The organism is Hahella sp. HN01 (assembly GCF_018986435.1).
Lineage (GTDB): Bacteria > Pseudomonadota > Gammaproteobacteria > Pseudomonadales > Oleiphilaceae > Hahella.
Genome location: NZ_JAHMIN010000006.1, coordinates 172499 through 230169 on the forward strand (window position 1 = coordinate 172499; position 57671 = coordinate 230169).

59 protein-coding genes (2 of these 59 running past the window's edge) are annotated in these 57671 nt (G+C 53.2%); 40 read left to right on the forward strand and 19 right to left on the reverse strand.

Features of this window, described 5'->3' with window-relative positions; translation table 11 throughout:
• The 4 genes from KP814_RS08150 to KP814_RS08165 form a co-directional block, all read left to right on the forward strand.
• A protein-coding gene (locus tag KP814_RS08150) for an amidase (RefSeq protein WP_216736303.1) crosses the window boundary here: on the forward strand, positions 1-320 show its final stretch. Its footprint begins 1126 nt before the window's first position; only the last 320 of its 1446 coding nucleotides appear in the window; its start codon lies beyond the left edge, outside the window; its stop codon occupies positions 318-320.
• 324 nt (positions 321-644) lie between these two features.
• Positions 645-956: a DUF6559 family protein gene (locus KP814_RS08155; protein ID WP_216736304.1), complete on the forward strand. Its 312-nt coding sequence runs from the start codon at positions 645-647 to the stop codon at positions 954-956.
• 4 nt (positions 957-960) lie between these two features.
• On the forward strand, positions 961-1758 hold the full coding sequence (locus tag KP814_RS08160; protein WP_216736305.1) for a lipopolysaccharide assembly protein LapB: 798 nt from the start codon (positions 961-963) through the stop codon (positions 1756-1758).
• 116 nt (positions 1759-1874) lie between these two features.
• Positions 1875-2114 carry a hypothetical protein gene (locus KP814_RS08165; RefSeq protein WP_216736306.1) on the forward strand — a complete coding sequence of 80 codons (240 nt, stop codon included), beginning with the start codon at positions 1875-1877 and terminating at the stop codon, positions 2112-2114.
• Positions 2115-2132: 18 nt separating this feature from the next.
• On the opposite strand, the gene KP814_RS33355 is transcribed toward KP814_RS08165, so the two are convergent.
• Complete coding sequence (locus KP814_RS33355) at positions 2133-3020, reverse strand: AraC family transcriptional regulator (protein ID WP_216736307.1); 888 nt, start codon at positions 3018-3020, stop codon at positions 2133-2135.
• Positions 3021-3113: 93 nt separating this feature from the next.
• Between KP814_RS33355 and KP814_RS08175 the strand changes: the two genes are divergently transcribed.
• The 17 genes from KP814_RS08175 (at position 3114) to KP814_RS08255 (ending at position 16356) form a co-directional block, all read left to right on the forward strand.
• Positions 3114-4154, forward strand: coding sequence for a methyltransferase (locus KP814_RS08175; RefSeq protein WP_216736308.1), 1041 nt, complete (start codon positions 3114-3116; stop codon positions 4152-4154).
• A gap of 657 nt (positions 4155-4811) precedes the next feature.
• Positions 4812-6095, forward strand: coding sequence for an aerolysin family beta-barrel pore-forming toxin (locus KP814_RS08180; protein WP_216736309.1), 1284 nt, complete (start codon positions 4812-4814; stop codon positions 6093-6095).
• A gap of 232 nt (positions 6096-6327) precedes the next feature.
• The gene (locus KP814_RS08185) at positions 6328-7041 is read left to right on the forward strand and encodes a hypothetical protein (RefSeq protein WP_216736310.1); all 714 of its coding nucleotides are present in this window, start codon (positions 6328-6330) and stop codon (positions 7039-7041) included.
• Between the two features lie 89 nt (positions 7042-7130).
• The gene (locus KP814_RS08190) at positions 7131-7589 is read left to right on the forward strand and encodes an ATPase (protein ID WP_216736311.1); all 459 of its coding nucleotides are present in this window, start codon (positions 7131-7133) and stop codon (positions 7587-7589) included.
• Positions 7590-7904: 315 nt separating this feature from the next.
• Positions 7905-8249, forward strand: coding sequence for a hypothetical protein (locus KP814_RS08195; protein WP_216736312.1), 345 nt, complete (start codon positions 7905-7907; stop codon positions 8247-8249).
• Positions 8246-8563, forward strand: a complete 318-nt coding sequence (locus KP814_RS08200) for a hypothetical protein (RefSeq protein WP_216736313.1) — start codon at positions 8246-8248, stop codon at positions 8561-8563. The genes KP814_RS08195 and KP814_RS08200 overlap by 4 nt, the downstream gene beginning before the upstream one ends.
• 47 nt (positions 8564-8610) lie before the next feature.
• Positions 8611-9171, forward strand: coding sequence for a hypothetical protein (locus KP814_RS08205; protein WP_216736314.1), 561 nt, complete (start codon positions 8611-8613; stop codon positions 9169-9171).
• Between the two features lie 72 nt (positions 9172-9243).
• Positions 9244-9588, forward strand: a complete 345-nt coding sequence (locus KP814_RS08210) for a hypothetical protein (RefSeq protein WP_216736315.1) — start codon at positions 9244-9246, stop codon at positions 9586-9588.
• 300 nt (positions 9589-9888) lie between these two features.
• Positions 9889-10371 (forward strand): hypothetical protein, encoded by a 483-nt coding sequence (locus KP814_RS08215; RefSeq protein ID WP_127970415.1) that lies wholly within the window; start codon positions 9889-9891, stop codon positions 10369-10371.
• A 373-nt stretch (positions 10372-10744) separates the two neighbouring features.
• Positions 10745-12358: a hypothetical protein gene (locus KP814_RS32765; RefSeq protein WP_253938246.1), complete on the forward strand. Its 1614-nt coding sequence runs from the start codon at positions 10745-10747 to the stop codon at positions 12356-12358.
• The gene (locus tag KP814_RS08225) at positions 12324-13067 is read left to right on the forward strand and encodes a hypothetical protein (protein ID WP_216736316.1); all 744 of its coding nucleotides are present in this window, start codon (positions 12324-12326) and stop codon (positions 13065-13067) included. The genes KP814_RS32765 and KP814_RS08225 overlap by 35 nt, the downstream gene beginning before the upstream one ends.
• Before the next feature lie 533 nt (positions 13068-13600).
• The gene (locus KP814_RS08230) at positions 13601-13972 is read left to right on the forward strand and encodes a hypothetical protein (RefSeq protein WP_216736317.1); all 372 of its coding nucleotides are present in this window, start codon (positions 13601-13603) and stop codon (positions 13970-13972) included.
• A gap of 26 nt (positions 13973-13998) precedes the next feature.
• Positions 13999-14265: a hypothetical protein gene (locus KP814_RS08235; protein WP_216736318.1), complete on the forward strand. Its 267-nt coding sequence runs from the start codon at positions 13999-14001 to the stop codon at positions 14263-14265.
• A 1-nt stretch (position 14266) separates the two neighbouring features.
• Positions 14267-14662 carry a hypothetical protein gene (locus tag KP814_RS08240; RefSeq protein ID WP_216736319.1) on the forward strand — a complete coding sequence of 132 codons (396 nt, stop codon included), beginning with the start codon at positions 14267-14269 and terminating at the stop codon, positions 14660-14662.
• 51 nt (positions 14663-14713) lie between these two features.
• Positions 14714-15109 (forward strand): hypothetical protein, encoded by a 396-nt coding sequence (locus KP814_RS08245; protein WP_216736320.1) that lies wholly within the window; start codon positions 14714-14716, stop codon positions 15107-15109.
• Between the two features lie 49 nt (positions 15110-15158).
• The gene (locus tag KP814_RS08250) at positions 15159-15782 is read left to right on the forward strand and encodes a hypothetical protein (RefSeq protein WP_216736321.1); all 624 of its coding nucleotides are present in this window, start codon (positions 15159-15161) and stop codon (positions 15780-15782) included.
• A gap of 91 nt (positions 15783-15873) precedes the next feature.
• Entirely contained in the window at positions 15874-16356 is a 483-nt protein-coding gene (locus KP814_RS08255; RefSeq protein ID WP_216736322.1) for a GNAT family N-acetyltransferase, read from the forward strand.
• A 134-nt stretch (positions 16357-16490) separates the two neighbouring features.
• On the opposite strand, the gene KP814_RS08260 is transcribed toward KP814_RS08255, so the two are convergent.
• Entirely contained in the window at positions 16491-17039 is a 549-nt protein-coding gene (locus KP814_RS08260) for a hypothetical protein (RefSeq protein WP_216736323.1), read from the reverse strand.
• 241 nt (positions 17040-17280) lie between these two features.
• Between KP814_RS08260 and KP814_RS08265 the strand changes: the two genes are divergently transcribed.
• Positions 17281-18033: a sialate O-acetylesterase gene (locus KP814_RS08265; protein ID WP_216736324.1), complete on the forward strand. Its 753-nt coding sequence runs from the start codon at positions 17281-17283 to the stop codon at positions 18031-18033.
• Between the two features lie 32 nt (positions 18034-18065).
• Here KP814_RS08265 and gntR read toward each other — a convergent pair whose 3' ends face one another.
• The 5 genes from gntR to KP814_RS08290 all read right to left on the reverse strand — a co-directional run bounded on the left by gntR (position 18066) and on the right by KP814_RS08290 (position 22684).
• Positions 18066-19061, reverse strand: coding sequence for a gluconate operon transcriptional repressor GntR (gene gntR / locus KP814_RS08270; RefSeq protein ID WP_216736325.1), 996 nt, complete (start codon positions 19059-19061; stop codon positions 18066-18068).
• 11 nt (positions 19062-19072) lie between these two features.
• Positions 19073-19663: a gluconokinase gene (locus tag KP814_RS08275; RefSeq protein WP_216736326.1), complete on the reverse strand. Its 591-nt coding sequence runs from the start codon at positions 19661-19663 to the stop codon at positions 19073-19075.
• A 20-nt stretch (positions 19664-19683) separates the two neighbouring features.
• A complete protein-coding gene (locus tag KP814_RS08280) occupies positions 19684-21018 on the reverse strand; it encodes a TRAP transporter large permease subunit (protein ID WP_216736327.1) in 1335 nt (444 codons plus the stop codon).
• Positions 21011-21595 (reverse strand): TRAP transporter small permease subunit, encoded by a 585-nt coding sequence (locus tag KP814_RS08285; RefSeq protein ID WP_216736328.1) that lies wholly within the window; start codon positions 21593-21595, stop codon positions 21011-21013. The genes KP814_RS08280 and KP814_RS08285 overlap by 8 nt, the downstream gene beginning before the upstream one ends.
• A 72-nt stretch (positions 21596-21667) precedes the next feature.
• Entirely contained in the window at positions 21668-22684 is a 1017-nt protein-coding gene (locus KP814_RS08290; RefSeq protein WP_216736329.1) for a TRAP transporter substrate-binding protein, read from the reverse strand.
• Between the two features lie 304 nt (positions 22685-22988).
• Here KP814_RS08290 and KP814_RS08295 point away from each other — a divergent pair, with 304 nt between their 5' ends.
• Positions 22989-24071, forward strand: a complete 1083-nt coding sequence (locus KP814_RS08295; RefSeq protein ID WP_216736330.1) for a helix-turn-helix transcriptional regulator — start codon at positions 22989-22991, stop codon at positions 24069-24071.
• 563 nt (positions 24072-24634) lie between these two features.
• Here the strand turns inward: KP814_RS08295 and KP814_RS08300 are convergent.
• Both KP814_RS08300 and KP814_RS08305 read right to left on the reverse strand, forming a co-directional pair.
• Positions 24635-25117 carry a hypothetical protein gene (locus KP814_RS08300; protein WP_216736331.1) on the reverse strand — a complete coding sequence of 161 codons (483 nt, stop codon included), beginning with the start codon at positions 25115-25117 and terminating at the stop codon, positions 24635-24637.
• 62 nt (positions 25118-25179) lie between these two features.
• Complete coding sequence (locus tag KP814_RS08305; protein WP_253938247.1) at positions 25180-26337, reverse strand: MBL fold metallo-hydrolase; 1158 nt, start codon at positions 26335-26337, stop codon at positions 25180-25182.
• Between the two features lie 170 nt (positions 26338-26507).
• Between KP814_RS08305 and KP814_RS08310 the strand changes: the two genes are divergently transcribed.
• Positions 26508-27128, forward strand: coding sequence for a TetR/AcrR family transcriptional regulator (locus tag KP814_RS08310; RefSeq protein WP_216736332.1), 621 nt, complete (start codon positions 26508-26510; stop codon positions 27126-27128).
• On the opposite strand, the gene KP814_RS08315 is transcribed toward KP814_RS08310, so the two are convergent.
• From KP814_RS08315 to tssI, 4 genes are read right to left on the reverse strand one after another with little or no spacing between them, the layout of a single operon-like run.
• On the reverse strand, positions 27104-27976 hold the full coding sequence (locus KP814_RS08315; RefSeq protein WP_216736333.1) for a hypothetical protein: 873 nt from the start codon (positions 27974-27976) through the stop codon (positions 27104-27106). The two genes, KP814_RS08310 and KP814_RS08315, sit on opposite strands and share 25 nt — an antisense overlap.
• A 59-nt stretch (positions 27977-28035) precedes the next feature.
• Positions 28036-32274 carry a DUF6531 domain-containing protein gene (locus KP814_RS08320; RefSeq protein ID WP_216736334.1) on the reverse strand — a complete coding sequence of 1413 codons (4239 nt, stop codon included), beginning with the start codon at positions 32272-32274 and terminating at the stop codon, positions 28036-28038.
• The gene (locus KP814_RS08325; RefSeq protein WP_216736335.1) at positions 32274-33596 is read right to left on the reverse strand and encodes a hypothetical protein; all 1323 of its coding nucleotides are present in this window, start codon (positions 33594-33596) and stop codon (positions 32274-32276) included. The genes KP814_RS08320 and KP814_RS08325 overlap by 1 nt, the downstream gene beginning before the upstream one ends.
• A 5-nt stretch (positions 33597-33601) precedes the next feature.
• Positions 33602-35755, reverse strand: coding sequence for a type VI secretion system tip protein TssI/VgrG (gene tssI, locus KP814_RS08330; protein ID WP_216736336.1), 2154 nt, complete (start codon positions 35753-35755; stop codon positions 33602-33604).
• A gap of 462 nt (positions 35756-36217) precedes the next feature.
• Between tssI and KP814_RS08335 the strand changes: the two genes are divergently transcribed.
• On the forward strand, positions 36218-36706 hold the full coding sequence (locus tag KP814_RS08335; RefSeq protein WP_253938248.1) for an Rrf2 family transcriptional regulator: 489 nt from the start codon (positions 36218-36220) through the stop codon (positions 36704-36706).
• Between the two features lie 120 nt (positions 36707-36826).
• The gene (locus tag KP814_RS08340) at positions 36827-37885 is read left to right on the forward strand and encodes an alkene reductase (RefSeq protein ID WP_305858141.1); all 1059 of its coding nucleotides are present in this window, start codon (positions 36827-36829) and stop codon (positions 37883-37885) included.
• An 8-nt stretch (positions 37886-37893) separates the two neighbouring features.
• Here the strand turns inward: KP814_RS08340 and KP814_RS08345 are convergent, their stop codons facing one another.
• The gene (locus KP814_RS08345) at positions 37894-38391 is read right to left on the reverse strand and encodes a GNAT family N-acetyltransferase (RefSeq protein WP_216736337.1); all 498 of its coding nucleotides are present in this window, start codon (positions 38389-38391) and stop codon (positions 37894-37896) included.
• 198 nt (positions 38392-38589) lie between these two features.
• On the opposite strand from KP814_RS08345, the gene KP814_RS08350 reads away from it, so the two are divergent.
• The 5 genes from KP814_RS08350 to KP814_RS08370 all read left to right on the forward strand — a co-directional run bounded on the left by KP814_RS08350 (position 38590) and on the right by KP814_RS08370 (position 43925).
• A complete protein-coding gene (locus tag KP814_RS08350) occupies positions 38590-39465 on the forward strand; it encodes a CoA ester lyase (protein WP_216736338.1) in 876 nt (291 codons plus the stop codon).
• Positions 39466-39507: 42 nt separating this feature from the next.
• Complete coding sequence (mapR, locus tag KP814_RS08355; protein WP_216736339.1) at positions 39508-40920, forward strand: GntR family transcriptional regulator MpaR; 1413 nt, start codon at positions 39508-39510, stop codon at positions 40918-40920.
• Positions 40921-41053: 133 nt separating this feature from the next.
• Positions 41054-42451, forward strand: a complete 1398-nt coding sequence (ccoG, locus tag KP814_RS08360) for a cytochrome c oxidase accessory protein CcoG (RefSeq protein WP_216736340.1) — start codon at positions 41054-41056, stop codon at positions 42449-42451.
• A gap of 79 nt (positions 42452-42530) precedes the next feature.
• Complete coding sequence (locus tag KP814_RS08365) at positions 42531-43445, forward strand: ABC transporter substrate-binding protein (protein WP_216736341.1); 915 nt, start codon at positions 42531-42533, stop codon at positions 43443-43445.
• Positions 43446-43532: 87 nt separating this feature from the next.
• Positions 43533-43925, forward strand: a complete 393-nt coding sequence (locus KP814_RS08370) for a thioesterase family protein (RefSeq protein WP_216736342.1) — start codon at positions 43533-43535, stop codon at positions 43923-43925.
• Positions 43926-43968: 43 nt separating this feature from the next.
• Here KP814_RS08370 and KP814_RS08375 read toward each other — a convergent pair whose 3' ends face one another.
• Complete coding sequence (locus KP814_RS08375; protein ID WP_216736343.1) at positions 43969-45279, reverse strand: hypothetical protein; 1311 nt, start codon at positions 45277-45279, stop codon at positions 43969-43971.
• Between the two features lie 244 nt (positions 45280-45523).
• The gene (locus KP814_RS08380; RefSeq protein WP_216736344.1) at positions 45524-46279 is read right to left on the reverse strand and encodes an ABC transporter substrate-binding protein; all 756 of its coding nucleotides are present in this window, start codon (positions 46277-46279) and stop codon (positions 45524-45526) included.
• A gap of 175 nt (positions 46280-46454) precedes the next feature.
• Here KP814_RS08380 and KP814_RS08385 point away from each other — a divergent pair, with 175 nt between their 5' ends.
• From KP814_RS08385 to sodC, 4 genes are all read left to right on the forward strand, one after another.
• The gene (locus KP814_RS08385) at positions 46455-46826 is read left to right on the forward strand and encodes a hypothetical protein (protein ID WP_216736345.1); all 372 of its coding nucleotides are present in this window, start codon (positions 46455-46457) and stop codon (positions 46824-46826) included.
• Complete coding sequence (locus KP814_RS08390) at positions 46747-47469, forward strand: hypothetical protein (protein ID WP_216736346.1); 723 nt, start codon at positions 46747-46749, stop codon at positions 47467-47469. The genes KP814_RS08385 and KP814_RS08390 overlap by 80 nt, the downstream gene beginning before the upstream one ends.
• Positions 47470-47550: 81 nt before the next feature.
• Entirely contained in the window at positions 47551-48711 is a 1161-nt protein-coding gene (locus KP814_RS08395) for a DUF695 domain-containing protein (RefSeq protein WP_216736347.1), read from the forward strand.
• Between the two features lie 235 nt (positions 48712-48946).
• Entirely contained in the window at positions 48947-49555 is a 609-nt protein-coding gene (sodC, locus tag KP814_RS08400) for a superoxide dismutase family protein (protein WP_216736348.1), read from the forward strand.
• 177 nt (positions 49556-49732) lie between these two features.
• On the opposite strand, the gene KP814_RS08405 is transcribed toward sodC, so the two are convergent.
• Positions 49733-52876, reverse strand: a complete 3144-nt coding sequence (locus KP814_RS08405) for an efflux RND transporter permease subunit (RefSeq protein ID WP_216736349.1) — start codon at positions 52874-52876, stop codon at positions 49733-49735.
• A gap of 14 nt (positions 52877-52890) precedes the next feature.
• On the reverse strand, positions 52891-54030 hold the full coding sequence (locus KP814_RS08410; RefSeq protein ID WP_216736350.1) for an efflux RND transporter periplasmic adaptor subunit: 1140 nt from the start codon (positions 54028-54030) through the stop codon (positions 52891-52893).
• Positions 54031-54592: 562 nt separating this feature from the next.
• Here KP814_RS08410 and KP814_RS08415 point away from each other — a divergent pair.
• The 4 genes from KP814_RS08415 to KP814_RS08430 all read left to right on the forward strand — a co-directional run bounded on the left by KP814_RS08415 (position 54593) and on the right by KP814_RS08430 (position 56251).
• Entirely contained in the window at positions 54593-54862 is a 270-nt protein-coding gene (locus KP814_RS08415) for a hypothetical protein (protein WP_216736351.1), read from the forward strand.
• A gap of 40 nt (positions 54863-54902) precedes the next feature.
• Complete coding sequence (locus KP814_RS08420; RefSeq protein ID WP_216736352.1) at positions 54903-55145, forward strand: hypothetical protein; 243 nt, start codon at positions 54903-54905, stop codon at positions 55143-55145.
• A gap of 114 nt (positions 55146-55259) precedes the next feature.
• The gene (locus tag KP814_RS08425) at positions 55260-55553 is read left to right on the forward strand and encodes a hypothetical protein (RefSeq protein ID WP_216736353.1); all 294 of its coding nucleotides are present in this window, start codon (positions 55260-55262) and stop codon (positions 55551-55553) included.
• A 35-nt stretch (positions 55554-55588) separates the two neighbouring features.
• Positions 55589-56251: a VOC family protein gene (locus tag KP814_RS08430; RefSeq protein WP_216736354.1), complete on the forward strand. Its 663-nt coding sequence runs from the start codon at positions 55589-55591 to the stop codon at positions 56249-56251.
• An 18-nt stretch (positions 56252-56269) separates the two neighbouring features.
• Here KP814_RS08430 and KP814_RS08435 read toward each other — a convergent pair whose 3' ends face one another.
• A complete protein-coding gene (locus tag KP814_RS08435; RefSeq protein ID WP_216736355.1) occupies positions 56270-57382 on the reverse strand; it encodes a leucine-rich repeat domain-containing protein in 1113 nt (370 codons plus the stop codon).
• Between the two features lie 169 nt (positions 57383-57551).
• On the opposite strand from KP814_RS08435, the gene map reads away from it, so the two are divergent.
• Positions 57552-57671, forward strand: the start of a protein-coding gene (gene map / locus KP814_RS08440) for a type I methionyl aminopeptidase (protein ID WP_216736356.1). It continues 636 nt past the right edge of the window; only the first 120 of its 756 coding nucleotides appear in the window; the start codon lies at positions 57552-57554; its stop codon lies off the right edge, out of view.

Below are 57671 nucleotides of genomic sequence, written 5' to 3' on the forward strand. Positions count from 1 at the left end.
TCGACATTCTGATGACGCCCACCATGCCAGAGCTTCCGCTCAAGATCGGAGAGTACAACAAGGTTCAGAATCAGGTGGATGGTCTCGGCTGGATCGAACACGTCTTCAGACAGTCGCCGTTCACAGCATTGGCGAACCTCACGGGCGTCCCCTCTATGTCCGTGCCCTCAGGCTACGACAAACAGACGCAACTGCCGATCGGCGCCATGTACACCGCCCAGTTTGGCGATGACAGCGCCTTGTTCAGCCTGGCGGGCCAGATCGAACGGGCGGCGCCGTGGAACACGAGAACACCCAAGGTGTGGGCGGGAGGGTCGTAGGGAGCTGTTTTCACGCTAACCGTATAAATCGCCGCGTGGGAGTTACCGCGCGGCGATTTAATTTCATTGGGTTACAGTCTGGGCGGACAACGCCCCGAAAGGGACAAAACTGCTGAAAAGCCATACAAACTGTGGGTGGGGAGAATGCGCTCAGGTTTGTAAGGTCTACGAGGTCGAGAGACGGCTCTGGCGTTTAAAAGGCTCCAGACGTATCTTCTCCCGATTTGATAAGCTGGATGTCGTGTTTAAATTTTTCATCCAGTTTGCATTAATTGCTGATAAGTTACTTAGTGTGAACAGTCCCTGTAAGTAACAAGGTAATCGATGAACATCGTAGATAAAGTAAAAAGAAAAGACGCCATCCGCAAATATATTGGCGTATTGGGCCCCGAGCTGAGAAAGCGGCACGACAAGAAAAAATTCTACAGCGGCGACGAAGTAAAACAGGCCCTGGCCGCCCTGGAGTTGTCCAACAAATTCATCCCCTTCGCATTGGCGCTCTATTGCAGCAAAGACGAATACGAAAAAGCCACCCCGCAACCCGGCGGAAAGGTTATGAACTACGCTGAAGCCAAGACCATCGCGCTGAATATCGCCCTGGCGGGGAGCGCGTTGGGGAGTGGGGAAGGTGACTAGTTGCTTGAAGCGATGCATTTTGTTCATTCTCATGACCTTTTGGGGGACGGCGATGGCGGCGGATATTGTCTATAAATCAGCTGACGGCAGAGTGCTGACCTTGCAGGAGTTGGAGAACTTAGACGGTCAGGCAGAGTGGGAAGTTCAGAGTGGGGGAGATATACCGGAGGCCGCCGTCGCTTTGCACAATCAGGCCAGGGAGTTTGGTCAGCAAGGGGAGAACGATAAGGCGATTGACGCCTTCAAGCAGGCTATAAAGCTGGCGCCGGAGTGGCCCTATCCTTATTACGATCTGGCGTATACCTATCTGCTGGCGGGCGATCCGGAACAAGCCTTGGCGCTATACAAGACAGTAAATCAGCTGTCTCCCCGAGGATTTTTCACAGCGCAAACCGCCTATCACTATCTGCAGCTCGAAAAGGAAGGCAAGTATCCGGCGGGATTGTATTTGTATTACCTCAGCCATGAATGGGGGAAGAGCCCGGAACAGCAAGCGGAGATCTTCGCGAATATTCTCAATCGCTTTCCCGACTACGCCCCGGCCCTGCAAAAACTTGCAGACCTGTATGAGGACGAGGAAAAGAAACTCGCGCTGATTGATAAAGGCCTGGCCGCCAATCCGGATAAGGAAACACGAGGTTTTCTTCTGCTGAATAAAGCGGTCACTTTGTTTAACCGTGGCGACAGTCAAACGGCGATCGCTATTTTGGGAGAACTGGCTTTGGACCCTGAATCCCCGAGGGATGTTGAACTTATCGCCAAGCGCACCTTGGGGATGTTGGTGAAGCAGCAAGGGCAGTGAAGTGATGGGTTCAGCATTAAAGATACGCTGTCTCATGGTTTACCGCCTGGTTACCTGGAAGCCGATATACTCTCAAGTTAGACTCACAGCCAAGCTGATAGTTATGTGGAGGCGATATGATTTCATGGGTCGTTAACGTTGTCGGATTATGTCTGTCCTTCTATTTCACGGATCTGACGTCCGAGTCTTTTTTTACAAGCATTATCTGTCCTATTCTGGTTATGCTGTTTTTGATATCCATTGCGTTGAAAATCGCCATATCCACTAAGGGCTCCGGCGGCTACTCGCGTGATAGCGGAGGCGGCGGCTTCTTTGGCGGCGATGGAGGGTGTGGAGGCGATGGCGGCGGGGACTGATAGGAACGCCCCCGACTGTTACCTTTCGCTGGGCGAATAACCGTAATACTTGCGAAAGGCCGCGCTGAAGTTCTCCGGGTGTCGATAGCCCAGGGTATAGGCGGTCCAGGCGACTTGCTTGCCGGCCTGTAGCAGGGCTTTAGCGCGCTGCATTTTCAATTCCAGTAATTTCCTTCCCGGCGAGACGCCAAAGTAGCGGCGGAAACCGGTCTTAAACCGATAGTCGCTCATTCCCACCTGTGCGCTCAAAAAGGCGATGGACAACGGCTGCTCCATTGCGCTTTGCATGAGGTCCACTGCATGCTCCAGTTTGCGGATATCTTCGGCCTGCATGTCACATACGTCATCGATCGGCGCCGTCTGCCGCAGTGTTTCCGCCAGCAGCGTGAGCGCCTGAATACGCTGGCTGAGTGGATCAGCCTGAGATGCGCGTAAGGCATGTAGGTTGGCCAACTCCGCTTCGCTCGTCCGGCGATGCAGCAGGACAGACGTATCTTTATTCCTGCACAACAAGTGGACGATGCGCTGCATTCGCGGCGTTCCCAGATACTGCTCTAAACGATCCGCGGAGAAGGCGAGCCTGACTTGCTCCAGATTTTTCGTCGCATTGAACTGACGGCGCCCCTGGACATCCTGATAAGAAGCAAAAGTAACGCAGCCTGATTTGAACGGCGCCGTCACTGAACCGCAGCGACTGTGATAGGCGGACTCACCGGCCAGCCCAAAAGTGATGACATACAGCCGCGCGCCGCCTTCTCGTTGTTGGTGTTCTGAATAAGGGGCAGGGAAGCGCTGGCGTAGATGAATCAGACTGAATCCATCCTCCATGTCGGTAATGCGCGCGTTCAGGTTGGGACCGACGCGATCGCGCCAATCAGGGTCTGAACAGGGCTCACCTTCTATCACAGTGATTGCTCCTAATGGCACAGGCATTCAAATGATAATAATTATCATTAGCTGATAGGGTATGTCTACTATCTATCAGGAGACATGATAACTATGACGTTCAATCCTCCCCATCCCATGCAGGCATACTGGAATATTGCGGCGACGCCGGTACAGGGACAGTCGTTGAAACTGGCTATCGAAATGGACGTGTTCCGGTTGCTGCAGCATCCTGCTACCGCGTCTGAACTGGCGCGGAAAACTTCCACTCGCCCGGAGAAACTGGGGTTATTGCTGGAAATGTTGTGGAGCATGGGATTACTGCATCGCTGTGGCGAGGCGCCTGTAGGCGACTTCGAGTACAGTCTTACCTCAGTGGCGCGTGAGTACTTCGCTCCAGACGTTGAAGACAGTCTCGCTTCCGCTTGGCGCTTTCGTTTTGACGTGTTGAAAACCGCCGCTGACGCGATGACGCGGGACCGGATAAGTGCAGATGAGATGCTGGAAAATGCTTCCCACGCCACCGACGCCGGATGGGCGGCAGCGGCGCAGGCGCAGATCGCCCACGAGCAAGCCAGCATCAGCGCGCCGGCCCTGGCGGAACTGCTGACGCAAATTCCTGCGCTTCCAAATAAAGGACGTCTCATCGACCTGGGGGGCGGGCCAGGGATAATGACGCAAAAGCTCGCGCGGGCTTTTCCGGATATGAAGGCCTACCTGTTTGAAGGTCCCATGACGGCGGCGGTCGCCAGAGATTCTATCGGCGCCGCAGGTATGGCGGACAGAATTGACGTGCTGGAGGGCGACCTGGAGACAGACGCATTCGGTGACGATTACGCTTTGATTTGGTGTTCCTCCGTTCTGCACTTTATTCATGACCGAGTCGCCTTTCTCAAGAGAGTGAAAGACGCTCTGGCGCCGGGAGGCGTGTTTATCTGCGCCCACGGCGAGCGTTCCGACGACCCCGGTCGCAACGCAGAGCTGCTGCCTTTCTATCTGCCCATGTTGCTGCGCGGCTGTTTTGTCCCTCGGCAGGGGGAAGTCGGGGAGTTGTTGGTTGAGGCGGGCTTCTCCGTGGTTCAGTCCGCTGGGCGCCGCCATTTCGCCCTGGCGCCGGTTCAGGTGATGGTGGCGCGCAAGGAGCCGAGGGCCTGACGGATTTTGGGGCCGCTGTGAAAGCGGCCTTCTTTTTTCTCTTTTCATTTCTTTCTATTTTCCTTTTTCTCCCTGAACCCCTCACTGAATTTCTCTTCCACTAAAGTGAAATTTAATCATTTTATCGCCGCTGCTTTCCTTTCATTTCTATTATTTGGATCAATAAATGAACGACTTCTGGTTGGGTTACAAAATGAAACAAGTTATATATTGTTATGAAATGCTTTTCATAGCGAGTCAGACAACGCTGTGTGATTGATAATTTAAATTTTAATGTTCGTTCTGTGGGTAGGGTGAATGAACATAATCTGTCTATCTAGACAAGTTTTATTGAGCGTCGATTAATTAATTCTTATGAATATTCAATAAGATAAATATTTCGACTTGTAATAGTTATCTGGATGGTAAATTAGATTCGGCTTAATTAGGTTTTTTGAATGTCAATAGGCATTAGACTAAAGGCTAATTTTCTGATTATTTTTTGATTGATTAACTGAGTTCGCGTTTATTTGTTTGGATGAAATGATTACTGAAATAAACCATATGTATTAATCAATTAAACCGCAGCATAGGCCTAATGATAGATATATAGAAACGTTTTGGTGAATCGTTCTCTAAATGAGTAAAAGGACGATAAATAAATATAAGGACCTAATTATGCATTACCTGTCGAAATCTTTTGTTCCCTCAGCGCTCGCAGCCAGCATCCTATCACTGTTAGCGCCCGTCTCGACCGCTCAGGCGAATGACGATATACCGAAGTATCAAGATAAAGTATACGCCGCCCAGGATCTCGCCTCCCTGAAGGATACTATCGTTCGCGATCCGGACTTCTATGTCCCTCTGGCTTATCTGTCGCACTACCTGGGCTACGGCTGGTGCGGCGGAACCGCCTCTCAGAATGTGGGTGAAGATTTCAGTATTACCCGCAATGGCGACGAACAATATACATTACAGGCTAATTATAATAGCAGTGATCCATACACTGACGGATACTGGGCGGATAAACGCTTAAAAATGTCGTTATCCGGACTTAAGTTTTATACCAACCCCGGCTCACTTAAACTGGGCGATCCCCAGGTCTATGACCGCGAGCCGTTAAAAACCATTACTGCGGTGGTATATAACCGTGGCAATACGGAAGATACCGCCGTCGCCACTTTACAATATGACGAAACCAAAAGTTGGTCGAAACAGGAAGATTATTCTTTCTCCGAATCAATAAGCATCAAAAATACATATAAATTTGATCTTAAGATTTTTGGAGGAAGTACGGAAATTACCGCAGGCTTTACCGCCAATCAGGGCTGGAGCGAATCCAACGGCAACAGTGAGACAGTCACCCAGTCCGCGCAGTATCGCGCACTGATGCCGGCGAACTCCAAGCGCATCATCACTCTCACGGTCTTCAAACAGAAAGCCGATATTCCCTATGAGTCGGAAATGGTCCTGGGGTACAACGTCGCGTTGGAGAACTTCCTGCGCTGGGGCGGCAACGCCAGAAACGACCACCCGACAGATCGTCCCTGGGAGAATTTCACCTTCGGTGGTCGCAATAACCTGAACGGCGCGGAAGATATCCTGGATCAGTACGCGCATCGCGGTATCCAGAACTACGGTCAGTGGGATTGGAACTGGATGCTGAACCAGTATGGCGCCGACAGCGTGAAGTGGGCGGTGGGCAATATCAGCAAGCGTCGTTTTATCGCGCCGCTGACTGGTAAATTCACCACAGTCGATGGCAGTCAGTTCAACATCGACGCCAGTGCGCCTATTTCTCTGGATAGTTCTGAAATGCAGATGGCGCAGCAGTCCGCTCGCACCAAACGCAGCCTGGGCGGCAATCTGGAGATGGAAATCGTGCGCGTGGATGACTACAGCTACGACGACACGGTCACCAATCTTACCTTCACTTTGGATGACGGCTTGAAATCCATGTAATTCAAGCGAGTTCGCACGCTGATTCTGATCAGCTCCCTTTTGGCGCGTCACTGCTCGGTGGCGCGTCGTTTTCGTTTTGCGGCTTAAATTGCTTACGCTCTTGAAATGATTCGCCCGATCCAGGTGAAAGCGTGCTATTTTGGAGGAATCAGGGCTTCCTAAGAGTCCATAAACTAAATGGACGCGAATTATGAAGTACTTTTCGATCTGGCGTAGCGTGGCAAGCAGCCTAATGTTGTTACTCTGCATTGTCGGCGGCGCCAATGCTAAAGAAGGGCATCCCGCCAACTCTCATCCTCTCCCATATGGCGACAACTGGGAATGCGATCGCGGCTATCGCCAGAAGAATAAATCCTGTATCGCCGTCGAAGTTCCTGCACATGCTTACTTGAGTGCTTACGGCCGTTCCTGGGACTGCGACAGAGGGTTTCGCAAGGAAAGCGAAAGCTGCGTGGCGATTACTGTTCCAACCAATGGCTATTTGGACAAAAGCGCCTTTCAGGGATGGCGCTGTGAGATCGGTTTTAGAAAGCAGGACGATCAGTGTGCGGCTGTGCTCGTGCCGACGAATGCGTACCCCACCTATGAGACCCATGGCAGAGGCTGGAAATGTGAACGCGGCTTCAGGGAAGTTGATAACGCTTGTCTGGCGGTAAAGGTTCCTGCCAATGGCCATCCTGTCTATGAACTGTATGGAAATGGCTGGGCCTGCCTGCGGGGATTCAAGGAGGACGGTGATAGCTGTGTGGCGGTAAATATGCCCGCAAACGCTTTTCTGACGGAGAAAGGCGACGGTTGGGAATGCGCTCGCGGCTTTAAGGCGGATAGAGACGCATGTGACCCCATTAAACTTCCCCAGCATGCCCATCTTGATAATTCCGGCAACGGTTGGGAGTGCAACAGCGGCTATCGTGAGAAAAGCGGTCGTTGCGATCAAAGCTGGTGATTTGAGTTTTTTATGACCGGAGACATTGAGATTTCTCTATTGGGTATTAGATTAATAATCTAAGAGAAATAGTCTGATAGGAGCTCTGAATGCATGCCGAGACATTAAGAAACGTTCTGCACTGGACCAAGGAATTTCATCAACAGCTTTCAAAATCCCTTTTGCAGTCAGCAGGGCTCCATGAGAACGAAGGGTCCCGTTTGCTGCTGGATTATCTGGCTCGGCACGAAACGCTGCTCTCCAACGTCATCGACGGTTTTGAACATACCGGCGAGTTAAAGGCGCTCAATACCTGGTGCTACGAATACCTGGAGATGCATCCTACGCACCCGCTGGCGGACGGAGAGATTCATTATGAGTCGCTGAACTCCCAGCAGATTATTGAAACCGTCATGGAGAAACATCAGCACATTATCGAGCTGTATCGCTATCTGCACGCCAAAGCGGCGACGCCTTCCACGCAGGAGCTTCTGGAGAACCTGATGAAGCTGGAAGAGCACGAGGCGATGTTGATGTCGCAAAACGGCAATCGCTTGGACGAAATGTAATAAGCGTAATGAATGTGATGTAAACAAAGAGCGGCGCATTTTGGCGCTAGCGCAAGCAGCGCCGCTCTCCCTCCGACTTTTCTCCTTCCACTGAAGACTCCCTTCACCTGAAGACTTCTGAGACACCATTTCCAGGTGTGCGACAGTACGCTAAGAGAGCGGCCTAAGCGTTAGTTTAGCCCTAATGTCCCCGGTGACAGGTCTGGGGGCGACGCCGTAGACTGAACAAAAAGAAGTCAATGATAAAGGCTGTACATCGATTTCCTTGAGCTTTCGCCGCTTGCCTCAAAACATCGGACAAGGAGTGAAGGAATTATGCGATATACAGGCTTGGTACTGGCGTTGATGGTCTCTACCGTCGCATGGTCGACGGAACCTTCCAAAGTGGAGGCCAATCGCGCTTATTCATTGTCCGCGCCCGCCAATCTACGTGATTCACCGCCCAGCACTTTTCTCTACATCCTCGGAGACAAAAAAGGCTCCGTAGCGAAAGACGACAGCGTCGTTGTAAAAGAAGTCAAAAAGATCAATACCCTGACGGGGACTCAGTATTGGATCAACGTTGAGCAGGCCCAGCCCGGAACTGCCAGCGACAGGAGCGGCTGGGTTTATATCGGAAAGGATGGCGGCGAATCCATTTTGATGGAGGAACGGCAATGAACGAATTTACCCCTTTTATCACCCAGATTTTCTTTCTGGGCCTCATTCCTTTCGCCGCCTATTTTCTCGGCGTGTATATCCGCAAAACCGTTTTTCCATCCCCGCAAAGTCCGGTTATGAAACACCAGTTTCTAGTGGCGATTCCTTTGAGCGTCATGGTGATCGCCCCGTTGATCGCGACCCTGGGGCAGGCCATCAGCGACGCGGAAAGTATGTCCGCTTATCTGATCACCATCGGCGTGATCATCGAGCACGGCCTGTTCATGAACGAAGCCGTCTGTGAACGCTTCAAGGCCAAACTGCAACCTGCATAAGACGGCGCGCAAAACCTGCAAAAAGATCCAAAGAAAAGGAGACAACAATGAATAAGGCATTGGCGACCTTCGTTTTGGCGCTGTTTTTAAGCGCTTGCTCAGGTGTCACCCTGGTCAGTGATTATGACGAGGTTATCGATAAGGGCAGTATGGAGTTTTCCGAGCAGTTAAATACCCATGTGAAGAACATGGCGGATCTGGCGGGCACGCCGGAAGGAACCTATGAGAAGAACAGACCCGCTTATAACGCGCTGGAATCCAAGCTGGATGCAATGATCGCCCGCGCCTCCGCCGCCTCGGAAGGCAAAGCCTGCAAGCTGGAGAAAAAGCTCTATAAGCGGGTGACCACTATGATGAACGAGAAGATTCCCACAGAAATCGCACAGAGTGGTATGGAAGCAGACGGCAATGCGGACGGCTGTAATGAAAAGCTGTTGTCGTTAGTGAAAGACCAACTGCAGTCCATTGAGAAGATTCATCGCGAAAGCGATAAGTGCGGCCCCAAAAAGCTATCCTGCCTGAGACCCGCCACCTCCAAATCAGCGATGGCTATCGCCAATCAGTCGATTAACGCTGTATCCGTCGTCGAAAACGCGAAGAAGAACTAGCACTTTAAATAACCAGAACTTTGAAGAACCAAGCCTTGGAAGAGCTAACTCTTGATAGAAAAGGAGACTGCTATGGAGATCAATGCGAACGATATCTACGAAAAAATCATCCAGGCGGCGGAAGCCTCATTCAAAGAAGGCTGGCTGGCCGTAAAGTCATACGCCCCCGCTGAGTTCAAGAAAATGTCCGTACAACTGGCGGACGTGGCGCAGAACGTGGCGCTGTATCAGATCGACAAAAACCAGGGCTACTCGCCGAAAACCGGCAAGATACTGGTCAGGATGCAAAAGACCTCCTGCGAATCAGTGCTGGTCGCCATTACCCAACTCACCCTGATCACAGTGCAAAAAGCGCTGAACGCCATCCTGAAAGTGCTGAAGGAAGCTTTTGGCGGTGTGTTGGCGGCGGTGGTGTAACCTGGCTGTTTTATAATTCACTCTTTTTGCGCGTCAATACAGTGGTTCCATGACGCGCAGCACTTTCCTCCAAAAAACAGATAAAAAGTCACAAAATCGTCGTCCAGTATTTAACTGCCCGCCAAACCGCCCATCCGTACACTCGTAATACATCCTGAAAGAGACCACCGCCGCAGGTTGGGATTTGCGTTAGCAGGCGCGGCGTCGGCTCTGTGAGATGGAACTCGGCGGGACGGCATGACGACATTTTTCTGCGCGCTCGCCGAATAATATCGACCTCCATGGATATAGGGGTTCTTTATGAAAACAACACTCATTTCTCTCGCCATGGGCGCGGCGATCACCGTTGCTTCGTCCGCCAGTTATGCAGACGTGGAAGGCTCCACCTCCTATCTGAATCATGTAATCACCGCAAACGGGGCGGCGCACTACTTGCCGATAAACCTGTCGTTTTATGCGAGCACAACCGGCACAAGAGCGATTTTCTTCAATGGCGAATGCGCGGTGCAGTCCAACGACAACTTCACCTGGTATGACGTCAATATCGAAGTCACCAGCCCCAGTGGCGTAGTGACCATTATCGCGCCCTCCAACAGCGACAACGCCTTCTGCACCGGCAAAGGCAATGGCGTGCTCGGCAACTGGTCCAGCAACGAAACCCACGGAACCTACTACGCCTCCGCAGTAGGCTGGTACCGCGTGCGCGTGCAGGGACAACTGATCGGATACGGCGCAGGAGAGAGCGTCGATATGGACGACATGTCTTTGATCGTGATGGATTGATCAAGGCGGTTGTACAGAAGCGCTGAGCAACGCCGACCTGCCTAAATAAGTTCGCCGCCCACGCTGGTTGTAGTGTGTGGGCGGCTGCTTCCTGTCTTCAGACTTCTTCCTGCGCATATCACTCGGTCGTTCTCCTCGTTAGGTCGCTCTATGCAAAAGAGAGATCTGGGGCCAGTGATACGAGCTAAGTACGACTTATTCATGCCTCCCAAGCCTACTTGTAATCCCAATGTCCTAGAGGGTGCGGACGATTCAGAGTGATCCCCTATAAAAGTAAAATATTCTTGCATTGTAATAGATTGTATCTTGTCGCGATTGTCCTGCTATATCGCTGCTATGACTGGATATTTTGCATAACTAGGGATGTTTCTTCATGTATTCTACTCGCCGGTACGAGTTCAAACATTGGACAGATTTAACCATTGTTGACTTGTCTTTTGTTGAGTCCCCATTCTTCGCCGCCAGCTACGCTGAACGCTGTTTGAACAATGAGATGAAGGTCAGCGAAGTTGTCGGTAACCTCTCAGGCCCCCATTTTCGCTCTGCTTTCGGCGCCTTTCCCGGGAGAGGGACGCCGTACTTTCAGAAATGGAAAGAAGATTTCGTCAGGCTGGTTGAGCGTGGCGACATTCTTCTGGTGTTTAAAGACGGTAAAAAACCATTTAGCCCGATCGCAAGCGAAGAAGACGAAGGCGTCTTCCCTACAAACTCAGATCCCGTATTAGCGGAAAGACTGATAGCGCGGGCGAATCCTGCACCTCCGCCGCCGCCGATGTTAAACGGACTACTAAAAGACATTCCCTCATTGAATGGTAACTTGTGGTGGGAAAGTGTCCCTGCAGAGCGCCGCAATTACCTCCCCCCGCCATCCAAAAGATCTGAAACGCCTGAGATCGCTCAAGCAGAACCTGATGAGGCGACAGGTCTGACCGAGGATGAGCGTGAGGAGGTCTACAGGGAATTCTGGGAGGCCAAAAAACAAGGAGACGCCTCCGCTATTCTGGCAATGGAAGAAAAGTTGGGGGATGAGTTTTACCACTCACTGGAAACTGGCGGGGGTGGTCCTTTCGGGAAGTACTATGCTATACCGAAGGAACGAGCGGAGCTGATGCTGGAGGGGCTACGCGTCATTGAACGGGGAAGCCCGGTTGACGATGTAAGAACATTCGATAACAAGATCAGAGACATCCGTAAGAATCTGATCAACGCCAGTTCAGACCCAATCGCCGCCAGACGCAGCATCGAAGTCAACTCACTGGATGGACTAAGCGAACGCGTAGCATTAGAAGACGTCGGCTCATTTGTCACCGAAATTCCGCCCAGATTGGGAGAGCTGGAAGAGATCTATGCTGGAGCTATCACCGCGGTGGTTGGACATCCGGCGCTTGGTGGAGCAAAGTTGGCGGTTTCACAAGAAGGCCTTCCGGTCAGTGCTGGCACTGATTCAGATATTGGCCTACCAAGAGACTTCTATAAGCGTTTGCCAAGAAATACAAAGTTGCCGTTAGCAAATCAGCTTGACAATAAAATTAATCCACAAATTTCTTGTGGGTCTACATGCGGCTCTTTAGCGCTAAATAAAAACGGTATAACTACAATTACCCCTGATGATCTAAGCAGGCTGCTTGCGCTTGACTTTACAGACAAAGGTGTCACCGCGAGAGATCTAGCGAAGGTTATGCGCCAGTCTAATGGTGATGCTTTTGTTGTACCTATCAGGCGACCGTCTGCTGCTGTAGACGCTTTGATAAAGCATACGTCACAGGGCAATCCTGCAATTGTTCGTGTTGAGACAAATAACGGCGGTCACTTTATAATTGTTGATGAAATTTTGATATTGAAAGATGGTCAACAACTCGTGGTTATCCGAAATCCTTCAGGTCCTAAAAAAGGAGGCGTGAGTCCAAATCAGTCATATGCTTTAGAGAGGTCGGATTTTGAGGATATTTACGGTGGAAGCTTTATTACAACAAAGCCGAGGGATTAAAAATATTATGAATTTAGGCGAAGTTATAAATGAACTTGATGTTTTAGAAAATAAAAAATTAACCGTATCAGGAATAATTTTTGCAAATAGAAAATCAATTTTTTTATGTGATTCAGAAAGTTTTTCGACAGCAAACAAAGTTGCACTAACCACTGTTAATGTCTACGAAGTTTTGTCTGAATACATTGAGCCCAGAACTGGCGGCGAATGGGAGTATGTCGATCATTGTGAAGTCAGCGGAACCCTTCTGATATGTGATGGGAAAGCGACGTTATCTGACATAAAACACATGACGCTGAAAACAAAGTGGATTAGCTATGATCTCTACTTTGATGGTCGCGAGAGAGATCTGAAAGCTGATGTGTCAGAGGTGATGCGACGATTAGTGGTTGAAAAAGAAGGAAAAACATGGATAAGCGGCTATCTTATTGACGTAAAGGAGGGTGTTTATCTGTCAGATAGTATCGACGCCAATATTAGTGATGCTGACGTTATTAAAATCGTTCAACCTGATATTCACGAGGTGGTTGAGAATAACTTTAACCCGACGGTTGACTGGCCCGAAATTCGTGAGAAGGTGATGGTTCTGGCGGAGCTTGCTGAAAAAGATGGATCTGTTGAAGTAACTAATATTGAACGCTTTAAGGTTGATTACGGGGCGTTGGTCATATCCTTTGACGGGAAGGGCGAGTACACGTGGGGGGAGTAATTGTTGTCATCTTTTGAAGACGCATACCAGGAAATGCTCACTGAAGGCATTATCTCTGGGGCGAATATTGGTTGCTCAAGCTCTGAAATCGCTGCAATTGAACACAAGTACGGCTAACCTTGCCTCAGTCCTATAAAGAATTTCTGAGACGGTGTGGACGCTCCTGTGAAGCGCTTGACGATAATGAGTTCAATTATCAGTATGAGCATGTCAAAGACATGACGGAACTCCTGAAAAAGGTCGCCAGAGGTTACTTGTTGAAGGAGATGAACTGACTGATCCTTATCCTGACAGCATCTTTTTCATAATGGAACGGTATGGGGATGAGTTTAATTACATTATCGCCAATAGCGAGGCTGACTCTCCTGTGTACTATTACAATTACCCATTGGATACCTTCAAAAAAGTTTTTGACTCCGTAGGCGACTGGTTTAAGGCCCACGCAGCAGATATGAATAGCTTTAAAGAGCAAGGTTTGTAGCCTCTGCGTTGATGGCTGGCCGAATGCTGTGGTGAATAAGGGGGAGACGTGAATGAGTGTTCAGACGAAAGATAAGACGAGAATTCAGGGCGTGTTGGCGGTTCTGGGCGCCAGGACACTTCGGCCCTTTTTGATTGAGGGCGGCGATGATGTGATTGAGTATCTGGGGTCTACAATCGATGCGGAATTTGAAAAGCATATCTCAGCAGTCAAACAAAATTTTATTAGAATTGCCGACGATAAATTCATCCAGAAACTCGGAGATACAGTTTTTCCTCTCTGTGGGAACTGCTATTCATATATAAATAAAGCCGTCCTGGAAGGAAGCTATAGTTATGAAGAGGACGGTGAAAGAGTCTTTGGTAATATAGTTTATGCCCAAATCTTTAATGACCAAGGTGAAAACGTGGAGTTTCAGCCATAGGCTTTTAGTTGGCGGGAGTGGTTGATATGGCACTATCATTTTCTCATGATATTGACTTATACAATCAAGGGATATTGACTATTCATATACTGAAAACCTATGTCATCAGGCGGCTGGCGCTTGAAGGGAGCCAAGAAGACTATGATCGTGTTCCCTCTTGGTTAAGGGATGAAATAAATAGAGATATAAAGAAATTTCACGAGACTGGAGTGTGGATGATCGTCTCAAATGAGGGCGTTGAAAATTTTGAAGTGATTGCGAAGAGATTTTCGACTAAATTCGGGGATTGTTAGCATGGCTAACATTGATGAAGTTGTTATCAAACTGAAGGAAAAAGAAAAGTTCTGCGTCGAGTATTATCAGCCAGAATGGATGTTGGCTGATGCGGTAGTCGTTGAATTGAGTCAGTTTGATGTCTCGGAATACAATATTTTTGATATTTTCTCCAGAGACGTGATTGAGAATTACATCCTTGCCCCGGCTGAGCCATTTTTGAGTGTTAAAGAGGGTAGTGTTAAAGTTGAGAGCTTTATTAAAGTCAGTGGGGCGGAGCTTAAAAAAGTCGATCATTCAAGCTTGGCTCCCTTGTATCAAAAATTGATTCACGAGTGGGAGAAGGCAGGTTGGATAACGATCATTAAAGATGCGGATAGCAATAATTCTCTAACCATATGCATTAATGAAAAATAAGACGAATATACCTTTTATTTTAACTTTACTCGTAAATTAAGAAGAGTGATCATGCCAGATGGGATGTTTGATGAAATTGGTGGCCTTGATGATCCCGAGTGGATTCTCAAACACTGCCTTTATAAACTGTTCACTTCACCCAGAGCACTCGAAAAAGTCGACAGATTTATCAAAGAAGGCTATGTAGCAGGCGAACTGAACTGGTCAATCCAAAAATGGTCAGATGAAGTGGGTGAAGAGTTTGAAGTCGAGCCATACGAGGGCTTTATGGCTTTTTTAGGAGGCGATGAGCATGGCTATTACGAAAATGATGAGTACTCGATTTTTCATAACGATGAAGTGTTTTACTCCAGACTAGCATCCGCTTTGGACTGGTATGCATCAAAGCATCCTGAGAAAAGCGACGTTGTTGACAGACTTAAAGTCGCCATGGCGGTAGGGTTTTAAAAGGACATCTGATATTGGTGGATATGACGATATAATCGGATAAAGCAGAATGTCAGTCTTAGCTTCAGAAATTAAAACTAATAAACTCCGTTACATTGACACGTTTCAAACCGTCAAAGGGTGTTTTTCAGGGCCGCCATTTAGTCTGGATAACACTGTAAAACTTAATGTCGAGAGCTTTGAAGACTCTTTTTTCGAGTTCTTGTCTGTTTTGGTCGGTGGAAGATCTCTCCTCAACTATGATGTTAAGCTGCACGGTAAGGTTGCAGAGGATAGGGATGGCTTATATATAGACGAAGTTAGCTATATTAAATTCTGCGTGAGAATTGGAACTGCAGTTTTTATATATTCACCAGATAATATTCGCTCGCTTGAATCAGTTTTAACTGACTTTGAAAGTGATAGTGTGATTTGCGGTGATATAAGTCTGGATGGGGAAGATCTGTGCTTTCGTGCAGTAGATGAGGGTAAAGTGAGCTTTGATGAAAACCCTCGTCGTTTTCTGGAAAAATTCCTTAAACGTAGAGACTTTTTTGATAAGACAGTGACAGTCGTTGCGGATGTAGAGTCAGAGGAACATGATGGCGTGCGCCACATCACGGATATTCATAAAGCCAAAGCTGTTGTAGGAAATGCAGTGTTTGAATGGAGCGAAGAAGCTATTCATGCCTGATTCAGGGCAGGCAGGCTCCTCGGTCTATTTCTATAAGTAGCATGTTTTATTGGGATTTTTTGGTTGAGCCTCAAATTATAAAGGACTATCAATGATAAATATTCGACTCGCTTCAATGGATGATTTCGACGCTATGTGGAATATCTTCCAGTCAGTCATCGAAACTGGTGATACGCTTCCATTTGGCGAAAGCTTTGATCGGGAAGCATTTCATCAGAACTGGTTTGCTTCAAAACCGGCATATGTCGCAACAAATGAGGCGGGTGTTGTCGGGATGTATAGTATGGGGGCTAACTATCCTGACCTGGGATCTCATATTGCAAGCGCGACATATCTGGTGTGTCCAGATGCTCAAGGAAAGGGAGTGGGGCGTGCGTTAGTTCGCCATAGCCTTGAAAGAGCGCGTTTAGAAGGCTTCTCCGCCATGCAGTTTAACTATGTGGTCAGCACCAATGTCGCCGCGGTTGAGCTGTATAAGTCGTTAGGTTTTTTCATTGCAGGCACTCTGCCAAAAGCGTTCAAGCACAAGCGACTTGGGCTTGTCGATGCTTATGTCATGTATTGCTTCTTGTAAGCCGAGTGGAATGGACAAGCCCGTATCCTGTCTGGGGTTGTGATGCTCAGTTTAGTGAGGGGCTTTCTTCTGATGAGTGAAACAGTTTGGCAGAGGAGAGCGAACTCCCCTCGAAACCACAATTAGAACTCAACTCAAAATGACGCCGCGTCGTTCACTTGTATTTCCACTGACGCCAATACGTCGCGGAAGTGTTTGCAGCGTTCAAGTCGAAGGTTGTACACCACGCCTTCATCTGGGTAGTAGACTTTCCATTCGCCTTTTTCGATGGGAGTGAATGATACTTTGCTTCCTGATCTTCCCATGCTGACCGAGGTAGTAGACGCCAACACAGGCAGGCCGATGGCGTTGCCGACGTCGATGTAAAGTCCTTCGCGATTGGTATGCGCGCCGCGACAGCCGGCCAGGAAGACAAATCCGAATTTTGAAGGGGCTAACTTGCGCGTGGCCACCAGGTGATTAACGACTTCGGACCCGGTTTTGCGTTCGTTTGAGGTGGCTTTGAATCTGAGTTCATTGGCGTGGCCGAGTAGCACCAGAGGGAGCTTGCCGTCGCCGTTGCGTTCATTCAGGAGGGAGGAGCTTCGCCATGTCGTGCGATCCAGAGCGCCTTCAAGCGCTGAGAAGATATCGCCGATTTGACTGTCTCCGCTTGTTACCAAAACACCTAATCCGCTCGCCATCTTTCTTCTCCTTTTGACAGATGCATAGAGGGCTCGCTCTCTTAGCCAGAGCGCTGCGGGAGCAAGGCTGTGTAAGCAGAATATAAGGCGCTTTTGGAGGGGTAATGCCTTCATGCTGCGAGCTATATTTTTATCGCCCACCCGACAGGGATAGACGTTCCGTCAGGTACTTTAGGGAAGCCTGCTTGATATGAGCAAAGCAGCATAAAACGCTAATCAGTGATCAGGAGCGCCATAGAACATGAAACGTCTAAGTAGAATCATTGTTTCCATCATCCTTGTCCTTGCTTCAATACAAAGCGCGTTTGCGGCTGAGGCCATTGTGATCGTCGCATCAGGTCAATCCAACGCATTAGGGCGAATCAGCGAGGGGCCCTTTGTTTATAACGAAAATCTGTACGTCTATAACAACGACTGGAATCAGTTCGAAGTCGCAGACCTTCAACACAAAAGTTATCGGACCGTGCTGGGCGACAGCTTTGGCGGCGGCAAGGCCAACGTAGCGATCGCTTTCGCTAATAGGATACAGCATGAAAAGCGCGTTCCGGTTTACGTCGTTATTGAAGGGAAAGGCGGCGCGAGTATCGAGAATTGGGTGACCGGCGGTTATACAGCAAAAGTGAACAAAGTCGTTGATCAGGCGATTGCATCGGAGCCTGGGCTGAGTCGGGATAATGTCCAATACTTTGTGTGGTTGCAGGGCGAGGTGGATTTGCGCACTGGCATGGATGAAACCGAATACGCACAGGCGTTTTATCAAGTGGCGAACCAGATCAGCGCGCCCATGACCGTTACGGCGCCGATTTCACAAGGTTATATTGATAATAATGTGGGCCACGACAATCTGGGCGTACAGGACTTTTTCCACTCGCTCGGCAGACCTTATCGCGTCGCCAATGTTGATGGTTTAACGCTTGGCGATACTGCGCACTACGACGGTCGCTCCGTCTGGGAATTGGGTTATTTTCGGTTGTATGAAGCCTTGCCGCATTAGACTTAGTTGGCGTTGAAGGGGGGGCACACCCCTCAAATCGTCCCCCCGGGAGAAATCACGTAGCCCAAATCCATCACTGGTTCGAAGTCGGTTTGCCCCTCCAGACGGGCGAGGAGGGCCTCGGCGGCGAGGGCGCCCATTTCGTGACGAGGGGTGAGCACGCTGGCCAGTTGTGGAGTCATCACTTGACCGACGTCGTGGCCATGGAAGCCTGCGATGGCCATTTCCTGGGGGACTTTGATGCCGCGCCGCAAGCATTCGAAGTACGCGCCGATGGCCACGTCGTCATTGGTGCAGAAGATGGCGTCGGTTTCCGGCATTTCATCCAGAATGCGGGTCATCAAATGCGCCCCCACGCTGAAAGACGAACGCGCCGCATATTGCATGGTGCGCGGCTCCAGCCCCGCGTCGCGCATGGCCTGTTGATAGCCTTCCTGACGCTGAAGCGTTCGCGTGTCCAGTCGCACGGAGAGATACGCCGTGCAGCGATATCCCCGTTGAATCAACGTGCGGGTCATGTCGTAGGCGGCCTGCACGTTATCAAAGCCAATGGCCTGATCCAGCGCGGGACTGCGGGTGTCCATGATTTCCACTGTTGGCGTCCCGGCGGTTCTGATCATTTGCAGGGCGCGATCAGTATGGCGGCTCTCTGACATGATTAATCCATCCACGTTATAGGCGAGCAAATTGGCGAGGTTCTGTTCCTCCAGTTCCGGGCTATAGCCGTAATGAGTGAACATCAAGTGATAACCGCGACTTTCCGTGACCTGTTCAATTCCCCGGATCACATCGGAAAACACCTGATTGGTCAGGGACGGAATCAATACGCCAATGGCGTGGCTGCGTGATTTGGACAATATGTCCGGCGCCCGGTTGGGGATATAGCCCAGTTCCCGCACCGCCGTCTGGATTTTGTGTCGCAGGGGCTCGGAAACCAGCTCTGGCTGTCGCAGGCAACGACTTACCGTCATTTTGGTGGCGCCGACCTGGTCGGCGATGTCCTGTAGCGTCGGTCTTCTTTTTTTCACTGCGTTCCCTTTCAATCTGATGCGGGGCGACTGCGTGATGCGTCACAATAATCCAGCGCCTGTAAACACGCCGTTAAAACCTCTTCCGCTGACTGACGAATATCAATAACGATGGCTTCGTTCTCATGAGGTTCCTCCAGTGCGGCGAACTGGCTCAGCAGCATTTCCGGTCCCTTGAAATAATGGCCGCGACGCTGGGTCAGGCGCTGCAGGATCGTATCAAAATCCCCCTGTAAATAAACATACTGCAAACCGGGCGCGCCTGCGCGAAGAAGAGTGCGATACTCCGACTTCAAGGCGGAACAGGCTAACACCAGACTGGGCTTATGCCGGATCAGAGCGGACAGGTCCGCTAGCCATTGCGCCCGGTCGGCGTCAGTAAGAGGCTCGCCGCGGGACATTTTCTCCACATTGGCGGCGCAGTGAAAATCGTCTGCGTCGAAGAACGGCAGCGCTAAGCGGTGCGCCAGGGCGGCCCCGATGCGACTTTTGCCGCAACCGGAGACGCCCATCATGATAATTTTCAAACCGTTTTTTCTCTCTACTGAACAGGTTTCACGGGTTTTTGAGCCGGCGTCATTAGCCTCTAGGTTGGCTTCCATCGAGTTGGGTTTCCTTTCCATCAGGCCCACCATAACGCCAGTTGCGGGAAGGCGATAAGCAGCGCCAGGGCGATCAACTGCAATCCGATAAACGGCAGCAGGGAGATAAATATTTCACCAAGAGAGATGTCTTTCGGCGCTACGGATTTGAGATAAAACGCGGCGGGCCCAAAGGGCGGCGAAAGAAACGACACCTGCATATTCATGCAGAACACCACGCCGAACCAGATAGGGTTGTAGCCCAGCTCCACCACGATGGGCACGAAGATCGGCATGGTCAGCAGCGCCACGCCTACCCAGTCGAGAAACATGCCCAGCACCAGCAGGATGGCCATCATCAGCAGAATCGTGGTGAGACCGTCGCTGCCGCTGAAGGACAGAATGGTCTCGCGCACAAAATCGATGCCCCCCATCAGGTTATAGACTCCCACCAGGGCGGTGGCGCCAATGCCGATCCAGATGATCATGCCGCAACTGCGCAAGGTGGTGACGCAGCTTTGCTTCAGCATGGTTCTGTTCAGTTCGCCGCGAATCAACGCGCTGATGGCGATGCCGACCACGCCCAACGCGGACGCCTCGGTAATTGAAGCGACGCCGGTGTAAATACTGCCCAGCACCACGGCGACAGTGAGAATCGGAAATACCAGCGCTTTGGCCAGATTAGGCGTGGCCGCCTGCGGCTCAATATCAGGCGCGTTATCGGCGTTATCCGAAGGCAATGGCGCCCAATGAGGACGCATCCTGGCGGCGATGAGCACATAAGCGATATACAGCGCCGCCAGGATCAACGCCGGCGCGAAGGCGCCTTTGAACAGGTCGCCGATGGACACATTCGCGGTCAAACCATAAATGATCAGGACGATACTGGGTGGCAGCATGGTGCCCAGCGCGCCGCCAGCGCAGGTGACGCCGATGGCCAGACGACGGTGATAGCGCAGACGCAACATTTGCGGCAGCGCCAGCAGGCCCAGCAGGACGKTTTCACCGCCGATGACGCCGGACATGGAAGCAAGGATGACCGCCACTAACAGCGTCTGCACCGCCACGCCCCCGCGCACCTTGCGGCCAAGTCGATTCATGGCGTCGAACAGGTCCCGGGCGATGCCGGAGTGGTCGAGCAGGGCGGCCATTAACACGAACATGGGCACCGCCAGAAAAACGTAACTGCCGACAAAGCTATACATGCGGCTGCTGACCAGGGGCAGCGCCTGGGGGCCGAACCAGCCCAGGGCGAAGGTCAGCGCCACCAGCCCGGTGGCGAAGGCGAGTTGCATGCCGGTGAGCAGCAGAACGATCAACATAAACAGCATCAACAGACTGCCATAGGCGATGCCGATGGAAGATAAATCAAACATCCTCGGACGACTCCTTGGCGGACGGATTGTGAGTGGCGAACAGCCGTCTGATGTCGCGAATCAGGTGCAGGATCATTTGCACCGCCAGTATGCAGAACGCGACGAATATCAGACCTTTCAGGTAAGCAGGAAAATGCGGATTCCAGGCGGAGCCGGAGGACTCCAGACGCAGGTCGCCCCAGGGCGCGAACCAGGCTTTTTGCGCCATGAACCAGGAGCCGTAAATCATCATGCCGCAGAAACTCAGCCCCAGCAGATGATGCAGCAGTTTCAGCCAGGCGCGAACCTTGGGAGCGACGGCGTCATAGAGCACCACCACCCGCACATGCTGGTCATTGGCGAAGGCGTAAAGACCGCCGATGACGAACAGCGCCGCTCCGATAAAGGTGGCGGTTTCGTGCACCCAGATAGTGGGGGAATCGAACACATAGCGCATCCCCACTTCGTAAAAAGAAATCGCTACAACCAGGATGAACAGCAGACTGAGTTGGCGGCCCACCCAGTTGATGCAGCGGTCGAGCAGGTTGGCGGGAGCGGGAGTTTTCGCATCCTCCAGCTCTTGCATCAGATCGGACATGACAGAAGCTCCTGAGTCAGGGCGAAACAATACGGCGTTCGCCCAGGCTTGGTTTAGGACATATCAGAGCGCTTACAGCAGACCTTGTTGCTGTAGATAGGCGGTCACAGACTCGTAGACCTTTTTGGCGTTGGGAGATTGCCTGGCGAACTCCTCCCATTGGCTACGGGCGATCTCGCGGAACTTCTTACGCTCTTCCGCCGGCCAGTCGTGAATGGTGATTTTGGGATTGGCGTGGGCGGTTTTGACCGCTTCGATATCCGCCATTCTGAGCTGCGTGCTGATGTCGTGGGCGAAATCCCGAGCGGAAGTGGTGAGAATCTCCTGAATATCCGCCGGCAGTTTGTCCCACTGTTTCATGCCCATGGCGATTTCCAGCAAGGGCAGGGAGTGGAAGCCGGGGTACACCGGATGCGGCGCGATGTCATTCATGCCCGCCTCCTGATTGGTGGAGAACACGGTGTAATCCGCCGCGTCGATGACCCCTTTGCTCAAGGCGGTGAATACCTCAGAGCTGGGCAGGTTTACCGGCGCGGCTCCGGCGGCGGCGAATACCGACTGCACCAGACCTTCCGGCGCCCGCAGTTTCAGCCCTTTCAGATCCGCCACGCCATTCAATGGCTTCTTGGAGACGAAAGCCTCCAGCCCGGTGGCGCCGCCTCCGACAAATTTGACGCCGTAAGGTTTGTACAGCTCGTTCATGAGCTGATAACCGCCGCCGTAGTTGATGTAGGTAATCAGTTGATCCGGCGACGACCAGGCGCCCACGGTGTTGCCGATCAGGCCGAATGCGGGATCTTTACCGGAGAAGTAACCGGTAACGGAAATATGCCCGTCAAGAATGCCCATGCCCATGGCGTCCAGGGTTTCAGTGTGGCTCACCACACTGCCCACAGGCAGCAATTCGATATGCAGGCGTCCGCCGCTCATACGCTCAACGCGCTCGGCCCATTCCTGCTGCACTTTGAAATTCTTCACCCCGGAAGGGTCGGAGGACTGAAACTTGAAATTGAAATCCGCTGCGCCAGCGGTTCCGAAGGACAGAGCAGTCGCCAAAGCGCCCGCTACGAGAGAGGTCGATAACTTCATATGATCGCTCCAATTCTTATTTTTAACGGAGTATCGCCGCCGCGAGTTGCAGGCGGCATCAGGGTTAACGCAATTCATGCTAGGCGTGTTACCGGTAACATTCTAATAAATTTGTTACCGGTAACTTTTTTAAATCAATAACTATTAACTATCGAATGAGTCGGAATAAAATCTCCGGCATTTTCGTCAAAAATAGAGCAAATTATGATCAATATGCTAAAGTTAGGGTACTTATAGAACCGGGTTTTATGCGTTAATTCAGAGTTATAGCAGGAGTACGGAATATAGGAAAAATGATTAGGGAATGTCGACGATGGAAAGTTATTACAAGACCATACTGAACTTAATAGCGCAATCTCCTAACTCAGACTCGTTATTCCAGTCTTTTTTGAAGCTGATTACTGAGATTGCCAGCTGCGACAGCGCAGTATTTCTGATCACCGACCTGAATAACCTGGGCGACTCTCACAGCGACTACATCTATAACGTTCCCCAAGAACATCAAAATATCTATGAAAGTTACTACAATCAGATAGACACGACGAACGAGACCATCTCGAAAAGCCAGCAGGATCTGGTGTTTGTGCAGGATCTCCCTGATGAGCTGACCAGCCGGGAAGTGGAGTCGGAATTTATGGCGCCCAATGGCTACAAAGGGCGCGCCGTCTTTGCATTCCCACGCAGTAATAATTACGTGACGAACCTCTATCTGTGCCGGGATGGCGTCTTTTCGGAAAACGATAAGGCGATGTTGATCCGCTCAACCCAATCCATTCGCTTGACGGTGCAGGAAATACTGAATAATGAGCGTCGCCGGAATTTTGCGCGCTCACTGCTCAACGCCACGGGGAGCCTGGGCGGTTTGCTTGGCTATGTCATCGTGGACGACAGGATGAATCTGGTGGATATGGATTCCGACCTGGTTTTTCTGTTCGTCAAAAAGCAGATAAAAATCGAGAACAAAAAGGTGCATATCTATGAGCCGGAACTGGCGAATATCATCGATATGTCCATCCGCTTCGGCGCTGCATTGACATACTCTGCGATAGACTCAGACTTCTCTTATGACATTGCGGTGGCGCCTACGTCGTTGTTGAAAGGGCTTCTTCCCTGGGAGATGCCGCCCAACGGCCTGGTGATCGCCGTTTATGACTGTCACCGCTGCGTGATTCATTTAAAGAAACTGATGGATTGCTATGGGCTCACCAAAACGGAAGCGGAAACCACGCTGCACTTTTCCCAAAAGCCCCATAACAAGCTGTTGGCCTCTGAGTTATCGAAGGCGCCGGAAACCGTCCGAACCCACGTCAAAAGAGCTATGCAGAAGATGGGCGTGCACTCGCAGTCGGAGTTGGTGCGTCTGGTGTTGACCATCACCATGCCGTGATTTTGTGAAGGCTGTCTTATGAGCGGAAAGCGCCCCCAATTGGGGTATTTCCAGGTATTCGCATTCCTTCTAATCTTGTCATGACGACATCAAATAGCGGTATTGAAAACACAACAAGAGGGATCTAACAGTGATCAACTGGGAAGTGTGGCCGAATTGGGCTGATGAGAGTTCAGTCTGCCCGGTCGCAAGGCATGAAGACGTTATGTCTTCGCGCCCTGGCGGTACAGACTCTACGTCAGCGCCCAAAAATAACTCACAGACGTTGGAGCATTCGATAGAAAAATATAAGAAATTTCTGAGATCCGAAGCCGACAAGCTAAACGCCCATAAGCACGAAAATGGAAAGAAGAGACAGGGCGACCAAGCCTGACCATGAACAGGCTGGGCAGTGACGATAAGTGTCGGATTATTTACAGAGATACGCCGCGCTGACCGTCAATATCACTCGACAGCGCGGCTGGTTCTATAACCTTTTCAATCCTCAGGCGCCGCTTTGTCGGTACTTATCAGCCGTTAGCTTCACTCTTGCTGTGGAAGCATGAAGTGTTAACTGGGCTGGATCAGGTCACGTCTTCGATGCTGAGCCGGGTCGCCACAAGCCGCAAAAATTCCGGCAGGGGCACATAGCGGTCATACCCCGTGACATGTTCTTCACGGGTGGGAAAGGTCCACTCTCCATCGTCACCGTCTTCCTCCCAGCTCAGTATGTTGTAGTGAGAGGGCAGGGAGACGACGTAGCCGATAGTTTTGTCCTCCGGCTCGCCGCTGCGCCATTGCAATCTATCAGGGGCGCCGGAGTCGATATCCTGCTGGCATTCGACGCCAGTGGCCCACTCAACCGCGCGCGTCAGATCAATATAACCCACCACCTTCGCCGCCACGCTCTCCAGACCGCGCCAGAAATAGTAATCCGGCGGATCAAAAGCCCAGGGCAACACGTCATACACCAAACCAGCAGGGTACTGGATAGCGACAAGGTAGTGGACGCTGTGGGTCTTTCCTGGAGAGGCGCCTTGGTTCCATGTGGGTAACGAGGTCGTCATTGTAAAAATCACCGGATTAATAACAGGTCAGTATCATCGCCATATTAATAATGGCTGAGCACTTACAGGTATTCGGGCTGCGCAGATGGTTCTTTATCCGCGTACTCGGTCGCTTCTGCGTTTGCAGGCATCAATTCCCGCCACCAATAGGTTTGCTGCGCGGGCTCAGACAGCACCAGAGGCGCGCCGATCATGGGCGTGCGCAATGTCACCTGATGTTCTCGCGCCAGCGCCGCAATGCGTTCAAGGGGGTCATACCAAGCGTGCATCGCCAGGTCGAAAGTGCTGTTGTGAATCGGCATCATCTGCTTGCCCTGCAGGTCGATATGGGCCTGCATGCTTTCTTCCGGCTGCATATGCACGCCGGGCCAGTTCTGATTGTAAGCGCCGGTTTCGATCATGGTCAGATCGAAGGGGCCGTACTTGTCGCCAATATCTTTGAAGCCGGGGAAATAGCCGCTGTCGCCGCTGAAAAACAGCCGTTCTTTGCTTCCCAGCATCACCCAGGACGCCCACAGAGTTTTATCGCCGTCGAACAGGCCGCGACCGGAAAAATGTTGCGCAGGCGTCGCCGCCAGGGTAACGGGTCCAACCTTCACGGATGACCACCAGTCCAGCTCGGTGATTTTCTCCGCAGGGACGCCCCAGGCTTTTAGCTGTCGTCCCACGCCAAGCGGGGTATAGAAGTACTCGACGCGGGAATGCAGCGCCTTGATGGAGCCTTCGTCCAAATGATCGTAATGATTGTGTGAAATCAACACGCCCTTGATCGGCGGCAGTTGCTCCATCTCAATGGGGGCAGGGTGGAAACGCTTGGGGCCGGCCCACTGTACTGGGGAGGCCCGCTCTGAAAATACCGGATCAGTCAGCCAGAAGTCGCCTTCAAAGCGAATGAGCACGGTGGAATGTCCCAAACGATAAACGGCGCTGCGCTCATCGCCAAGCAGTTGTTCCGTTTGCAATGGCTGCAGTGGAATCGCCTTATCGGGACGGGTGGCGGCGTTATTATCAAACAGGAAGCTTTTCAGTATTTTTCCCATGCCTGCGTTCGCCCGGGTCGGAATGGAATTATGAAATTTGCCTTCGCGGAAGTTGTCGCTGTAAGCGTCGGACGGTGACGGTGCGCCCAAGCCGGTCAAGGTGGCGAGAGTATCGTTGTTGTGCATGGCTAAAGCTCCCAATGTGATAACAACCAAGCCGAATAGCAGGCGTTTTTTCATGATGTGTATCCAACCGGTCCATTCAACTAATTTGTAAACTACACAGACATTTTTAAATTACACGGATATTTGTAAACTACACCGAGCAGTTTACTCGTAAATTTTCAAAAGTAAACTGGAGAGTGTAAACTTGTCCGCATTGTTCACTTCAATACGACCTGGATAAGGCAATGGAAAAGAAAAAAAGTCTGAGCGAGCGTAAACGGGAAGCGATTCTGGACGCGGCGATCAGTGTGTTTCAGGAGTCCGGCTTTCAGGGCGCCAGTATGGATCGCATCGCCGAGCGGGCGGAGGTGTCCAAACGCACGGTGTACAACCACTTCATCAGCAAAGAAGCCTTATTTATTGAAATTACCGATCAGGTATGGCGCAAGGCGATGGACGCCACGGAGTTTCCTTACCAAAGCGACGCCCCCCTGGCTCCGCAACTGACAGCCATTGCGGAACAGGAGCTGGAACTCTTGGGATCGGAAGGCTATATCGGCATGGCGCGCATGGTGCTGGCGGAATATATGCTGTCACCCGATCTGGCGCGGCAGGCGATGCAGAAAATGCAGGAGAACGAGGGCGGTATCAAACGCTGGTTAAAGGCCGCCATGGCGGATAAGAGAGTGATCAAAGTCGATCCGGAATTCGCCGCCACGCAATTCATGAGTCTGATAAAAGCATTCTCCTTCTGGCCGCAAATCGTCGGCCACGCGCCCAACCCCACGCGGGCGGAGCGACGTGAGATCGTCGCCGCTGCGGTGGAGATGTTTTTGGGGCGTTATGCTGCGCCGAAAAAATCGTAGTAGGCCATTCTGACCCGGGTTAAGAAATCCTGCTCAACCGGTTTGGAAAGTGCCCCCGGTATTTTATCCGCCAAGGTCATGAGGTCATGTTTGATCTCAGGCGTTGCCAGATCATGTTTGCCTCTGATTTGTTGAATGGCCATCACTTCGACTGGGACAATATCAAATGGAGCGAACTTGAATTCCGGTATGGCTACCTGTTTTGAACGGTCGATATGAGATAAATGATAGTCACAAACGCCCGTGATGGCCGTTGTCAATGCATCTGTTTTATCCCAGGCGTCGATGACCTGTTGGTACACGCTCAAGCTATTGTGTACAAGTTCTTTAGGGGCGCTGTCTCCAGTATTCATCCCATGAAGCCAGAGCATGAATGGCTCAAACGTCCGTTGCGCCCAGAAACCTGGGTCAATCGCATCGCTGGCGGCCATCCGGGTTAACAGTTGACTGGCCTCTGTGGCTTGGGAAGCCTGGCCTGTGGCGATAAACCAAGCCAGGACACAGGCGGTGTCTCCCGTATAATTGGTCAGGTTTGGTCCGGCTTTCAGCGACTTCAGAAATTGGATTTTGAAATAACTCTCTGAGCGGAGTTTTAAAGACCAAAAGAAATAATCGACCGCCGTATCAATGTCATCCCAACCGACGGACTCTCCATCAGCGACTCTGACGCATCCTCTGGCTCCATAGTAATTGGCCAACACGTCGAGGGTGTCGGACAGGTCTATAAAAGACTCGAGAGAGACTTCTTCGAAGCAATCCTCAGCGTCTTCTATTTCTTCGTCGATGAGATCATCTCGTTCGGAAAGCCATTTCCGCTTGTTCTTTAAAATTGTTTCTACTTTGCTCATAAGCTGCTCAATATCTGAAAAATCATTGGGAAATCATGCGTAACCACTTGGCTGTCCTGCTATCCATCGGGACATCTGGGCCAGGGAGAAACTCTGATCGCCCTCAACACAACAGGGTGCCCCTTTGAATTTCTATCCAGCTCAACGCCAATCAACAAGCCTGAAACACTTAACGGATCTTTCCTGAATTCTTTAAGAACCGATCTGGCCTGTCTCTGAAATTGTCTTGATGTGTTCTGGTAAGCGCCGGTTCCCGTTGAAGCCTCTCTTAACACCAACTCGACAAAGTTGTGAAAGTACTCCTGGCGGTTAGACGGCTTACCTACCGTATCTTTAACAGTGGCTTTAACTTCTGCGAATGTCAGGCGTCCCGCCGGCGAGCGGGCGACAATATCAATACCGTTGTTGCTGCTGTTCTGTATAGGAAATATTTCTGTGTACCCACTGTCCTCCAGCAATTTTACGGCGAACTCTTCGCCTTTATCCCCAACAATTTTGTTGAAGTTCACCAGACCGAATGGGTCCAGTTGCGAGAGGGGATCTTTTACATAGCCCTGTAGCCTCAGGCCGCCCATGAGTCCTGATGGGTCCTGGGCGACGTACTGTCCGCTCTGCGGATCGTAGTAGCGGAAGCGGTTGTAATATAGCCCCGTTTCCACATCTTCATACTGCCCCTCCCACCGGAAGGGACAGTCGGACTTACTTCCGCTGAGGTTTTTGAGATCGCCCCATACGCTGACATCCGCCGACCACACAGATTGACCGGTCTCGTCATACATGGCGCAGGGCGTACCCAAATAATCGGCGACGATGGAAAAATAGTCGTCTCCGACCTGTTTGGCCATTGGCGTAAAGCCTTCAGGTTCAAATAACCAGGTGATCAGTTTGCTCTCATTCGCCTCTGTTCCTTGCGGAGGGGCCTGGGCCTGAATCGGTTGGCTCGAAATATCCGGGCGTCCAGAGACGGTCTCCCTTGGCGAAGAGGATAAATCAAAAGCCGTGCGTGGCATGCTGGCATTAGGCGTTTCCACCCATTCATGCAGCGGCGTATCGCCATCCCAGACCCATCGGGTGATGCGGCCGTTGAAAGTCTTGCTGAGGCGTCGGCCGAGGGCGTCGTAGGTAAACGCAACCTCGCGTCCATCTGGCCGCGAGACTTTCATCAACCTGCCTGAGACGCTCCATGTATAGCGCCAGACTTTGCCGCCAGGCTCGGATTTGGTGATCAGATTGCCTTCCAGGTCATACTCGTAGTGGACGACACCCTGATTAGTGCGCATCCACAGCAGTTGGCCGCCGGCGCCATACTCCCTGTCTTTGCGATTGTACGTCTGGAATAGATTCCCCACGGCATCCGGCATACGCAGGTCCATCTCGCCATCGCCATAGCGAGCTGAAACCAGATGACCCAGCTCGTCATGGCTAAATACGGTGACGCCGCGCTGGGAGTCGTGAATCTTTTCCAGGCGCGCATTCATACCCCAGAAGTAGGTTCTGGCAAGCTGATTCTTGTCGCCTTGAGACAGGGTGAGCTGGTGAGGACGTCCGAATTTGTCTCTTTTCCAGCGGCTTGATACGCCGCCAGGCAGATGGCGGGCCAGCTCGCTTCCCAAACTGTCCCGATCAATGGCAATCGTGAAGGCGTCCTCGCCCATGACGATCAGCGAAGGGTTGTTAAACTTGTCGCGCTGGATGCTTTGCGCAGCGCCCAGTGAGGAAGTGAGTCGAGTGCGTTTGTCCTCGCGATTAAACTCTGAAAGCACCCAGTGTTCGCCGTTGCTTTCTTTAATGATTCTTCCAATGACGTCACGCTCAAACTCCAGGGACGCATCGACGTTTACCGCCTTCATGAGCTTGCCGTCTGCGCGATACTGATAACGTTCTTCTTCGCCATCGCTGTGCAGTACGCGCACAATTCTCCCCATCGCATCATAGGCGTAATCAGAATAGCGACCGCTGGAGCGCGTCACCCGTCGGATCTGTCCTGCGGGGTTGTATTCACAGCGGCGCAGCAAGCCGTCGAAGCCAGACTCGGTTAGTATTTCCCCTGAAGGACCCAGTTCGAAACGATAGGCGTGGCCGTGCTCGTTGATGATGCCGATCAGCTGCTCTTCCGTGTCGTATTCAAACTGCAGCGTGGTTCCCGCCTGGGTGCGAGACCCCATTTTGCCCAATCCCTGGTAACTGAAATGCACGTCTAAGTGGGCGTCAGTGGCGCGAACCACATTGCCTTCCGGGTCATACTGAAAGGATTTAACATTGCCGTCCGCTTCAGCTATTTCAGTAACGCGGCCGAGCAAGTCGTATTGGACGCGCTTCTGATTTCCCTGCGGATTAGTGGTGATGGTGGTGCGTCCATGATTGTCATAAACCCACTCCTGCTTGACTCCTTTCGCCGACGACACAACGCAGGGATTGCCATAACCATCGTATTGAAGAGTGGTTTCGTAGCCTGATACGTTGATGACGGAGGTCAGTTTTCCATTCTGGTAGGCATAGCGGGTGCGGCGATTGAGAGGGTCTGATTTCGCCACGAGCTGATCGTTCTCATCATATTCCCAGCGCCACTCGCCGTTGTTCAGGTCTTTGGCTTTGATGAAGTTATCCCGCTCATCAAACTCCATCTGCAGCGTGGAGCCGTCCGGCTGGGTGATCTGGGTGAGGTTGCCGCGGGGGTCGTAGTCGTAGCGCGTCGACAGGCCCAGTTCGTTGGTTTCGCAGGTGACTTGGTAATACTCGTTGTATTCGTTGACGATCACGCCGCCGGAAGCGGTTTCGATTCTATGGGGCAGGGCGCCGTCGTGGTGGTAAACGGTCTGATAGCCGAGGGAGTTCTGTACGATAGTGAGGCTTTTCTCATCGTCGTAGACAAGCTGGTGGTTATAAATGCCGCCGTCGCCCCAGGTGTGAATGCAGCGGGCTTTGTGGTCAGCGCCGTCATATTTGAAATAGAAGCTCAGTCCGTTGTAGCCGGTTTCCTGGCATAACAGGTGGTTCTGGTATTGATAGCTAAACTCGCTGCCCAGGGCGTCCCGGGTCGCCACCAGATCGCCGCCGTAGTATTCGTACTCCACGGCGCAGTAAAACTCGCCGGCGTTATCCGGGTGCGGCAGCAGGATGCGACGGATACGGTTGTCCGCATCGCTTTCGAACTGAATGCGCCGTCCGCCGCTGTCGATGATACGGCTCAGACAGCCGCCCGCGGTGTAGTGAAACTGAATGCGGGCGTTTTCCGTGGGATCGGTGATGGCGCTCAGATAATGCACCGCCGTTGCCTGCGGATGAGCCGAGGGCGCCGCCGGGGTGAATCGGTACCAGTTACCGTCGAGATGTCTGAGACGATAGCCCTGATCGTCCCGGTGCAAGGTCATGCGCTCCTGGCGGTTAAAGCTCTCTTCACCCGCCTTCAAGGCTGGAAACGCCATGTGCCGGCCGTCCTGCATCATCACAGCGACGGCGCCGTCTTCTTCGATCAGTTTCCAGTCATAGTTGTGATGCCAGCCGTGACCGAGGGAGCCCTGATAAGTCGAGGAGCTGAACCAGGTGCGTTCCCAGGACAGAGGGAACGGGCCGGGCAACTGGAAGTCGATCCAATCCGTAAAAACCTTGCCGGAGGCGACATCCACCGGGTGTCCGGTGACCGCGCAGACGCCTTTGTGAACGCGGTTGCGGACGCTGGGCGGAGCGCCCAGTTTATCCATGAGCTTGTCGGCTTTCTTATGGATAGCGTCGGAGATCTTTTTGACGCGCTTACTGCTTTTCTGCATCTTGCGCATCTTTTTGAATGCGGCGCCCAATCCCGCCAGTCCGGCGGTGGTGGCCACGCCCATGGCGTCCACGGTGGGAGGCCCGCCGATCATGACCGGCGCGCCAATGGGAATGGGCAATACGGTGGTGGTGGGCAGCACCATGCCATAGGACTTTTTGGGTTTCTTGGCGCGAATGGGCGCCAGCATGCCCACGCTCTGACAGCTCAGCACCGGCAGCGCGGTGAAACTGAAGGGGGCTCCGTCCGCCACTACAGTGGCGCCGCCCATGAAGATCTCGTCTTCGTTCCCCGGCGGCATGACGAACGGGCCGCCCATGGGAATGTGCGGGATGGGCTTGCCCGCCGTGCCTGCCGTCGCGCGGGGCACGCCGTTGACTTTCACCGTGCCGCCGAAGATCGGCAGGTAATCCAGGACATCGAAAATAATGCCGATGTGCGGGTGGGGAATAGGAATGGGCGTTCCTGGCGGCAGCGCCAGCAGGTGAATATCGATCCCCAGTATCGGGTCAAAATGTTTGGCCGCCAGCATCAGACTGTCTCCGCCCTGGCGGCGTGCGCTTCCCGCCAGCCTTCGCCAAGCAAGGCCGCCATGGCTTCATGGACGTAATCTTTATCCTCTCGGGTCGGCGCCACGCGCAACAGCGTTTCTCCCAGGTAAGGCAGGGTGGTGTATTGGCGCTGCTCAGGCTCGATCAGCCCCGCCGCCTTAAGTCCCCGCAAGGCGCTCTCCCAGGCGTAGCCTTTGAGCTTCAGGCGCTCCAGGCAATAACACTGCAAGCGCCAGCTCTCCATGCACATCATGGCGTCCTCCTGGGCCTCGGCGATATCCGCGCTGCGGCGATAACTCTTGGCGGCCTTTTCATAGCGCTTCTCGCTCAAATAGGCGCTGGCCTCGCTTATGTGGGCCTGAAACAGTAATTTGTCGCAGCCGGGACGCTCGGCTTCGATGCCCTGCAACGCGCACTGCTGAGCCTGTTGATAATCCTGTAACGCTTTCTCGGCTTGTTTCGCGTTCAGATAGCCGGAGGCGCGCAGCAGCAATACGGAGCATTGCATGTCGAACCACGCCTGCTCGCCGGCGATCGTCAGCGCGCGTTCGGAACGGCTTTGCAAAGCGGGGATATCGTTGTTCTGCACGGCGTAATTCATGTCCACGAAACACTGGCGAAACGCCGCGCCGGGCGAACCGTTGTCCGCTTCCTCCATGATCTTGTTCATGGCCTCGCGCAGATTCAGAAGCGGCGTCTGGCTGAAAATCTGTATGGGGTAATCCTGCGCCAGCTTGGCGAATGCAGGGCGCTGGGCGTTGTCGATGATGATCCACTTCAGATTGTCGCCCCAGAGCTTGTAATCGCGATGAATCTCGCAGGCTAGTTGCAGCCAGCGTCGCCACGCCTTGAGGTCTTTGACCTCGTGGGGCCAGATGGCGATCACCAGAGTGGAGAAATAATCGGCGAACGCTTCCAGAATCTGGTGACAGCTTTTGTACAGCGCGTCGTGGCCGCTCAGCGCTTTTTTCGGGTCAGGGGCGCGCCAGGTGAAAGCGTCCTCCGGGTTCTCATCGTCCTCGTCTTCCGCACTGGCGGCGACGCCCGCTGCGATCTCCCGATTCAGCTCATCCGACAGGTCAAAGCCGAAACGCTCCAGGGAGGAAAACTCCGAATGCAGAGCGACGAAGAATTCGCCTGAGGTTTCGTCGAATTGCTCCCGCATCTTCAGAAACCCCGCCATCAGCTGGTTGGCGTCCGGGTCGATATTCCAGCGCAGGATAGGGCGCCCGCTCTCCACGAACGTTTCCCATTGCGCGTCGAGTTTTTCCAGCTCTTTTTCGATTGGATTTTTCTCTGTCACGAGGCTCAGTTCAATTTAATCATCGGACCGGACACGGACACCCCGGCGCCATCGACTTTGATGGAGCTGCCGCCAATGGTGATGGTGACGCCGCCGTCGTTGATCTGGATGCTGGTTCCGCCCACCCGCAGGGAAATATTGCCTCCCGCCGCCAGGTCGATTTCCGTGGCGGTGGTGGCGGTCTTGCCGGTGACGGTGACCGTCTGCGCGTCCGCCTGTGTGGTTTGCAGGCCGCTGATGGTGAACTTCTGGCTGGAGGCGCTGACCTCATGCGCCGCTCCCAGATTGATCTTCTGATTAGTGGCGCTGATAGTGTGGTCCGCTGACAGATTCAATGTCTGGTTAGTGGCGGTCTGGGTGATATTGCCGGAAACGCTCTCGGTCTGATCCGCGCCCACATTCAAGGTTTGCGCGCCAGTCACGGAATGCGTTTGCGCGCCGGTGATCGACACGTTCTGTTTGCCGGTCACGGCGACGGAATGATCGCCGCCGACGCTGAGGGAACTGTTTCCCGCCACCGAATCAGACGCATTGCCGCCAACGCTGCTGTTGGAATGGCCTTTGGCGTTGGCGCCGATGTTGTTTTTCACCTCCATGTTGAAGTCTTTTTCAGCATGGATATTGAGAGATTCCTCGCCTTTTTTATCGTCGAAGGAGATCTCGTTATAGTTGGACGTCTGCCCGCCTTTGGTGGACTGCGACTTCACACCGAATCGGGATTTGTTGTCCGGCAGGGAGTAGGGAGGCATGTTGCCTTTGTTGTAGACGCCGCCAATCACCAGCGGGCGGTCTGGATCGCCTTCCAGAAAGGTGGTCACCACTTCCTGGCCAACGCGGGGTATGCCCATGCTGCCCCATTTCTTGCCCGCCCAGGGCGTGGCCACCCGCACCCAGCAGGAGCTGTTTTCGTTGCGTTCGCCGTAGCGGTCCCAATGGAACTGGACTTTGATGCGGCCGTATTCGTCAGTGTAAATCTCGTCGCCGCTTTTGCCGCAAACGATGGCGGTCTGGACGCCGTCTATACGCGGCTTGGGCGTGTTCAGGGCGGGGCGGAAACTGACGTTGTCCGGCAGGCATTCGAAGCGGTTGAAGTACACGCTGTTTTCTTTGTCCGCGCTGTCTGGACTGTCGGCGCTGGTGTAGCCGCCTTCATAAGCGTAATGACGCACCGCTGTGACGACAAAATTTTTACGGTTGTCCGTGACGCATTCTTCTGACTCCAGAGCGAACTTTCTGCCTACCAGCAGATGGGGCAGGTTGCTTCTGCCGCTCACCCGGGTGAACCGGCTCTCTTCTTCCTCCATGCGCAGTTTGGTCAGACGTCGGCCGCGGTCCTGGTCGCCGAAAGCGCCGGGATAGTCAAAGCGTTCGTAAGACGCGGCTCCTCGCAACTCAGTCAGCGCGGAGCATTCCGCCAGCAGGGACTGATCGGATTTTTCAAAGTTGAAGTCGCTCAGGCTCCATTTGCCGGAGAAATATTGATAACTGCGGCGCCATTCCTGGATATAGTCGCCATTGCGCGGCCGGGAGCTGTGTTCAATCTTGCGGGGCTCCATAAAGGCGTTGGTGGACTTATCATCCGCCAGAATCAGCATGTGCCGCTTCTGCGCCTGTTCGAAATAGAAATAGATGCCTTCCTGCTCCATCAGACGCAGGGCGAAATTCAGGTCGGACTCCCGGTACTGTACGCAATACTCCAGTTCTGGATACTCGTTATACAGACCACTGAAACGAAAATCGGAAAAGCCCGCTTCCGTGAACACCGCTTCCAGAATTTTGGGGGCGGTCATGTTTTGAAACACCCGGCAGTCGGTATTCTTGTTCAGGAACCATAACCAGGGAACAAGAACGGCCTTGTAACCGTACAGCCCCCGCTTTTCCAGTCCGGTGGACTCGAAATAGCTAACATGCCCGCTGAATACGCGAGGCGCGCCGCCGTCGGCGCCAATGGTGACCTGCGCCAATTCGCCGATGATGTCTTCCGCGCGAATATCACGCTTGTGGGACAGCAGGTCCACGTCATACTGGAACAGCTGCGAATACCCTTCCTGACCCCGAAAATGGCGCAGCAGAAACACGTCTTTACCCAGAGGCGTGTCGATGCGGATGGGGCGGGTGTCCTGGGTGTAGCGTCCCTCTTCGATAAATAAGGCGTCCATAAGGAACTCCATGTTGGCGAGAATGGCGTGGAGTTCCTCGCCATTCTTGCCGGAAATAGTGTGATAACCATGGTTGCGCGCTGGTGGCCCGGACGGCTTATAAGGAAGCCTTGGCCATGGAGTGGGCGGGGATAGCGAAACAACTCTCCCGGCCAGACTGCAGCGGAAACGCAGTGGTTTGCTGGATTCATTAGATCATAAAGCCTCATAACGACGCTACGGGGCGAAACGCTACAAGTTGTTGTTATTTAACGATAAAGTGAGCGGCGAATTGAGTTAATCCCTGACGTGGCGGCGCTTGCGGGGCGGCGTTAAAATACAAAGGGAAGCGTGGCGAAGAAGAGATTGCCTACTCGTAATGCTTCAATGCGAGCGTCAAGGGCTGAACTTGCGTTTTGCACCCTAAAATACAATACTGCGCCCGTAGCCCTTGAGATAAGCGGCTTACGCCAGATTTCACTGATGACGAAGGTTAATACCGTGCCTACATCCACCCGTTTCGCCGTAGCGATTCATATTCTCGCCGACCTGGCTCTACACAAAGACAAGGCGGTGCGTTCGGAGGATATCGCTTGTAGCGTGAACACCAATGCGGCGGTGGTGAGGCGGCTTTTGGGCGTGTTGGCGGAGGCTGGCATGACCCGCTCGCAATTGGGCGTGGGCGGCGGCGCATTGCTGGCCAGGCCTGCTCACGAAATTACGCTGCTGGATGTTTATCAGGCGGTGGAAGAGCCCAACTATTTCGTCCTGCATCGTTCCAAACCCAACCCCAAATGCTATATCGGCTGCAACATCACCTCGGTGCTGGAAGAAGAGTTTCAACGTATTTCCGCCACCATGGACGCCTCACTGGCGCAGACCACCATTGCGGATGTGGCGCGACAGGTCGCCGATAACGCGGGCGTGCATTACTACTGCGCCAAGCAGGAGATGTCTGAAGACGTCGATTAAGCGACAAAAAATTTCTTGCTATGTGTAACCGTGTTGGTTACATTGTTTCCCATTGTCGGGGCGGCGACCTGTTTCAGTCAGCAGCCTCTTATTATTTTCATCGCTATCCAGGGAGACTGAATGATGGCTTCATTGTTTGATCCGATCCGCATCGGCGATTTTGAGCTTTCCAACCGTATCGTCATGGCCCCATTGACTCGTAGCCGCGCAGGCGGGGAAGGGCGCGTTCCCAACGAACTCATGGCGCAGTATTACGCACAGCGCGCTTCTGCGGGTCTGATCGTCAGCGAGGCGACCGCGGTGATTCCACAAGGCGTTGGCTACGCTAACACTCCGGGCATCTGGTCTGCGGAGCAGGTGCAGGGCTGGAAGAAAGTCACTGACGCCGTGCATGCCGCCGGCGGCAAAATCATTCTGCAGCTCTGGCATGTGGGCAGAATCTCCGACCCGGTATTCCTGGATGGCGAATTGCCCGTCGCTCCCAGCGCCATTGCGGCGGAAGGGCACGTCAGTCTGTTGCGTCCCATGCGTCCTTTTGTGACCCCGAGAGCGCTGGAGCGGGATGAAATTCCCGCTATCGTGGAAGGTTTCCGCAAAGGCGCGGAAAACGCCAAAGAGGCAGGATTTGACGGCGTGGAAATCCACGCGGCCAATGGCTACTTACTGGACCAGTTTCTTCAGGATGGCGTGAACAAGCGCACTGATGATTACGGCGGCTCCGTGGAAAACCGCGCGCGTCTGCTGTTGGAAGTCGCTGACGCCTGTATCTCTGTCTGGGGCGCTGGGCGCGTCGGAGTGCATCTGGCGCCGCGCAGTCCTTCGCACTCCATGTCGGACTCCAATCCGGTCGCCACTTTTGGCTATGTCGCGCAACAACTGGGCGAGCGCGGAATCGCCTTCATCTTCTCTCGCGACCCTATCGTTGATGACGAGCTGGGCGGAACCCTGCGTAAGAACTTCGGCGGCGCGATTATCGCCAATGAAGAGATGTCCAAGGAGCGCGCGGAGCAGTTGATCGCGGATAACAAGGCGGAGGCGGTGGCCTTTGGTCGTCTGTTCATCGCCAACCCGGATTTGCCAGCGCGCTTTAAAGCCGACGCTGACTTTAATGATCCGCACCCTGAGACATTTATGCAGCTCGGCGCGGAAGGCTACGTGGATTACCCCAGCCTGAGCTAGGCGATGGCTTAAAGCGATGCGCCCACAGGCATTCTGAGGATGTACTGTGGGCCGGCCTTGCCGCCCAGATACTGCTCGCCGGTATCGGTGAAACCGCCGCCGATGTAGCACTGATAGGCGGCCGGGTTTCGGCAGTTCACGGTGAGGGCGATGGACGATCTGTCGCTGTAAGCCTCATCCAGATAGGGCTTTAACGCCCGCGTAGCGTTCTTGCCAAGGCCCTGTCCCTGTCTGCCTGCGTCGATCAGGAAGGCGCGTAACCCTAATTCGTCGGCCAGGGTGAAGTCGAATTTCTGATGATAGGCGACATCGATAATAAAAAAGCCGACTACGTCTTCGCCCAGCGTCAGCACATGACAGTGATGGTTGGGACCTGCCACCTGCAGAATGTCCCGCGTGTGTCCGACATAGGGGACTTGCTCTTCGTGAACCTGTAGCGCCAGCACCGCAGGTTTGTCTTCGTCCCGCATTCTGCGGATCTCTAAATGCTTTACGACTAAGTCCATACAGCAACCCTGTTTTCAGAGGTTCCTTAACTATTGAGCGATGAATCCGGCGGGCGCGTCAGCGGCCCTGTCCTGAGCACGCCAGTGATAGCGTGACTGGATTAAGCGATAAAAGCTCAAATATAACAATAAAGTAGCTTATCATGTTAAACGCCTTCATCATTCCGTCTCAAATCGATTTATTAGATAGGCGCTCTCATGGATCAACCTGCCGCTACCTCCTATTGTCACGCCAGATGTTACCTGTTTATTCCCGCCAACCGGCCTGAGTTTGTCGTCAAGGCGGGCGGTCTGGACGCGGACGTGATTATCATCGACCTGGAAGACAGCGTGCCTCGCGACGATAAACACCAGGCTCGAGCGGTGCTGCCGCAGATCGTGACGGCGCTGCGGGAGAACGGCAAACGCGTGGCGGTGCGCATCAATGGCGATCTTGAGCATATGGCTGCGGACCTGCAGGCGCTGCCGCTGGCGGATCTGCATTCGGTGCTACTGCCCAAAACTCAGGAAGCCGGCGTGATCCGTTTGATCTGTCAGTATCTGAGCGTCCTGGAAGCGCGGCAGTCGCTGGAGCCGGGCTCCACGGCGCTGACGCCGCAGATTGAAAGCTGCAAAGGCGTACTGGAGCTACGCGACATTGCAGCGGCGTCGCCGCGGATAAAGGCCTTGGCGATGGGCTCAGAAGATCTGGCGGCGGAGTTGGGAGCGATGGCCTCGCCCGATAGTCTGCTGGCGGCCTGCCAGCAAATAGCGCTGGTGGCGGGAGAGCGGCGCATCGACGCCCTGGGGCTGCCCGGATCCATGGGAGAATTCAAAGATCTGGACAGCTATGCCGCCAATCTCGCCAAGGCCAAAGCCTTAGGCTTCAGCGGCGCTTTGTGCGTCCATCCCAATCAGATTCCCTGCGTCAATCACGCCTTCGCCTACACCGAGGAGCAGAAGCAATGGGCGCAGCGGGTTATCGCCACCCTGGCGCAGGCGGAGCAGCAAGGCCTGGGGGCGGCGAATCTGGACGGCCGTATGCTGGATGCGCCGGTGGCGGCGCTAGCCCGACGAATATTGGCGCAGGACTAGCGCAGATTTCACTGACATTGAACCCATCAAGATTGCCGCAAGATGAAACGTTACGAGCAGTTGGCGAATGAGATCGCGGACCTGATCCGCTCTGGCGTGCTGCCGGCGGGAAGCCGCGTGCCGTCGGTGCGTAACGCCAGTAAGACCTATGGCGTCAGCGCTTCCACCGTGTTTGAAGCCTATTACCTGTTGGAAAACCGCGGCCTGATCCGCTCCAGACCGCGCTCTGGTTATTTTGTCTGCAATCAKGCCAAGCAAGCGGCGCCGGCGGCGCAAAAACGTCCTCGGCAGACATTGGCCTCCACCTCGGTGGACGTCAGCGAACTGGTGTTTTCTGTACTGGGCTCCGTACGCGATCCCGCCATTACCCCACTGGGCTCCGCCTTTCCCAGCCCAACCTTGTTTCCCATGCAACGATTGGCGCGCTCCATGGCCAAGGCCACACGCTTGATGGATTTACGCTCCGTGGTCGCAGATCTGCCCCCGGGAAACCGGGATCTGCGCCGTCAGATTGCGTTGCGATATGTCATGGAGGGCGTCTCCGCGCCGATGGAGGAGCTGGTCATCACCAGCGGGGCCATGGAGGCGCTGAATCTGTGTCTGCAGGCGGTGACGCAGCCGGGGGATCTGGTGGCCATTGAATCCCCCGCGTTCTACGCCAGCCTGCAAGTGCTGGAGCGTCTGCAGCTGAAAGCGGTGGAGATTCCCGTGGACGCCGGTTCAGGCATGGACCTGGACGTATTGGAGCAGGCGCTGGGCAATCACCCGATCAAAGCCTGCTGGCTGATGTCTAATTTTCAGAATCCGGTGGGCGTCACCCTGGCGGAGGAGAAGAAGCGTCGGCTGGTCGCCCTGTTGCGACGGCATCAGGTTCCGCTGATCGAGGATGATGTCTACGGCGAGCTTTATTTCAGCGCCCATGCGCCCAAACCCGCCAAAGCCTTTGATGAAGACGGCTGGGTGATGCACTGCGGCTCGTTCTCGAAGAGTCTTGCTCCCGGTTATCGTGTTGGTTGGACCTCCGCCGGTCGCTTCGCCCAGCAGGTGGAGCGTTTGCGTCTGATGACGACGATTTCCGCATCTATTCCCGCCCAGGCGGCTATCGCGGATTACCTGCAATTCGGCGGCTACGACCGGCATTTGCGCAAGCTGCGCCATAATCTGGAAGTGCAGCAGAACCAGATGCTGGCGGCGATAGATCGCTACTTCCCGTCGCAAACCCGGGTGACGCGGCCAGACGGCGGTTATTTTCTTTGGCTGGAACTGCCTGCCGCCGTGGATTCGCTGGCCTTGTTTAAGCTGGCGTTGGAGCAGGGCGTCAGCATTGCGCCGGGGCCAATATTCTCCGCTACGCGCCGCTTTCGCAATTTTATCCGGCTCAACTATGGCCACCCCTGGGGGCCGGAGTTTGAGCAGGCCATGGAGGTACTGGGTCGTCTGGTCCGTTCCTTTTAAAAAAAGTCATGTCTGTCAGCGATAAATCGCCATCTGATATGGTTTTTTAAATCTTTTCTGAAACTGTTTGTTTGCCGCGTACGCCTGAATAATCCCGCCTGACTTTTGGATGTAAAAAGGAAGGTGGCGGCGAATGAGCGAACATATCCCGGTTCACAATATCGAGGCGGTGACGGTTGATCTGTATGAGTCCCGCACCAAGGTTCATACCCGCAGTTTCAGCGGTCGCTTCAGGCGTTTGCGTCTGCTGGGCGGTTTTCTGCTGTTCGCCCTGTACTTCGGGGTGGCCTGGCTGAACTGGGAAGGTCGACAGGCGGTGCTGTGGGATATCGCTTCCCGCAAGTTTCATATCTTTGGCGGCACATTCTGGCCCCAGGACTTTATTCTGCTTTCCGGTATTCTCATCATTGCCGCCTTTGGCCTGTTTTTCCTGACCGTGTTCGCCGGGCGCGCATGGTGCGGCTACGCCTGTCCGCAGAGCATGTGGACCTGGGTGTTCATGTGGGCGGAAAAGGTCACGGAAGGCGACCGCAATCAACGCATCAAGCTGGACAAAGCGCCCTTGAGCCTGGAGAAAGCGACGCGACGCGGACTCAAACACGGGCTGTGGCTGTTGGTCAGCCTGGCGACGGCGGTGACTTTTGTCGGCTATTTCACCCCCATCCGCACTCTGGTTACGGAAATGGCGACCTTGGACGTTGGCGGCTGGAGTCTGTTCTGGATCGGGTTTTTCACCGTCGCCACCTATCTGAACGCCGGCTGGCTGCGCGAGCAGGTGTGTTTTCATATGTGTCCCTATGGGCGGTTCCAGTCTTCCATGCTGGATGAAGACTCTTTGGTGGTGACCTATGACGCCGCGAGAGGCGAATCCCGTGGACCGCGCAAGAAAAACGTCCCATATCGCGCGCAAGGCCTGGGGGATTGCGTGGACTGCAGCATGTGCGTGCAGGTGTGTCCCACTGGCATTGATATTCGTGACGGGCTGCAAATGGAGTGCATCGGATGCGCCGCCTGTATTGACGCCTGTGACGCGGTTATGGCGAAGATGGGATATGACGCGGGTCTGGTGCGCTACACCGGCGAGCGCGCATTGAAAGGCGGCGAGGCGCGCATACTTCGGCCGCGACTACTGGGATACGGCGCTGTGTTGCTGCTGATGATCAGCGTGTTCGCCTGGGTTATGGCGTCCCGTCCGCTGTTATCTCTGGATGTGGCCAAAGACCGCGGACTGTTTCGGTACAACTCGGAAAACCGTATAGAAAACGGCTACATACTGGATATTCTGAATAAAGAAAATGAGCCGAAAACCTTCCTGATCAGCGCATCGGGTCTGGAAGGCCTGGAGATGGGCGGCGAACGCAGAATACAGGTTGGGCCGGAGAGCGCCGTCAGCGTTCCTGTGACCCTGTCGATGCGGCCAGGCCAGATTCTGCAGCGCTCCAGCGATGTGTTTTTTGAAGTGAAGGACGCCTACCTGCCCGAGCGGAAAGTGGTCAAGCCCAGTCGCTTCACCGGGCCCACCGCAAAATAATGACGCGACGCAATGGCGAGGTCCAAGCGCCGTTGAGGGTCTATACTGGCAAGTAAGCACGGAAGTTCACCACGGCGACTTGCGCCCCCTCGTCGCCGCTCTGGATGAAACCAGCTTGGGGTATATCGTCGTCGACATGCGGGGGATGCCTGTGCAGTATCTGATTCTTCTTTTGCTTGCTTTGCTCTTGGGCGCGCCTTTTTCCTGGGCGAAAGATCATTTTCATCAACCTGGCGCGGATAAGCTGGTGAGGGTCGCCACCCTGACCAACAATCCGCCATTCACGTTCGACAGGCGCTACGCTGAAGCCGTCCAGCAGGAAATCATCCCGCCCGGCCTGGATTCAGAGCGCCTGCAAGGCTATAGCTGGGATGTTCTGAGGGAGAGTTATCATGAAATGGGCTACACCATTCAGCTCTATATCTATCCCTGGATTCGCGCGTTTGATCAGGTGAAGGCCGGCAAGCTGGATATCCTGTTTCCTACGGGCTTCAATCAGGAGCGCGCCAGCTACTTCAATTACTCTAAAGAGCCCATCGATCATGTGGATTTTCTGGTTTACGTCAGTCCTGACGTCAAACTGAGCTGGAACGGACTGGCGTCTTTGGAAGGCAAAACCATTGGCGTGCTGCGTGGCTGGAATTACGGTCTGGAATGGGAACGTCAGTCCCGCATCGTCAAATATGACGTAGGGGAGATTCTGCAGGGCTTCGCCATGCTGGACAAAGGTCACCTGGATGGCCTCGCCGGGTATGAACTGAGCTTTGACTACGCCTTGCAGCAGGCGAACTGGCGCAATCACTACAAAAAGCTTCCTGTGTTCGACTCCACGGACGAATTCGCCGTCAGCGCCAAAAAAAATCCTAACGGTCAGAAACTGCTGGACATATTCGATGCAGGGAAACGACGTATCGTAGAGAAGGGGATCTTCTACAAAATCAACGCGAAGTGGCAGGGCGCCGGGGTGCAGGAGACCAACGCGGAGCGCGAGTAAGGCTTTGAATCACCGCAAGGAATTGCTACGCTGCGGCGGACCCTGGGAATTTAAACCCCTTCCGCGAGTGGCGAAAAAGGACTGCGCATGTATCGATACGAACTCTCTCCCCGTTATGCTGAAACCGACGCCATGGGGCATATCAACAACACCGTGGCGCCAGTATGGCTGGAAAAAGCGCGAGACCCCATTTTTGAGTTGTTTATGCCGGGGCGTGACTTATCCAAAGCCAATTTGATCACTGTGAAATACACGATCGAGTTTCATGACGAAATTCGCTACGAACATGATGTCGCTATCTTTACCGCCATCGCGGAGATTGGAAACGCCTCGTTTACGGTTACCCAGCGCATTATGCAAAACGACAGTCTGCGCGCCACGGGGCGAACCACACTGGTCCACTTCGACTACCGCAACAAGAAAGCGGCGCCGATTCCTGAAGACATTCGGGCCAGGCTGCAAGAGATGGCCGAGGCATAGACGTCTGCAGTGCGGGCGTTCCTCTCCGACATAGTTGATCGCGCTATTGGCACAGAGACTTTTCTTTCGTGAATAAAGACTCAAGCCCTTGCATATAATCCTCTGATTTCTTCTCTGCTATGTTAGCGCAATTGTCGACGCTGAAGGCGCTGTTGAATGAGCGGTTTTCTGCGTTCCCCATAATAATGGGCGCGACCGCCGCCAGCTTTTCGCGTTCGACGCCGCAGTCGCCGTGAAGGGCGTTAAAGCAGGCCCGCGGGTCCATGTTATCCAGTTGCTTGAAAGGGAATGCATGCTTATGGGTAAATAAAGTCAAAATGCATCGTTTGACTTCTTCCCGGGTTGACCTGTTCAGGGAATCGATCCATCCGTTAAATGCAATGGATCTTATCCGCTTGGCGGCGTCTGCTTTGAAAAGGCTATAAAGGGTGATGAGGGAAACCTGACGAATCGTATTGCTATATAAATGCCTGCTTTCTGCAGCAGATAGATGCGTCTCTTCCAGAGTATCGTTAGCTGATGAATAAGCCACGCTTTTGACACTGGGTAATGATTCTATGTCTGGCAGAGAGTAATCAATGACGAGCGTCATGGATTCCGGGTTATAGCGCAGCTCCCAGCATTGTGGGAAGTATTCGGGATAATGTATGGAGCCTAAAACAACATCGCAATAATCAACGATTGCATGAGGGGCTCCTTCAAAGTAAGCCTCTTTGGTGCGGGATATATTGATGCCTATCTCCCGTTGAATTTTCTCATGCTTTAGCTTTCTCCAGCACCAGGCTTCTCTTTTAAGCGCAAATGAACTCAAGGAGGCTCTGTTGCTGCTTGTTGCGACTTTCTTTTGTCGCGCCCAGCACTCCTTGTCTGCCAGATATCTTTTCTCGGCCTCTTGCTCTTTTTTATATTTCCGATTGGGAAACAGCACATGCCAGAAGCTATGTGGAATCTGATAAATAGCGTCAGTTCTGGCCGGCTCTGGAGGAATATCCTGCAATTCAGGGAGGTCGGGCTCGGCGATAGCAAAAGCCTCTTTGTCCAGAAGCCGGCCCCATGTGGACGTGTAGTTATCTGAGAGTTTCGTGTGTAAGAGATTTACCAGGTTGGCTATCTCTTTTTTCGTATCAATACTTATGCTATTGGCGAGCGCTATTTTTTCTTGCTGTGCGCGAGCTACCTTCATTTGTTTCTTCTTATCAGCAAGAGCGGCTTTCTTTCTCCACATCTCGTTCCATATCTGCTGCTGTATCGTTATTTTTTTATTAACCAGATATTTATCATGCCCCCTGATTATTCTGAACTTATCTAACTTTTGGTGTCTGACTTCAACCTCCCAAACATCCATAGTGTCCATGCGCTAGCTCTCCATCAAGTTGTCCTTTCGTAATAAAGATGAATTTCATTGGCGCATAATTTTGTCGATCTTATTATGGTTTTTTATTTGCTTCTTTAGAGATGCAATTATTTAAGCAATGGAGGAATCTTACTTTGGGGGCTGGCGATGCTGTTCATACTTTAGTACCACAGACATTAAAAATATAAGGGGACTTCTGAAAAACGTTGGCGAGGCCGTCAGTGCAAGGGAAAAGTCGTATGAGTTATAGTTCCTGCTTGTCTTCGCCGTGCTTTTTCAGTATTCGCGCTTCGGTTCCGTCTTTGCGGATGATATCCAGGCCCAGGTTGAAGTCGTGAATGATTTTCTGGTAGTCGGGATTCACTTTTGACACGCAATTATGGAAGTAATTAGTGTGCAGGGGAGGGGGCACAAACGCCAGTTTGTGGGCTTCGGAGGCGAATACGGTATTCACCAGTTGTACGATCCGTTGTTTCTTCTCCACCACCAGGTCAAGCCGTCCCGCCAGCAGCTTACGAATGTTGGTTTCCGCGTCGAACGCGTATTCCATGTTCAGATACTCCGCTTCCGCCTTGTCGAACTCGGGGCTGACTTTGGAGTTGCTGATGTGCCCGATGCGGTAGGGTTTGAGGTCTTCAATATTGTGATAAGCGATAGCGCTGTCTTTGCGCTTCAACAGGACGACTTGCGCGACGCCGATGGGTTTGGAGTACGCCAGTTTTTCCGCCCGTTCCTTGGTGTAGTAGGCGGCCAGCAGCACATCGTACTCCCCGGCGATGCTTTTGGTGAGCGCCCTGGACCAGGGAACAAAGCGAAAATCCGTGGCGTAACCGACGCGGCTGAACGCAGCTTCGGTAATCTCAACCAGATAGCCGCCTTTCTTTTCTTCATCGCCGGCGACTACGAGCGCTCTTTTTTCCGCAAAGACCGACCCGGAAAGGAAGAATACGCCAATGATCAGGGCGATAAGTCCTTCGGTTTTCCAGGTTCTGTGATTCATAAAGGTTTACCCTTTGCAGTTAAAGCGTAGTGTGGCGTGAGCGTCGCTGAGGAATATTTTCGGGTTGCAGAAAAAGTATAGCTTACCGGGTATAGGACGTTATTATTTATGAACTTTTCGGGTTCCGTAAAGTAGGGAGCCTTTTGCTGTATAGCGTTGTTGAATCAGGAGAGAAATGATGGAAATAGTGTCCGCCTGGCTGCTTTATCACCGGGCTTCCATGGAGCCGATGACGCCAGCTAATTTCGATGGTTCAGACTACATGGTCGGTGTCGCCGTTGTTCCCGCTACCTCCATGAAAGAGGCTCTGGAACTGTTTGATCAGTATCTGGCTGACAACAGGATGAAACTGATGGACCTTTGGAAGTGCGAACAGTATCGCGGTCCTATCGGGATAGGCGGACCTATTCATGTGCCGTCGTTGACGGAGCCTGAGCTGGGCGTTGCAGCGTCTCAGGCGTTGGAAAATGAACGCATCTATTGTGTTGGCGGCATTTCCTCTGAAGCGTTGGCGTATGAAGAACAGCTTGGCCATGATGAAGATTAGAGGCGCGCTGACCCTCGCTGAAGGGCGCTATGACTGCAAAACCGATGTATCTCGCGCGCTGGATAACGAGGAGCAGGAAAAACAGGTTGTGATAAGAACTTGCCTGCACTCTTATGAAGAATGGCGGGCGACCTGCCATGTTTACGGCTTTCCATTTCCGTTTCTCGCCTGGATACGCGGTGAAACCGTTGAGGCCGCTATCGTGGACAGTCGCGAAGTCTGGGTTTTCAGTGTGAACGCAACGCGAACGCAAGACATCGTTCGGGCCATTCGCGTGGGCATGTTCTTTTTCGACGTGACGGCGGATGTTCTGCTGCATGACGTCTACACCAAGAATCTGGATATGGGAGATGAGCCGTGTGCGTCCCTGGTCAACGCCAATAAAAGGTTATACGAAAACACATGCGTTGCTCTCAGAGAAGCCGCTCACGCTTTGGCATACGAGGGTGATGTTAATTTCTGGACATACAGTCACCACAACAATCCGAGAGTGCCGCAGAAAGCCTTGCATGAGGCTTTTTCCAATGCGGGAGCAAGGTCTGTCATAACTGATAGCATCAAGACCCACTGGACACGGGTCGGCAATAATCAGGGCGATCCCGGGTTAATCTGTAAATCGGACTTACATCGGGCGATTTTATAAAAGCGCCAGTGACATTCGCACTCATAGACGGCGAAACAGCCAGTCAGGCCGCAGCGAAATTTCAAAAAGAAGAGAGCGACAATGCAGGATAAATGGAATGTCTATCCCCGATTCACCGACGAGGGGCAAGCCTGGGTGTTGGTAAACCTGGGGTATGAGGAGATTGCGCGGACGGACGCTCGTGACTCTCTATTGGCGGTAAAGCTGGAATTGCAGCGCGCCAACGCCCATGGGCTGCCAACCTCTGAGGAGTTTGCGGCGCTGGATAATATTGAAGAGGCGCTCCTTCAAGGCTTGGAGGCGCAAAACGCCGCCTATGCGGGACGCATCACCGTAAACAGCCAGCGGTATTTCTTTTATTACATGAACTGCGATGAAGAGATCGCCGCCGCGATTATCCGCAACGTTGGTCGCCAATTCGGTTATATCCTGGAATTCGACGTGAGCGCAGATCCGGAAAAGCAGTCCTATTGGCGGGATCTCTATCCGTCAGAAGACGACTGGCAAGTTATTCAGGACCTGGAGGTGCTACAAACGCTGGCGAAAAGCGGCGATCAACCGGACATCCAAAGGGAAGTCACGCACTGGGCGCACTTCCCGACGCAGGCTCAGGCGCAGCAGTTTGTGGATTGGGCGGTGGCAGAGCATTACGTGGTGAGTTGCTGCGCCAGGGAAGAGGATGGAGACCGGTTTCAGGTGACATTCAGCCATAACGGCAGCATGCGGTTGGACGACATATCGTTTCATACGACGCTCTCTAATCGTAAGGCGCATGAATTCGGCGGCGAATACGACGGTTGGGAAACCAGTGTGGAAACGGGCGCGCCCTCCGCACCAGCGAAAACGCCGCTGTATACCGGGCGGCCTACGCATATGATCGGCAGCGTGGCCATCGCCAGTCTGGCGGCGGGCGGCATTGGCGGCGCAGCGCTGTTTGGCGCGGTAGGGATCGCTTCTCCTGTTGCGTTTTCTCTGGGTGACTGGTTTCCCAAATTGGCGGAAGGCGCATTGATGGGGATATTTATCCTGTTTGGAATGGGAATATTCGTGCTGACGCCCTTGCTGTTGATATTGCGATTTTTCGGCTACGCAGGGCCGTTCTTTGTGTATGCAATCAGCCTGTTTGTCAGTGTTCTGTTTATGCTGGACGAGCCCATCCTTGGCGTTGTCGGACTGACCTTATCCTTACCCGCCGCCTATATTTTTTGCCGTTACGCTTATAGTCGCGGTCAAACGTATTAGTTGGAAGCAGTGCGCCAGCGGCTTGTGCAGACCGCAAAAGTTACAGCTGAATTGCACAAGCTACAAACACTCGCCGTCTATGAGCCTGATGCGCATCTGCGGGACGGGCTTTGATCGCGGCCCTGCTGCGCTTTGTCGGACGGCTGGCATGGACTTTGACTGATAACTCCTGAAGTGAATGAAGCCTGTGGTGAATGCGGGCTTCTTCCGTTGCATTCGAACAGGAGGATACACAATGCATAAACTGGCCATTACCGTCGCCGCCGCAACCCTGGCGCTGAGCGGCGCCTTAAGCGTCCAGGCGCAAGACGCCACACGGGTTTCCATTAACAAAATCAGCGAGGAGGGCGTTGGCGACAAAATAGGCTCAATCATTTTGGAGCCCACTCCCAATGGCGTATTAATCCGTCCTATTCTGGAAGGACTGGAGCCGGGAATGCATGGCTTTCACCTGCATGAAAAAGGGAGCTGCGAAGCGGCGGAAAAGAGCGGCGAGATGACCGCGGGCGCAGCAGCCGGAGGGCATTACGACCCTGACAAAGAGGGCGGACATACCGGTCCGTTCCGTCCGGGACACCAGGGTGATTTGCCAGCGCTATTCGTCGATGAAGATGGAAACGCCAGCCAACAAGTGCTGGCGCCCAAACTCAAAGTCGAGGACATGCGCGGACACGCCCTGATCATCCACGAAGGCGGCGACAACTACTCCGACAAACCTGATCTCGGAGGCGGCGGCGCGCGCATCGCCTGTGGCGTCGTCATCGACGAGGACTTCCAGTCGCAATCCGCCGTAGAGCCGAAAAAGCAGCAGAAGCTGCAACAGAAGGATGACAGCGCCAGTTAACGCGTAAGCGCTATAAAGTAAACGTCGAAACCGCCAGCTGTTTACCAGGAAAAGCTGTTTACCAGGAAAAGAATACAAGGGAAAGCACGAAGAAAAAGTACGTAAAAGGAAAGAAAGAGGGAAAAGAAAAGGCCTGCATTGCGCAGGCCTGTTGTAGAAGCTTAACAGCTGGCTTGATTAGCCCGCCGCCGGCTGAGCGTGTCCGGATTCGATCTCGTCACCGACGGGATCATCCTTATGCTGCCGCGCCAGCAACACATACAACGCCGGGGTCACAAACAGCGTAAACAGGGTGCCGATGGCCATACCGCCCACCAGCACCAGGCCGATGGAGTTACGGGCTGCGGCGCCGGGGCCTTCCACCAAAGTCAGCGGGAAGTGGCCCGCCACGGTGGCGACGGAAGTCATGAGCACCGGTCGCAAACGGGTCATGGCGGCTTCATGCACGGCGTTGAGCTTATCCATGCCCTGCATTTGCAGTTTGTTGGCGAACTCTACGATCAGGATGCCGTTTTTGGAGATTAATCCCACCAGAGTCACCAGTCCCACCTGAGCGTAGATGTTCATGGTCGTGGTCCAGCCGTTGGTCCAATAGGGCATATTCGGGTCCGGCATCTTCAATGTGGTGAAGATCAGAGCGCCGAACATAGCCAGTGGCGCGGAGCCCAACAGAATCACGAACGGGTCGCGGAAGGAGTTGAACTGCACCGAAAGCACCAGGAAGATCATCAGAATCGCCAGTCCCAATGCAGGCAGGAACTTGCCTCCTTCGGTACGCAGCTGACGGGACTCTCCCGTGTAGTTGATGGTGTAGCCCGGCGGCAGAACTTCTTCCGCCGCTTTTTCCAGCACCTTCAAGCCTTCGTCCAACTGGGCGGTCATGCCGGACAGTTTCACCGCATTAAGCTGTTGAAAGCGGTTCAGTGAACGCGGCACCGTGCTGTCGGTGATCGTGGCCACGGCGCTGAGGGGCATGAGTTGTCCCTCTGGGCCGGAGACATAGATGTCTTTGAGCTGATCCGGGTTCAAACGCTCCACTCGGGACACTTGTGGAATCACCTTGTAAGCGCGTCCGTCCATGTTGAGACGATTGACATAGTTGCCGCCCAGGGCCGCGCTCAGGTCCGCGCCGATTTGCGCGTTATTGAGTCCGAGGGCCGCCACTTTGCGATGGTCGATCACCACTTCAGACTGCGGTTGGTCGTACTTCAGATCGATATCCGGCGGAAAGTAGAACAAGCCGCTTTCCATCGCCTTCATCTGCAGTTGTTGCGCGAGTTGCAGCATCTGTTCAGGTTCAGCGGTGGAGGCGATGACGAACTCCACCGGGAAGTTGCTGCCGCCGGGCAGGGCGGGGGGCTGCGCCGCGAACACCTGTAGACCGGGAATCTGGCTCAACTGATACTGCATGTCCTGCACGATTTCCGAGATAGAGCGGTCGCGCTGATTCCAGGGCTTCACCACCATGCCGCTGAAACCGCCGACGCCCAGCGCCGCGGCAAACGGATCGGAAGGCGACAGTAGTATCTGGAAGGTCAGATCCCGCTCCGGCGCGTTCAGGAAGATTTGCTCTGCGGCGTGACCGAAATGCGCCTTCTGGTCCGCCGAAGCGTTCGCGGCGTTATTGATGATGCCGAACATAAAGCCCTGATCTTCCAGCGGCGCCAGTTCTTTGGGAGAGAACATGTACATGGGAATCACCATCAGACTGAGTCCCGCCCAGATGGTGTACACCGCCGGACGCGCATGCAGCACTTTCTCCAGCACAGAGCCGTACAGATCGCGCAGACGGTCGAAGCGATGATTCACCCAGCCGGTGAAGCCTTTTTCCTCGCTTTCGGCGCTGCGCAACAGCTTGGCGCTCATCATTGGCGACAAAGTCAGTGCGACGATGCCGGAGATGGTCACCGCCCCCGCCAGAGTCAGGGCGAACTCGCGGAACAAGGCGCCTGTCAGCCCGCCTTGCAGGCCGATAGGGGTGTACACCGCCGCCAGGGTGATGGTCATGGCGATGACCGGACCAATCAACTCCCGCGCGCCGATGCGGGCGGCTTCAACCGGACTGCGGCCTTCGCGCAAGTGCCGTTCGACGTTCTCCACCACGACAATGGCGTCATCCACCACCAGTCCCACAGAGAGGACTATCGCCAGCAGGGTGAGCAGGTTCAACGTGAACCCGAACATCTGCATCAGAAAGATTGCGCCAATCAGGGACACGGGGATCGCCACAATCGGCACCAGCACAGAGCGGAAAGACCCCAGGAACAGGAAGATCACCACCACCACGATCAGCAGGGTGTCAGTGAGGGTGCCCACCACTTCATGAATGGCGTTATTGATGTATTCCGACGCGTCATAACCGATGCCGCCCTGCAGGCCGGGAGGCAGGTCTTCCTTGATCGCTTCCAGATCTTTACGCACCCGCTCCACCACTTCGATGGTGTTGGCGCTGGGAAGCGGGAAGATGCCCATGAACACGGCGGTCTGACCGTTGAAGCTGACTTCGGTGTCGTACTCCTCCGCGCCCAGCTCCACGTCGGCGATGTCCTGCAGACGGATGATGGTGTCGTTCTCCTGGCGAATGACCAGTTCCTTGAACTGCTCCACGGTATGCAGGTCGGTGTTGGCGGTCAGATAGGTCTGAACAAAACTGCCCTTGGTGCTGCCCACCGGCGCCAGATAGTTGTTAGCGGCGAGGGCGGCATTGACTTGCGCGGGGCTGATGTTCAGCGCCGCCATGTGATCCGGCTTCAACCAGATGCGCATGGCGAAAGTGCGGGCGCCGAAAATATCCGCCCGCTGTACGCCGGACAGCGCCGCCAGACGCGGCTGCACCACGCGCACCAGATAGTCGGTGATTTCGCTCTGTGACAGCGATTCCGACCAGAAGCTGAGGTAGGCGGCGGCGAATTCCGAATCGGCGGATTGCACGCTGATGGCGGGCAGCTCCGAGCCGGCGGGCAATTCGTTGCGCACCTGATTCACCTTGGCGGTGATGTCCGCCAACGCTTTGGTGGGATCGTAGTTAAGCTTGAGCCGGGCGGTCACCAGAGACAGCCCCAGCATGCTCTTGGACTCGATGTAATCCACGCCGTCGGCGGAAGCGATGGCGCGCTCAATCGCCGTGGTGACAAACCCCCGCACCACGTCCGCGCTGGCGCCCACGTAGGTGGTGGCCACTGTGACGGAGGCGTTCTCGCTCTGCGGATACTGCCGAACGCTGAGTGAGTTCCAGGCCTGCACGCCGGCGATGATAATCACGATGTTGACCACCAGGGCCAGCACCGGACGCCGCACGAAGATATCAGTAAAAGCTTTCATAATCGGCGGCCCTGTCAGGTGTTCTTGGGTTGCGGATTAAGTTTGAAATCCGGCGCCAATTTGTTGTCGATGAGCACGGACATGCCGGGCATCAACTTGAATGAACCGGTGGACACCACACGGTCGCCGGATTTCACGCCTTCGACCACGATGACGAAGTCGCCCTGGGTTTCTCCCAACCGCACCAGTTGTTGCCGCAATACCAGCGGCGCATCGCCGCCGTCTTTGGCTTCGCCTTCATCGACGATATAGACGGAAGAGCCGTAAGGGCCGTGCAACACTGCCGTAGAGGGGATAAACAGCACGTCGCGCGCCTGCGCCAGAATCATCTCAATCGCCACGAACATGCCCGGACGCAGTTTGCCTTCGGGATTGTCCAGGGTCGCCTGCACTCGGACGTTACGGGTGTTGGGGTCGACGTCAGGATTGAACGCGGTGATTTTGCCGACAAACTTCTGCTCCGGGTAGGCGTCGGTGACGACTTCCACTTTCAAACCTTCCGCCAGCTCGCCCAGACGACGCTGCGACAGCGAAAACTCCACATACACCGGATTCAACGCTTGCAGGGACACGACGGGCGTACCCCTGTCCAGGAACTGGCCGACGCTGATCTGGCGAATCCCCAGTTTGCCGTCGAAGGGGGCGCGCAAGGTTTTCTTGGCGATCACGGCGCGATTGTAGTTCAGCCGCGCTTGCGCCTGTTTCACGTCGTTCTCCGCGTTGTCGAATTCGAGCTGGGAGATATTGCGCGTTTTGCTCAGTTCTTTGGCGCGGGTCAGGCTTAACTGGGCGCGGTCAAGGGCCACTTCAGCCTCCCGTAACTCGGCGCGTTCGATCTGGTCATCGAACAGGACCAGAACATCGCCGGCTTTCACGTCTGCGCCGGCGGAGAATTTGATTTCTTTCACCGTCCCATCAATTTCCGTGTTGATCACCGTTCCTTGTACAGGTTTGACGGAGCCCACCAGGGAGACGCGCGGTCGCCATTGCGACTGTTCGACGGTATAGGTGTTGACCGGCGTCGGCGGCATGGTCATCTGCGCGGCGGCGGCCCCCATGGTGTCGAACTGCTGCATCTTGACCTGGATGATCCCTCCAACGATGAGCGCCACGACGACTAGGCCAGCGAACACCCATAGGAGCTTTTTAAGCATATGCACTTCCTCTGCAAAGTGAGTTAAAGCGTTGGATCACATTCGCCAAATAGCCAGCAAAGTGGTGAAAATATGATCATAAACCTGTCAAATCCCTGTGTCCCGGCTGTCATTAATGGACTCCGGCAGGCAAGTGGAAGCCTGGAATAGAGTGGGGATTTACACCTTGTCGAACGGCGAACGCGATTTTCGACAAAGTGAAATGAAAAAATTTTAATTGAGAATATGCTAAGGAAATCAAGTTATTGTGATAATTGCAAGAGGGCGATTAATAGAATTTCACCCTATTAAGTAACAGCTGCAGGGGAAAAGTTACTAAGTAGGGAGCGCCTAATGCGCTTTTACGATATAACTAGCTAAGTTTCGCGAGGGGGGGAGTCCGGGCTGGGTGTTTTTGCGGCAGTGGATGACTGGTTAAATATGCCAGAAACGGAAGCTGGGGAACGGTCTCAAATTATGAATTCAGCCTTTGTAAACCATTACGGCTCCCCTACAAATGAGTTTTTAGGGTTTAAGACATGCGTCCTCGAAAAGGTCGTCTTTTGCACTGCCACGGTGATCAATGAAAACGTATTTGATAGGCGCTGTTGTAGGCGCGTTAATGACCTGCTCAATTATCTATCCTTTCGTCATGGATGAGCTGGCGCGCAAAGAGCAGGTGGCTCGAGACAATGGCTTCCTGGATGGGATACAGCATACTGTGAAAGCGCTATCGAAGAGATTTGACGAACCGCCAAAAGGCGCTGATGTTGAGGTTATATATTCCATAAAGACTACGGACGTGGTGGTTTTCAAGGTTGATGGAATTGATACTATAGGAATAGTTCCTTGATGAATCTTTATAGATGGATTTGGCTTTAAAAGAAACGATCATGAACGATACGTTTAGCGTTGACTATTTTAGCGACACAAAATACAACCTTTTGACTGCTGAAATTTCGTATGGTGGCCAAATACTCTGCCAAATAAATAGGGATAAAGGCATTGAACACGTGGAAATAGAGTTTTTCCACGAACAATGGCTTTTGGACAAGCCGCCTGCTATGAAATTCCCTCTTGACGCGTTTTTATCGTTAGTTGATGAGATCAGACAAGAGCTTTCTGAACTTGAATAGATGTTTTTAAGTCAATTGAACTTCTTGTGGATGCCCATACAAAACAAAGATGTATGGGCGGTCCCCCTCAAAAAGTTTTATAACGCTATCCTGCCATATTGATAGGACCGAAGAATGAAGGATGTCCATAAATCCGCCCTGTGGGCGCTAATCTGTATTCCAATCACCCTTTTTGCAGGCTATTTCAGCTATGCAATGGCGCATGGCTCTTTCACTTTTCTTGTTATCTTTTTAGCGCCAGGAGGGTTATTTATTTCGCTAATGGAAGGCGTTCTTGACTCTAGCTGGTCATTGATTACTGTAGGAATACTCGGACAGTATCTGGGCTATTTCGCCATTATCCACGGAATTAGAAAGCTGGCGAGCTGGTTTCCGTTCCGTGCGCGTAAGGAAGAGCCGGCTAACTAAGCGTCCAGAACTTTCATACAACGAAGAGTATCACCATGGAATTGGACCATATTTTTATCTGCGTATCGGAAGAAGCTCCGGAAGGGGATTTGTTGACCGCCTTTGGTTTGACGGAAGGCTCCGCGAATACTCACCCTGGTCAGGGTACGGCTAATCGTCGTTTTTTCTTCCACAACGCTTTTATCGAGTTGTTGTATTTAAACGATCCTGAAGAAGCTGACAGTGCGCTGACTCGGCCGACGATGCTGCTGGAAAGGCTGACCCAAAGAGGCGCTGCCGTTTCGCCATTTGGCTTTTGCTTTCGACCTGAGACAGGCAAGGAGCGAAGCCCTGCGCCATTCAAAAGCTGGGATTATCGACCTCAATATCTGCCGGAAACCCTGCGCGTGGAAGTCGGGAAATCGCCATTAAGCGAGCCCATGTGGTTTTACCTGGAGTTTGCCGGCAGACCAGACCAAGCCGCCCCAGAGCGCGCACAACCACTAACGCACGCCACCGGTTTCAGAGAAATCACGCGTGTTTGCGTAACATCCCCCAATAGAGAAACGCCCTCCGACGCCGCCATTCTGGCGACCACTGCGGGCGGATTTGAGATGTCGACGGCGGATGAGAGCCTATTGGAAATAGGCTTTGATCACGAAAAAGAGGGAAAGCATCACGACTTCCGGCCTCATTTGCCGTTGGTGTTTCGGTGGTGATAGAAGCGACGGCGGGGCTTAATCAAACAATATGATCCCCAGTTCGGCGTCCAGCTGATCGCACAGCTTTCGTTGTTGTTCTTCAGGGATATTGTTGCTGTAAAGGTTTATTTCTTCCAGCTGCTTCAGATTCAGAATTTCTGATGGCGCTTCGGTGAGCTGGTTGTCATTCAGGTGCAGGCGCTTTAACTGAGTAATCTCCCCAATTTCTGGAGGTACTTTCTTGAGTTTGTTGAAGCTTAGGTCTAATTCCGCAAGGTTAGGCATATTCTTCAGTAGCCCAATCGCCGGCGGCAGTGTCTCCATATTATGGGTTTTCAGCGCTAGAGATCTAACGCCAGCGAATTTTTCCAGGCATCGTAGCGCTTGGTCTATGTTATCCGTGTCAAGACTGAGGCATAAATGAGTGACATTGCCGGGCAGGTCTGTCGAGATGGTGATACAGCTGATATCCATAGATAGATAGGCCAGCTTTTCCAGTTGCAAAAGCACCCCAGGAACAGATCTGAATAGGTTGCCAATCAGAGATAGAGAACTTAATGAGGACAGGTTTTCAATACTCTGAGGAAAAAGCTCCAGTTTGTTGTCGTTCAGCTCCAGCGTGCTGAGTGAATGCATGCGCCCAATAGTTTCGGGCAGCGCTACCAGGCGGTTGTTATGTAAGTACAGCTGGCTCAATTTGGACAGCCCGCCTATTTTGTTGGGGAGCGCACTAAGGGCGTTCTGACTCAGGGAGAGAAGCTCAAGCTCCGCCAGATCACCTATATCTTCTGGCAGGCTTTCCAGCCTGTTGTTCAGGAGCGTCAGGCTTTTTAGCCGAGATAGACTTCCGATGGAAGATGGCAGGCTTGTTAGTTTGTTATTATCCAAATACAGATGATTGAGTCTGGATAACCTACCTATCGTTTCTGGCAATTGTTGAAGTTGATTACCGGACAGGCTGAGTCGCTCTAAGTTTTGAAAAGCGCTGATGGCGGGGGATAGCTCCTCCAGCATTCGATCCGACAGATAAAGCTCGGAAAGCTGTTTAAGCTCTCCAAGTGCATTGGGAAGGTTTGGCGGCTGATTATCAGGAACATAGTCTCTTAGAAACTCGAATGCTCTCTGGTAATTTTCACTGCTATTGATCACGTCTAACCCCTGCGGCCGGCCTGCAAGTATAGAATGCGGGAAAAGCCTTTATCATTTCAAAACTAGCGCATTGGTGGCGAACTATATAAGAAAAACGTCTAATTTGTTTATCTTTTCAATGACTTTTGATATGAGTGCGAGATAAGCCACATACCTGAGGACCCGGTTGATGACCATAGAAACAGAGCAAGATTTACTACACCTGAAACATATCGGCGGCATTGTCGCGACGATTTTGCAGGAGATGATAGCGCGCACCGAACCGGGGATGACGACCTCAGAGCTGGAC

Coding starts and splice junctions, on each gene's coding strand:
- ccoG (WP_216736340.1), top strand. CDS start 41,054: ATGAGCGAACATATCCCGGTTCACAATATCGAGGCGGTGACGGTTGAT.
- KP814_RS08155 (WP_216736304.1), top strand. CDS start 645: ATGAACATCGTAGATAAAGTAAAAAGAAAAGACGCCATCCGCAAATAT.
- sodC (WP_216736348.1), top strand. CDS start 48,947: ATGCATAAACTGGCCATTACCGTCGCCGCCGCAACCCTGGCGCTGAGC.
- KP814_RS08425 (WP_216736353.1), top strand. CDS start 55,260: ATGAAGGATGTCCATAAATCCGCCCTGTGGGCGCTAATCTGTATTCCA.
- KP814_RS08430 (WP_216736354.1), top strand. CDS start 55,589: ATGGAATTGGACCATATTTTTATCTGCGTATCGGAAGAAGCTCCGGAA.
- KP814_RS08230 (WP_216736317.1), top strand. CDS start 13,601: ATGAGTGTTCAGACGAAAGATAAGACGAGAATTCAGGGCGTGTTGGCG.
- KP814_RS08390 (WP_216736346.1), top strand. CDS start 46,747: ATGAACGCATCTATTGTGTTGGCGGCATTTCCTCTGAAGCGTTGGCGT.
- KP814_RS08370 (WP_216736342.1), top strand. CDS start 43,533: ATGTATCGATACGAACTCTCTCCCCGTTATGCTGAAACCGACGCCATG.
- KP814_RS08385 (WP_216736345.1), top strand. CDS start 46,455: ATGATGGAAATAGTGTCCGCCTGGCTGCTTTATCACCGGGCTTCCATG.
- KP814_RS08420 (WP_216736352.1), top strand. CDS start 54,903: ATGAACGATACGTTTAGCGTTGACTATTTTAGCGACACAAAATACAAC.
- KP814_RS08235 (WP_216736318.1), top strand. CDS start 13,999: ATGGCACTATCATTTTCTCATGATATTGACTTATACAATCAAGGGATA.
- KP814_RS08190 (WP_216736311.1), top strand. CDS start 7,131: ATGCATGCCGAGACATTAAGAAACGTTCTGCACTGGACCAAGGAATTT.
- KP814_RS08250 (WP_216736321.1), top strand. CDS start 15,159: ATGTCAGTCTTAGCTTCAGAAATTAAAACTAATAAACTCCGTTACATT.
- KP814_RS08335 (WP_253938248.1), top strand. CDS start 36,218: ATGACGAAGGTTAATACCGTGCCTACATCCACCCGTTTCGCCGTAGCG.
- KP814_RS08380 (WP_216736344.1), bottom strand. CDS start 46,279: ATGAATCACAGAACCTGGAAAACCGAAGGACTTATCGCCCTGATCATT.
- KP814_RS08215 (WP_127970415.1), top strand. CDS start 9,889: ATGAAAACAACACTCATTTCTCTCGCCATGGGCGCGGCGATCACCGTT.
- KP814_RS08395 (WP_216736347.1), top strand. CDS start 47,551: ATGCAGGATAAATGGAATGTCTATCCCCGATTCACCGACGAGGGGCAA.
- KP814_RS08195 (WP_216736312.1), top strand. CDS start 7,905: ATGCGATATACAGGCTTGGTACTGGCGTTGATGGTCTCTACCGTCGCA.
- KP814_RS08310 (WP_216736332.1), top strand. CDS start 26,508: ATGGAAAAGAAAAAAAGTCTGAGCGAGCGTAAACGGGAAGCGATTCTG.
- KP814_RS08175 (WP_216736308.1), top strand. CDS start 3,114: ATGACGTTCAATCCTCCCCATCCCATGCAGGCATACTGGAATATTGCG.
- KP814_RS08410 (WP_216736350.1), bottom strand. CDS start 54,030: ATGCTTAAAAAGCTCCTATGGGTGTTCGCTGGCCTAGTCGTCGTGGCG.
- KP814_RS08200 (WP_216736313.1), top strand. CDS start 8,246: ATGAACGAATTTACCCCTTTTATCACCCAGATTTTCTTTCTGGGCCTC.
- KP814_RS08185 (WP_216736310.1), top strand. CDS start 6,328: ATGTTGTTACTCTGCATTGTCGGCGGCGCCAATGCTAAAGAAGGGCAT.
- KP814_RS08275 (WP_216736326.1), bottom strand. CDS start 19,663: ATGGAAGCCAACCTAGAGGCTAATGACGCCGGCTCAAAAACCCGTGAA.
- KP814_RS08295 (WP_216736330.1), top strand. CDS start 22,989: ATGTCGACGATGGAAAGTTATTACAAGACCATACTGAACTTAATAGCG.
- KP814_RS08255 (WP_216736322.1), top strand. CDS start 15,874: ATGATAAATATTCGACTCGCTTCAATGGATGATTTCGACGCTATGTGG.
- KP814_RS08320 (WP_216736334.1), bottom strand. CDS start 32,274: ATGCTGGCGGCCAAACATTTTGACCCGATACTGGGGATCGATATTCAC.
- KP814_RS08405 (WP_216736349.1), bottom strand. CDS start 52,876: ATGAAAGCTTTTACTGATATCTTCGTGCGGCGTCCGGTGCTGGCCCTG.
- KP814_RS32765 (WP_253938246.1), top strand. CDS start 10,745: ATGTATTCTACTCGCCGGTACGAGTTCAAACATTGGACAGATTTAACC.
- KP814_RS08305 (WP_253938247.1), bottom strand. CDS start 26,337: ATGAAAAAACGCCTGCTATTCGGCTTGGTTGTTATCACATTGGGAGCT.
- KP814_RS08290 (WP_216736329.1), bottom strand. CDS start 22,684: ATGAAGTTATCGACCTCTCTCGTAGCGGGCGCTTTGGCGACTGCTCTG.
- KP814_RS08240 (WP_216736319.1), top strand. CDS start 14,267: ATGGCTAACATTGATGAAGTTGTTATCAAACTGAAGGAAAAAGAAAAG.
- KP814_RS08375 (WP_216736343.1), bottom strand. CDS start 45,279: ATGGACACTATGGATGTTTGGGAGGTTGAAGTCAGACACCAAAAGTTA.
- KP814_RS08350 (WP_216736338.1), top strand. CDS start 38,590: ATGGATCAACCTGCCGCTACCTCCTATTGTCACGCCAGATGTTACCTG.
- KP814_RS08285 (WP_216736328.1), bottom strand. CDS start 21,595: ATGTCCGATCTGATGCAAGAGCTGGAGGATGCGAAAACTCCCGCTCCC.
- KP814_RS08245 (WP_216736320.1), top strand. CDS start 14,714: ATGCCAGATGGGATGTTTGATGAAATTGGTGGCCTTGATGATCCCGAG.
- KP814_RS08315 (WP_216736333.1), bottom strand. CDS start 27,976: ATGAGCAAAGTAGAAACAATTTTAAAGAACAAGCGGAAATGGCTTTCC.
- KP814_RS08340 (WP_305858141.1), top strand. CDS start 36,827: ATGATGGCTTCATTGTTTGATCCGATCCGCATCGGCGATTTTGAGCTT.
- KP814_RS08415 (WP_216736351.1), top strand. CDS start 54,593: ATGAAAACGTATTTGATAGGCGCTGTTGTAGGCGCGTTAATGACCTGC.
- KP814_RS08165 (WP_216736306.1), top strand. CDS start 1,875: ATGATTTCATGGGTCGTTAACGTTGTCGGATTATGTCTGTCCTTCTAT.
- KP814_RS08210 (WP_216736315.1), top strand. CDS start 9,244: ATGGAGATCAATGCGAACGATATCTACGAAAAAATCATCCAGGCGGCG.
- KP814_RS08180 (WP_216736309.1), top strand. CDS start 4,812: ATGCATTACCTGTCGAAATCTTTTGTTCCCTCAGCGCTCGCAGCCAGC.
- KP814_RS08265 (WP_216736324.1), top strand. CDS start 17,281: ATGAAACGTCTAAGTAGAATCATTGTTTCCATCATCCTTGTCCTTGCT.
- KP814_RS08260 (WP_216736323.1), bottom strand. CDS start 17,039: ATGGCGAGCGGATTAGGTGTTTTGGTAACAAGCGGAGACAGTCAAATC.
- tssI (WP_216736336.1), bottom strand. CDS start 35,755: ATGGACGCCTTATTTATCGAAGAGGGACGCTACACCCAGGACACCCGC.
- KP814_RS08205 (WP_216736314.1), top strand. CDS start 8,611: ATGAATAAGGCATTGGCGACCTTCGTTTTGGCGCTGTTTTTAAGCGCT.
- KP814_RS08345 (WP_216736337.1), bottom strand. CDS start 38,391: ATGGACTTAGTCGTAAAGCATTTAGAGATCCGCAGAATGCGGGACGAA.
- KP814_RS08300 (WP_216736331.1), bottom strand. CDS start 25,117: ATGACGACCTCGTTACCCACATGGAACCAAGGCGCCTCTCCAGGAAAG.